Origin of the sequence: Azospirillum brasilense, assembly GCF_003349955.1 — a bacterium.
Lineage (GTDB): Bacteria > Pseudomonadota > Alphaproteobacteria > Azospirillales > Azospirillaceae > Azospirillum > Azospirillum brasilense_B.
This window is the reverse complement of the sequence record NZ_QLKQ01000032.1, coordinates 1-54209: the sequence shown is the minus strand read 5'-3', so window position 1 is coordinate 54209 and position 54209 is coordinate 1. Positions and strand designations below refer to the sequence as shown.

Genomic DNA, 54209 nt, shown 5'->3' with positions numbered 1-54209 from the left:
CCGCCGGCCTTGGTGCCGAACTGCGCGCCGACCACCCCGCCGATCAGCAGCAGCAGCGCCAGCATCACGTCCACCGTCTGGTTGGTCGCCGCCTGGAGCAGCGTCGCCATCGCCGTGGTGAAGATGATCTGGAACAGCGAGGTGCCGGCCACCAGCCCGGTCGGCATGTTCAGCAGATAGATCATCGCCGGCACCAGCATGAAGCCGCCGCCGATGCCCATGATCGCCACCAGCATCCCGCCGACCGCCCCGATCCCGGCCGGCAGCAGGGCGGAGATGTAGAGCTTGGAGCGCTGGAACCGCATCTTCAACGGCAGGCCGTGCAGCCACATGTGACGGTGCAGCTTGCCCCGCTTGGCGGTGGGGGCGCGGCGGCGGATCAGCGCGCGGCTGGCCTCCACCATCATCATCGTGCCGATGGTGCCGAGGAAGAAGACGTAGGACAGCGTGATCGCCGCGTCGATCTGGCCGATCCGCTGCAGGATGGAGAAGATCCAGACGCCGACCACCGTGCCGACCATGCCGCCCAGCAGCATGACGACGCCCAGCTTCACGTCCACGTTGCCGCGCCGCCAGTGGGCGAGCACGCCCGAGACGCTGGCGGCGACGAGCTGGTTGGCCTGGGTGCCCACCGCGATGGCGGGCGGCACGCCGATGAAGATCAGCAGCGGCGTCATCAGGAAGCCGCCGCCCACCCCGAACATGCCGGACAGGAAGCCGACGAGCCCCCCCATGCCGAGCACGAGCAGGGCGTTGACCGACATCTCGGCGATCGGCAGATAGACTTGCATGGGGGCGGAGCCGGCGGACGGGAAGGTCCGCCAGCTTATACCCTACGGGCGCTGCTCCGGCAATTAGGCCGGAACGCCCGCGTCTTTAAGCAGATCGGCCAGCACGACGTCCGGACGGGCGCCGACATGGCTGATGATCTCCGCCGCGGCCAGCGCGCCGATGCGGCCGCACACCGCCGGGGCCATGCCGCGGGTGTAGCCGTAGAGGAAGCCGGCGGCGTAGAGATCGCCGGCCCCCGTGGTGTCGACCACGCGGGCGACCGGGGATGCGGGAACCTCGACCACCTCGCCGCCGGAGACGATGACGGCGCCCTTCTCGCTGCGCGTCAAGGCGGCGGTCTTGCCGAGGCGCTTCACCGCCTCCAGCGCGTCCTCGAAGCGGTCGGTCTTGTAGAGGGCGGTGATCTCATGCTCGTTGGCGAACAGGATGTCGACATGGCCCTCGACGAGGTCCAGGAACTCCGCGTGGTGGCGGTGGACGCAGAAGCTGTCGGACAGGGAGAGCGACACCTTGCGCCCGGCGCCATGGGCGGCGGAGGCGGCCTTGCGGAAGGCCTCCTTGGCGCGGGGCGGGTCCCACAGATAGCCTTCCAGGTAGGTGACCTGCGAGTTGGCGATCAGCGCCTCGTCGATGTCCTCCGGCCCCAACTCCACGCAGGCGCCGAGGAAGGTGTTCATGGAGCGCTGGGCGTCCGGCGTCACCAGGATCAGGCAGCGCGCCGTCGGGGCGCCGCCATGGCCGGCCGCCGTCTCGAAATGCACGCCGGCGGCGCGGATGTCGTGGCGGAAGACCTGGCCGAGCTGGTCACCGTGGACCTTGCCGATGTAGGCGCCTTTGCCGCCCAGCGAGGCGATGCCGGCCATGGTGTTGCCGGCGGAGCCGCCCGACACCTCGATGCCCGGGCCCATGCGGCCGTACAGCTCCTCGGCGCGGGCGGCGTCGATCAGCGTCATCGCCCCCTTCTCGATGCCGTTGGCCGTGAGAAAGGCGTCGTCGGCATGGGCGATCACGTCGACGATGGCGTTGCCGATGCCGGTGACGTCGAATTCGGCCGTGGCCATGGGCGCTCCTTGGAAATTCTGGGAAAAGGCGGGGAAAGACAGTGTCGGCACCGTGGAGGAAAACCGGGCGCGAGTATAGCGGCTCGCCTTCACATCTCAAGCGCGGCGCAAGGCCCCCTGGAATGGAACGGCCCGCCGTCGTAGATAAGCGTCGCCCGACCGCAACGGCCCCACAGAGAGAGTCCGTATGATCCGCGCCCTGCTTCTCGCCATCGGACAGCTTTCCGACCCGGCGTCCCGCCGCGTCGTGTGGATCGGCGTGCTGTCCGCCATCGCCGCCTTCGCCCTGCTGGCCGGGGCAGTGTGGTGGGCGCTGTTCCACACGGCGCTGACCGGCTACGCCTGGGTGGACGGGGTGCTGGACGTGCTGGGCGGGCTGGCCGTCCTGATCCTGGCCTGGGTGCTGTTTCCCGCCACGGTCGGCATGGTGTCCAGCTTCTTCCTGGACGAGGTGGTCCAGGCGGTGGAGCGACGCCACTATCCCCAGTTGCCGCCGCCCCGCCAGACCGGCCTTGGCGAAGAGCTGCTGACCGCGCTTCGCTTTTTCGCCATCGTCCTGCTGGTCAATCTGTTCGCCCTGCCCCTGTATCTGATGGTGCCGGGGTTGAACCTGCTGATCTTCTACACCGCCAACGGCTATCTTCTCGGCCGCGAATATTTCGAGATGGTGGCGATCCGGCGGATGGGACGGAAGGAGGCGGGGTTTCTGCGGCGTTCCAGCCCGTTGAAACCATTTTTGGCTGGCGCGGTAATTGCCTTTCTTTCGACAATTCCTTTCGTCAACCTGCTGGTGCCGGTGATCGCGAGCGCCTTCATGGTCCACATCTACCATTCCATGACGGGGTCCATGACGGGCCTTCCCCGCCGGGAAGGGGCGTGACGGACCGCCGGGCGGCGCGGCCCCGACCGTGCACCAAAGCCCACTTGCGGCCGGCCGGATGACCGTGTTACCCCGGCGGGGTGGTCTTTTGGCCGCTGTCGGTCGGGCCCGGTCGTGCGTCACCGCCGCCGATCACCCGACTTCCACGACCTGCCCAACGACCTGACTGACCTGGGGATCAACGTTCATGCTGTTCGGACGAAAGAATCCGCCCGTCGGTGCGCCGAAGACCCAAAGCGCCGACCCGGCCACCCCGGCCGCACCGCAGGCGGGCGCCGCCGAACCCGCGGCGGCCATGTCGCCGCTCGCCTCCCTGAGCAACCCGTCCGCGACGACCTCGCCGGCCGGCCCCGCCCCGGCCGCCCGCACGCCGCAACCCGAGCCGATTTCCTCCAAGGGACCCGAGATGAACACGAGCACCCCGAAGCCGCCGGGCGGCGCCCCGATCCCCGGTTCGAGCTACAAGCCGACGGACATTCCGCGCCGCACCGTCGACCTTCCGGGTGCCGCGCCGCGCCGTCCCGACGGATACGGCGCCCCGGCTTCGGCGCCCGCCGCGACCCCCGCCCCGGTCGCTCCGGCGCCGGCCGCCCCGCTCGCCAGCGACCAGCGCCGCCTGATCGTCGGCCGCGACATTTCGCTGAACGGCGAAATCGGGTCCTGCGACATCCTGGTCGTGGAAGGCACGGTGGAGGCCAAGCTGCGCGACGGCCGGTCCATCGAGATCGCCGAAACCGGCCTGTTCAAGGGCGCCGTCGAGATCGACGAGGCCGACATCGGCGGCCGCTTCGAGGGCGACATCATCGTGCGCGGCCGCCTGACCGTGCGCTCCACCGGCAAGATCAACGGCTCGATCAAGTACGGCGAACTGGCGGTCGAGGCCGGCGCCCTGCTGAACGGCGAGATCGGCAAGTACACCCCGCCGGCCAAGCCCGCCGCGGCCCCCGCCGCCCCGGCGGAAGCGGCGCCGGCCTCAGCGTCGACGGCGCTCGACCCCATCGTGGTGGACGGCTAAACGCCGTTAAACGCGGTTTCACGAGCAAGCCCGGCGGGGATCGACCCCTCGCCGGGCTTTTTCATTTTCCAGGTATCGCGGGCGTTTCACGGGAAACATCGCGCCGTGCCTCACACCACGGCGGCCGGCAGCACCTTGTCCTTGAAGCCGCACAGATCGCTGACCGGGCAGACGAGGCAGTCGGGCTTGCGGGCCTTGCAGACGTAGCGGCCGTGCAGGATCAGCCAGTGGTGGGCGTGCCGGCGGTAGGCCTTGGGGACCACCTTCAGCAGCTTCGCCTCCACCGCGTCGGGCGTCTTGCCGGGGGCGAGGCCGGTGCGGTTGCCGACGCGGAAGATGTGGGTGTCCACCGCGATGGTTTCCTCGCCGAAGGCGACGTTCAGCACCACGTTGGCGGTCTTGCGCCCGACTCCGGGCAGGGTTTCCAGCGCCTCGCGGTCGCGCGGCACCGCGCCGCCATACTGGGCGACCAGGATTTCCGACAGCCGGATGACGTTCTTGGCCTTGGTGTTGAACAGGCCGATGGTCTTGATGTAGCCGCGCAGCCGCTCCTCCCCCAGTTCCACCATCTGCTGCGGCGTGGTGACGATCTGGAAGAGCGGACCGGTGGCCTTGTTGACGCCGACATCGGTGGCCTGAGCCGACAGCACGACGGCGACCAGCAGGGTGTAGGGATTGATGTATTCCAGCTCGCTCTTCGGCTCCGGGTTGGCGGCGCTGAGGCGGCGGAAGAATTCCTGGACGGCGGCGGGCTTCATGGCGCGCAGCATAGCGGGACCTCGGCGGTTCTTGCAAACAGGACGGCTGGAACCCGCGCCCAAGCCACACCAGTTTGTGTGCATGACCATGGCCCGTCATGATCTGCCCCCGGCTTCCCGCGTCTTCTTCGACGCGATCCTGCACCCGCACCGCAGCCTGGGGCGGCACGGGTTCCGGGTTCTGATGGGGGTGGTGATCCTCGTCAACCTGCTGATCGCCGGGATTTTCGCCGCCAACGGGGCGTGGCCGGTGGTGCCCTTCTGCGGGCTGGACGTGGTGATCCTGTGGCTGGCCTTCCGCGTCAACAACCGTGCCGCCCAACTGTACGAGCGGGTGCGCCTGACCGACACCGACCTGACCGTCCAGCGCGTCGCCCGCAACAAGCCGGAGCGGCGCTGGAGCCTTCAGCCCAACTGGCTGCGCGTCACCCTGGACGGCCCGCCCCGGCACGGCGGCCGGGTGACCCTCACCTCGCACGGGCAGTCGGTGGCCGTCGGCGCCTTCCTGACACCGGACGAGCGGGCGGACTTCGCCCAGGCGCTGCGCGGCGCGCTGGCGCTGTGGCGCCGCGCTCCTTGCCATCCCGAGCCGGTGCCCTGACCACCGAAGGACTGCGCAAGAAACGGGTTGGTCGGCCCGCTCCGGCAGCGCATCCTGCGCCGGTCATGGAGCCTGGGAGAGAACGCCATGCCGTGCCTGAACCCCGCCGAAGATCCAGTCGATGCGCGGCGCCACCGCGCCATCGCCGCCGCCATCCGTCATCTCGTGGACCACTGGCAGGACCAGCCGGGACTGGACGAGCTGGCCGGCGTCGCCGGCATGAGCCCCTTCCATTTCCAGCGGCTGTTCACCCAATGGGCGGGAATCAGCCCGAAGCGCTTCCTGCAGTTCCTGACGCTGGACAACGCCAAGCGGCTGCTCGCCGCGAACCAGAGCGTGCTGGACGTGGCGCTGGACGTCGGGCTGTCCGGCCCGTCGCGGCTGCACGACCTGTTCGTCGCCTGCGAGGCGATGACGCCGGGCGAGTACAAGGCGCTGGGCGGCGGGCTGACCATCCGCTGGGGGCTGCACCCCACCCCCTTCGGCCCATCGCTGGTCGCCGCCACCGAGCGCGGCGTCTGTTGGCTGAGCTTCGCCGAGGAGGAGGACGGGCGCGACGCGCTGGCCGAGATGGCCGCCGCCTGGCCGGCCGCCCGTCTGGTCGAGGACGCCGACGCCACCCGCCCGGTCGCCGCCCGTGCCTTCCGCTGGGACGGTTCCGCCAAGGACGGTTCTACAGGCGGCGAGCCTCTGCGCCTGCTGATGAAGGGCACCAATTTCCAGATCAAGGTGTGGGAGGCGCTGCTGCGCATCCCCTCCGGCGCCGTGGTGTCCTACGAGGACGTGGCCCGCGCCATCGGCCAGCCGACCGCCATGCGGGCGGTGGGGGCGGCAGTGGGACGCAACCCGGTCTGCGTGCTGATCCCCTGCCACCGGGTGATCCAGAAGTCGGGGATCATCCACAACTACCGCTATGGCATCCCCCGCAAGCGCGCCCTGCTCGCCTGGGAGCAGGGGCACGCGATGCCGGAGGACGAGGCGGCCGCTTGAGGGGCGGCCGCTTGAAGAGCCGCCTGACCGGTCAGAGGCCCAGCACGTCCTTCATGCTGTAGAGGCCCGGCTGCTTGTCGTTGGCCCACAGCGCCGCGCGGACCGCGCCCTTGGCGTAGACCTGGCGGCCCGACGCCTTGTGGGTCAGTTCGATCCGCTCGCCCTCGGCGGCGAAGACCACCGTGTGGTCGCCGATGACGTCACCGCCGCGCAGCGTGGCGAAGCCGATCTCGCCGCGCGGACGGACGCCGGTGTGGCCGTCGCGGACCTTCTGCCAGACATCCTCCAGCGCCACCCCGCGCCCCGCCGCCGCCGCCCGGCCGAGGCCGAGCGCGGTGCCCGAGGGGGCGTCCACCTTGTTGCGGTGGTGCATCTCCAGGATGTCGATGTCGTAGTCGTCGCCCAGCGCGCGGCCGACCTGCTCGACCAAAGCCAGCAGCAGGTTGACGCCCAGCGACATGTTCGGCGACTGGACGATCGGGGTGTGGGTGGCGGCCTGGGCGATGGGCTCCTGCTGGGCCGGGCCGATGCCGGTCGTGCCGATGACCAGCACCGTCTGCGACTGGGCGGCCAGCGCGGCGTGGCGGACGCTGGCCTCGGGGCTGGTGAAGTCGATCACCGCGTCGGCCTCGGCGAACAGCGCCGCCGCGTCGTCGATGGCGACGACCCCCAGCGGCTCCAGGCCGGCGAGGACACCGATGTCCTTGCCGAGCGCCGGGCCGCCCACCCGCTCCGTGCCGCCGGCCAGCGTGCAGCCCGGCGTGGCGGCGATCTCGCGCACCAGCATCTGCCCCATGCGCCCCGCGCACCCGACGACCCCGATCTTCATGCCTGCCTCCCTGGGAGAATTCCGACACGGGTCTAGCACAGCCGGGGGCGGGGCTTAAGCGCCGAGACGCGTCAGGACCCCAGGCATTCCTTCAGCGAGGCGGCGATGTTGCGCATCAGCGCGGGGTAGAGGCCCGGGCCGTCCTTCAGGTCCGCCCCTTCGGGGTCGAGCACGCCCTTCTTCGCCGGGGTGCCCTCGACGATGGTGTTGACCAGCGCCGGCTCGAACTGCGGCTCGGCGAAGACGCAGGCGGCGCCGAGGCCGCCGATCTTGACGCGGATCTCCGACAGCCGCTTGGCCGAGGGGCGGCGTTCCGGGTTGACGGTGATGGCGCCGACGCCGTTCAGGCCGTACTGCGCCTCGAAATACTGGTAGGCGTCGTGGAAGACGACGAAGGGCTTGCCGGCCACCGGGGCCAGCGCCGCCTTCAGCTCCGCGTCGAGCGCGTCGATGGAGCGGGCGGTGCGCTCGGCGTTGGCGGTGTAGGCGGCGGCGTTGGCCGGGTCCTTGGCCGACAGCGCCTCGGCGATGGCCGCGACCATGGCGCGGGCGTTGGCGGGAGAGAGCCAGATGTGGGTGTTCACCTCGTCATGGTCGTGCTCGTCCTCATGGGCGTGCTTGTCGTCGTGCTTGTGGTCGTGATCGTGCGTGTGCTCATGCCCATGGTCGTGGGCCTCCCAGGCGCCGCCCTCGCGGGCGTCGAGCAGGGTGACGCCCGGCGCCTCCAGAAGCGTGACGGAGGTGGCCTTCTTCGCGTTCGCCGTCACCGGCTTGTCGAGGAAGCCCTCCAGCTCCGGCCCGATCCAGAAGACGAGGTCGGCGGCGGCCAGCGCCTTCGCGTCCGACGGCTTCATGGCGTAGGTGTGGGGGGACGCGGCACCACGCACGATCAGCGCCGGCTCCGCCACCCCCTCCATCACCGCGGCGACCAGGGAATGGACCGGCTTGATCGAGGCGACGACCTTCGGCGCCTCGGCCAGCGCCGGGCTGGCGGCAAGGGCGGCGGCAAGGGCAAGGAGCGGCAGGGGACGCATCGCGGCGCGCATGGGTGGGTTCCTCATCGTCTGACTGGACAGCCGGGTCTTTCCGGCGCATAGCTGTCTTCGTTTTCAGCAATGTCACGTTATAACATAACATGTCAATCCATCACGGGGCTCATCATGCGGCCCGTTCGCCGATTCCGGCCCTGGCCCCTCCCCTGGTCGACACCAAGGGCCTGACGGTGCGGCTGGGCGGGCGGACGATCCTCGACCGCGTGGACCTGGAGGTGCGGCCCGGCGAGATCGTCACGCTGATCGGCCCCAACGGTGCGGGCAAGACGACGCTGGTGCGCGCCGTGCTGGGCCTCGTTCGCGCCTCGTCCGGAGTGGTGGAACGCCGCCGGGGCCTGCGCATCGGCTACATGCCGCAGCGCCTGACGGTCGACGCGACCCTGCCGCTGACCGTCCGCCGCTTCCTGGCGCTGTGGCGCCCGGTGACCGAGGCGCGCATCACCGCGGCGCTGGAGGAGGCCGGCGTCTCCCACCTCGCCGCCAGCCCGGTGCAGACGGTGTCCGGCGGCGAGATGCAGCGGGTGCTGCTGGCCCGCGCCCTGCTCGGCGATCCCGAGCTTCTTGTGCTCGACGAGCCCGATCAGGCGGTGGACGTCCATGGGCAGGCCGAGCTGTTCGGGCGCATCGAGACGCTGCGCCGCACCCGCGGCTGCGGCGTGCTTCTGGTCAGCCACGACCTGCACACGGTGATGGCCCGCACCGACCGCGTGCTCTGCCTGAACGGCCATGTCTGCTGCCAGGGCGCGCCGGAGGATGTGCGGCGCCACCCGGAATACCGCGCCCTGTTCGGCGGCCACGCCGACGCGCTGGCCGTCTATGTCCACCACCACGACCACGCGCACGCCAGCGACGGCGCCGTGGTGCCCGGCCATGACGGGGACTGCTGCCATGGATGATTTCGTTCTGCGCGCGCTGGCCGCCGGCTGCGGCATCGCGCTGGTCGCCGGTCCGCTGGGCTCCTTCGTGGTGTGGCGGCGCATGGCCTATTTCGGCGACACGCTGGCCCATTCCGCCCTGCTGGGGGTGGCTCTGGGCTTCCTGCTGGGCGTCAACCCGCTGATCGGGGTGGTCGGGGTCTGCGTCGCGCTGGCCCTAGCCCTGGTCGGGCTGCAGCGGCGCCGCGCGCTGGCCACGGACACCGTGCTGGGCATCCTGTCGCATTCGTCGCTGTCGCTGGGCCTCGTCGCCATCGCCTTCCTGGAGACGCTGCGCGTCGATCTGGTCGCCTATCTGTTCGGCGACATCCTGAGCGTCACCACGGCCGATCTGGCCTGGATCTACACCGGCGGGGCGGCGGCGCTGGGCGGGCTGCTGCTGCTGTGGCGGCGGCTGCTGGCGGTGACGGTGGACGAGGATCTGGCGCGGGTGGAGGGCATGCCGGTGGAGGCGCTGCGGCTGGCCTTCATGCTGCTGATCGCGCTGGTCATCGCGGCGGCGATGAAGATCGTCGGCATCCTGCTGATCACCTCGCTCCTCATCATCCCGGCGGCGGCGGCCCGCCGCTTCTCCCGCACGCCGGAGGCGATGGCCGCCCTCGCCTCGGTCTTCGGGATCGCCGCGGTGCTGGGCGGCCTGCTCTCCTCGCTGAACTGGGACCTGCCGGGCGGGCCGAGCATCGTGGTCGCCGCCGCCGCCCTCTTCCTGGCCAGCATGATGGTGCCGGCGGCGAACCGCTAAAGCGAACTTCCGTTCGCTTTAGCGGTTCACATCGCCTCATTCGCCGGCGGGCTCCGGTCGCATGTGCGACCGGGACCGCAGTCGCGGTCCAAAGCGGATCGCAATCCGCTTTAAGCGTCACACTTGCGTCAACTGGGCGCGCGCCGTCGTCAACACCGAGCGCGTGATGTCGGCCAGGGTGCGGCTGGCGATGCGGCTGCGCTGCCAGAACAGCGGCACGTCGAGCGGCTGGTCCGGCACCAGCGCCACCAGCCGCCCGTCGCGCAGGGCGTCGGCGACCAGCGGCTCCGGATTCATCCCCCAGCCGAGTCCGGCCAGCGCCGCGTCGACGAAGGCGTGGGTGGAGGGCATCCAGTGGGTCGGCGAGGCGATCTCCACCCCGAAAGCCTGCCGGGTCCACTGCGTCTGCAGCCGGTCCTTGCTGTTGTAGGTCAGGCGTGGCGCGCGGGCCAAGGCCGCCGCCGCCACCCCATCGGGGAAATGCCGGCGCAGGAAGTCGGGGCTGGCCGTCGCCACGTAGCGCAAGGCGCCCAGCGGGGTGCTGTCGCAGCCCTGCACCGGCTGGGCGCCGGACGTCACCGCCGCCAGAACCTCGCCCCGGCGCAGCCAGTCGGCGCTGTGCTCCTGATCGTCGAGCACGAGGTCGAACAGCACGTCCGGCGTCCCGGCCATGGCGGCGACGAACCAGGTGGCGAGGCTGTCGGCGTTGACCGCCATGCGCACCGTCACCGCCGGCCCATCCTGCGGCAGGCCGGGAAGCCCGTCGCGCAGCTCGCTCTCCAGCAGGGCCACCCGCTCCGCGTGCTGGCTCAGCCGCAAGCCGGCGGGGGTGCCGGTGCAGGGCGATCCGCGCACCACCAGGATCGTCCCCATCCGCTCCTCCAGCAGCTTCACCCGCTGCGACACGGCGGAGGGGGTGACGTGGAGCTGCGCCGCCGCCCGCTCGAAACTGCCGGTGCGGACCACCGCGGCCAGCGCGGCGAGCAGGGCATAGTCCAGCATGGATTAGTGTTCCTTAATCCGGATAAGGGAGTTTAGTTATTCTAATCCGGATGGCGATGGTAGGGGAACGGCCTCCGCCACCGATATCGCCAACGAATGGGGCCACCATGCTCACCGCCTTCCTTCCCGGCCTTCTGCTGGGTCTCAGCCTGATCGTCGCCATCGGCGCGCAGAACGCCTTCGTGCTGCGCCAGGGCCTGCGCGGGGAGCATGTGCTGGCCGTCTGCGCGACCTGCGCGGTGTCGGACGCCCTGCTGATCCTGGCCGGGGTCGGCGGCTTCGCCCAGGCCGCGCACTGGCTGCCCTGGCTGGAGACGGCGACCCGCTACGCCGGGGCGGCCTTCCTGCTGGTCTACGGGCTGCGCAGCTTCCGCTCGGCCTGGCGGGCGGGCGGCGCGCTGGACCCGGCTTCGGCGGTCCCGGCGGGGCTCGGCGCGACGCTGGCGACCTGCCTGGCGCTGACCTGGCTGAACCCGCACGTCTATCTCGACACGGTGGTGCTGGTCGGGTCGGTGTCGACCCAGTTCGCCGAAGGCAAGAACGCCTTCGCGCTGGGGGCGATGACCGCGTCCCTTCTGTTCTTCTTCGCGCTGGGCTATGGGGCGCGCCTGCTGCGGCCCGTCTTCGCCCGGCCCGGCGCGTGGCGGGCGCTCGACACCGGCATCGGCGTCGTCATGTGCACGATCGCCGTGGGTCTGGTCGCCTGAGCGATGGAACGCCGATAGGGGACCGGCGCGGAGATCCCCCTCCCCGCGCCGGCTGCCCGTCAGGACGCCTTCAGCGCCTGCAGGAAGGTTTCGACCTGATGCTTCAGGCTGTCGGACTGGCCCGAGAGGTCGGAGGAGGAGCGGATGACGAGGGTGGAGGCCTGCGCCGTCTCGTTCGCCGCCACGCTGACCGCCTCGATGCTGCGGGCGATCTCGTCGGTGCCGCGGGCGGCCTGGGCGACGTTGTTGGAGATCTCCTGGGTCGCCGCCGCCTGCTCCTGCACGGCCGATGCGATGGTCGTGGAGATCTCGTTGATCGACCGGATCGTCTCGCCGATGCCCTGGATGGCGCCGATCGTCTGGTTGGTCGCCGCCTGGATGCCGGCGATCTGGGCGGAGATGTCCTCGGTCGCCTTGGCGGTCTGGTTGGCGAGACTCTTCACCTCGCTCGCCACCACGGCGAAGCCCTTGCCCGCCTCGCCCGCCCGCGCGGCCTCGATGGTGGCGTTGAGCGCCAGCAGGTTGGTCTGGCCGGCGATGCCCTGAATCAGCTTCACCACGTCGCCGATGAGCTGCGCCGACTGGGCGAGGCTGTCGGCGGTGCCGCCGATCTGTTCGGTGCGCGACACCGCCTCGCGGGCGATGGCGACCGACCGCTCGACCTGCTGGCCGATTTCCCCGATGGAGGCGGAGAGCTGCTCCGCCGCCGCGGCGACCGCCTGGACGTTGGACGCCGCCTGGGCGGTGGCAGCGGCGGCCTCCGCGCTCTGGCGGGTCGACCGTTCCGACAGGGCGCCGAGCTGGCGCGACACGCCCTGCATGTCGGCCGAGCTGCCGGACACCGCCTGCACCACGCTCCTGACCTTCACGTCGAAGTCGGCGGCGAGGGAGCCGGCGCGCTGGCGCATCTCCTCCTCCTCCTGGACGTCGATCAGCGAGCCGCAGGCGCGCAGCGCCACGCCGGCCGCGTTGCGCCGGCAGCCGCCGATGGCGCGGAACCAGCGGTAGGAGCCGTCGCGCATCTTGACGCGGTAGCGCACGTTGAAGGGCGTGCGGCCGCTGGCGTCGGCCAGGAAGGCGCCGAAGGCGGCAAAGGTCGGGGCGCTGTCGTCCGGGTGGAGACGGTCCGACCAGGAGGTCATCAGGTTCGGGAAGTCCTGCTCGCCCTCGAAGCCGAGCAGACGGCGGAACTGGCCGGACCAGGTCCAGCGGCTCTGCGGATGCGCCGGGTCGCCGTTGTGGAACACCGCGTCCCACAGGCCGACGCCGGCGTGGTTGCCGTAGAGGTCGAGCGCTTCGGTCAGCTCGGCCAGCTCAGCGCCGCGCCCGTTGCCGCCCTTGGACCCATCCCGGAAAAATCCCATCAGACTCATGGACTTGCCCCTCCCCCTCACACAACGTTCGCTACAACTTCCAGACGATTCCCACGACCGAACTGATTGGTCGGCCTGATTTCGTATACGGACGATATGTGAATTTAGATTTCATTTTGGTAAAAACGTTTTCCATCTTTTTGAAACAGAAAGCACGCCCGCCCCATTGTTTGTTTTGCCCTTTGTATGTTTGACCTTTATTACTTTTGGTTGTGCAGAGACCCTTCGACCAGCAGCGCACCGCGACCGGACGCCGCCGGCCCGGCCCGTTGCCATCCCCGGCGGGAGGACCTACAGTCGCCACCGTCAGGGGATCAGCACCAGGAAGACGCAAGGACATCATGGCCGACACGCGCCCCGCCCCCCGAGTGGGGCTGTTCGTCACCTGCCTCGTCGATGTCTACCGCCCGACGGTCGGCTTCGCCGCGGTGAAGCTGCTGGAGGACGCCGGCTGCACGGTCGAGGTGCCGGCCTCCCAGACCTGCTGCGGCCAGCCCGCCTTCAACGCCGGCGACCGCGCCACCGCCCGCGATCTCGCCCGCAGCACCATCGCCGCCTTCGAGGGGTTCGACCATGTGGTCGTCCCCTCCGGCTCCTGCGCCGGGCAGATCCGCAAGCATTACCCGGAGCTTCTGGCCGACGATCCGGCCTGGGCGGCGCGCGCCCGGCACCTGTCGGCGCGCACGCACGAGCTGGTGTCCTTCCTGACCGACGTGCTGGGAGTGACGGACACCGGCGCGCGCTACGACGGCACGATCACCTACCACGACAGCTGCTCCGGCCTGCGCGAGATGGGCGTCAAGGAGCAGCCGCGCCGCCTGCTGGCCAAGGTCGAGGGGCTGACGCTGAACGAGCTTCCGGGGGCGGAGGTCTGCTGCGGCTTCGGCGGCACCTTCTGCGTCAAGTACCCGGACATCTCCAACCGCATGGTCGAGGCCAAGACGGCGGACATCAAGGAGACGAAGGCCGACACGCTGCTGGCCGGCGACATGGGCTGCCTGCTGAACATGGCCGGCAAGCTGAAGCGCGAGGGCTCCGCCGTCCGCGTCCGCCACGTCGCGGAGGTGCTGGCCGGCGTCACCGACACCCCTCCCATCGGCGAGCCCATAAAAAGCGGGAGGGCATAACGCCATGCAGCCGACCACCCACGCCTTCCCCGAGAACGCCCGCAAGGCGCTGAGCGACGAGCGGCTTCAGAAGGTCCTGGCCATCGCGCCGGCCGGTTTCGTCAACCGCCGCAAGCAGGCCGCCGACCGGCTGCCGGAGTTCGAGGCGCTGCGCGACCAGGGCCGCGACCTGAAGAACCATGTCCTGGCCAACCTCGACACCTATCTGGAGGCCTTCGAGGGCAAGGTCACCGAGCAGGGCGGCCATGTCCACTGGTGCCGCACCGACCAGGAGGCGCGCGACGCCATCCTGGGCATCTGCCGCAAGGTCGGGGCGAAGACCGTCACCAAGGGCAAGTCGATGATCTCCGAGGAGATCGGGATCAACGACTACTTGGAAGCCAACGGCCTGACCCCCATCGAGACGGATCTCGGCGAATACATCATCCAGCTCCGCCGCGAGCCGCCCAGCCACATCATCGCCCCGGCCTTCCACCTGTCCAAGGCGGACGTGGAGGGCACCTTCCGCCAGGCCCACACCGACTTGCCGGCGGACCGCGTGCTGGACGAGCCCAAGGTGCTGATCGCCGAGGCGCGGCAGGTGCTGCGCCGCAAGTTCCAGCAGGCCGACGTCGGCATCACCGGCGCCAACATCATGGTGGCGGAAACCGGCTCGACCGTCATCGTGACCAACGAGGGCAACGGCGACCTGACCCAGATCCTGCCGCGCGTCCATGTGGTGATCGCCACCATCGACAAGGTGGTGCCGACGCTGGAGGACGCGGCGCTTGTGCTGCGCCTGCTGGCACGCTCCGCGACGGGCCAGGAGACGTCGGCCTACACCACCTTCTCCACCGGGCCGCGCCGTCCCGGCGACCTCGACGGGCCGGAGGAATTCCACGTCGTTCTGCTCGACAACGGGCGGTCGGCGCTGCTCGGCACCGAGTTCCAGGACGTGCTGCGCTGCATCCGCTGCGGCGCCTGCATGAACCACTGCCCGGTCTACGGCTCGGTCGGCGGCCACGCCTACGGCTGGGTCTATCCGGGGCCGATCGGGTCGGTGATGCAACCGGCCCTGCTGGGGGTGAAGGAGGCCGGGCACCTGCCCAACGCCTCGACCTTCTGCGGGCGGTGCGAGGCGGTCTGCCCGATGCGCATCCCCCTGCCCAAGATGATGCGCCACTGGCGGGAGAAGGAGTTCGAACAGAATCTCCAGCCCGCCACCATGCGCCGGGGGCTGGCCCTGTGGGGCTGGTTCGCCCGGCGCCCGGCGCTGTACCACGCCGCCGCCCGTATGGCGGCGCGGGCGCTGGGGATGCTGGGCCGCGGCAAGGGACGCTTCGCCCGCCTGCCACTGGCCCAAGGCTGGACGCAGCACCGCGACATGCCGGCGCCGGAGGGCAGGACCTTCCAGCAGATGTGGGCCGAGAAGAAGGCTGCCGAGAAGAAGGGAACGCGCTGACCATGGCCGACACCGGCTCCGCCCGCGCCCAGATTTTGGGCGGCATCCGCAAGGCGCTGAACTCCGCCGAGGGATCGGAGGAGGCGCGCCGGAGGCTCGCCACCCACCCGCGCAACCTGATCCCGGCCCGCGCCCAGCGTCCCCACGACGAGCAGGTCGAGCTGTTCGCCGCCATGGCGACGGAGGTGTCCGCCACCGTCGAGCTTCTGGGCGGGATGGCCGAGGTGCCGGGGGCGGTGGCCGACTATCTGGCCGGGCTGAACCTGCCCGCCGAGGTCCGCGTCGCCCCGGACGCCGCCCTGGACCCCATCCCCTGGGACCAGCGCCCGACCCTGACGGTGACCAAGGGGCGCGCCCGCGACAGCGACGGCGCGTCGCTGACCGGCGCCTTCGCCGGGGTGGCGGAAACCGGGACGCTGATGCTGCTGTCCGGGGCGGAGCGGCCGACCACGCTGAACTTCCTGCCCGACACCCACATCGTCGTGCTGCGGCGCGGCCAGATCGTCGGCACCATGGAGGACGCCTGGGACCGGCTGCGCGCCGCCGGTGGGGAGGATGGCGCAAACGGCGCCCTGCCCCGCACCGTCAACTTCATCACCGGGCCATCGCGGACCGGCGACATCGAGATGCGGATCGAGCTGGGCGCCCACGGGCCGCGGCGCCTCCACATTCTTCTGGTGGAGGATTGACACGGCTGAGTGTTCAAGGGTTTATCGGAGCGTTGTCCGTGCCGGAACCCGTGTTCACCCGTGTTTGACCCGCCCTGCCCTTCGACCCGCGCGCCCGGACGGGCCGCGCCGAGGTCCCCGTCGTGAGCCGCCGCCGCTCGGTCTCCACCGAGGAACGGCGGCTGTGGCGGATCGCCATGCGCGACGCGGAGCCGATGCCGGGCCGGACCATCGCGGAGCCCGATCCTCCCGCCGCCCCCGCGGGCGAGCCGGAGCCGGTCGCCACCACCGCCTCGCCACCCCCCACCCTGCCGCCGCGCGGCGGCCTGCCGAAGGGCGGGCGTCCGTCGCAGCCGCCGCTGAAGGTCGGCAACCTCGACAACATCGACCGCCGCACCGCCGACCGCTTCGCGCGCGGCGAGATGGAGATCGACGGGCGCATCGACCTGCACGGGATGAGCCAGGACCAGGCCCACGGCGCCCTGTCCGGCTTCGTCCGCCGCGCCTGGCACGAGGGGCGGCGCTGCGTGCTGGTCATCACCGGCAAGGGCACCTACACCGGCGGGGTCGGCGTGCTGCGCCAGTCGGTGCCGCGCTGGCTGGCCGACGCCGCCCTGCGCCCAATGGTGCTGGCGGTGCGCCCGGCGCAGCCCCGGCACGGCGGCGACGGAGCGCTGTATGTCCTCGTCAAACGGCGGCGCGATCATCATCGGTAGGACGGGGCCGCGATGACACCCTTCGGCGAACGGGTCCGCGCCCTGCGCGAGGGCAAGAGCGTGACGCTCAAGCAGATGGCGGCGGACCTGCACATCTCCTCGGCCTATCTGTCGGCGCTGGAGCATGGCAAGCGGGGCCAGCCCTCCGCCCAGCTCGTCCGGCAGATCTGCGCCTATTTCGGCATCATCTGGGACGAGGCGGAGGAGCTGGAGCGGCTGGCCGCCCTGTCGCACCCGCGCGTGACGGTGGACACCGCCGGACTGAACCCGAAGGCGACCGAGCTGGCGAACCGTCTGGCGGAGCGCATCCACGACCTGGACGACGGAACGCTGGACCGGCTGCTCCTTCTGCTGGACGAGGCGCCGGCCCGCGGCGGCGCGGCGGTGCGCCGGCGGGCGGCTCCGCGCCGCCGGTAGGACGGGAAAGCCGCGTAACGCCCTGATTTGCCTTGTGGGTTAATCGGTCGCACCTTCGTCATAGGCAACCGGACGTTTCACGTTCGCTTTCACCACGTCAAATCCCTTACCATCCGATCCGGGATACCCCGAATCCAGGCTTGACCAGACGGGATTATCGTATGACCGCCGAGGTCGGGTCCGTCATGCCGGGGAACGGCGTTACGGACGCCCTGTTCCGCTCCGTCTTCGACAGCGCGTCGGTCGGCATGATCGTGGCCGCGCCGGACGGGCGCATCCTGGCCGCCAACCCCGCCTTCGCCCGCAGCCTGGGCTACAGCCCGCCGGACATGGCCGGACGGCATCTGGCCGACCTCACCCATCCGGAGGACTGGGCGTGGGAAAGCCTGCGCTTCGGCCGGATGGTGCGGGGCGAGATTGCGCCGGCCCCCTTCGAGAAGCGCTTCCTGCGCGCCGACGGCGGCGTGATGCGCGCCGCCATGCGCCCGTCCTGCCTGCACGGCCCCGATGGGCGTGTGCGGGCGCTGGCCGCGGTGATGGAGGACGTGACGACCGCCCGAGCCGCCGACGAGGAACTTCAGCGCAGCGAGGCGCGCAACCGCGCCATCGTCGAACAGGCGGTCGAAACGATCCTGACCGTGGACGCCCGCGGCGTCATCCTGGCCGCCAACCAGGCGGCGGAGCTGCTTCTCGGCTACAGCCCGGACGAGCTGACCGGCCGGCACATCGCCGTGCTGATGCCGCCGGAGGAGGCCGCGCAGCACGGCGATCACATGCGCCGCTATCGGGAGACCGGGGTTCGGCAGGTCATCGGCGTCGGGCGGGAGGTGACGGTCCTGCGCCGGGACGGCACCGCCATGGTCGTCTGGCTGTCCCTGTCGGAGATCGACCTGCCGGGATTCCACGTCTTCGTCGCGATGCTGCGCGACCTCAGCGCCTTCAAGGCCGCCGAGCAGGCGCTGATCGAGGCCAAGGAGGCGGCGGAGCTGGCCAACCGCGCCAAGACCGCCTTCCTCGCCAACATGAGCCACGAGCTGCGCACGCCGCTGAACGGCATCCTGGGCTTCGCCGACGTGATCCACCAGCAGATGCTCGGGTCGCTGGAAAACCCCATGTACGTCAACTTCGCGGCGGAGATCAAACGGTCGGGCGAGCTGCTGCTGGCCAACATCAACGACCTGCTGGAGATGGCCACCATCGAGGCCGGTCAGGTCGATCTGGAGGAGTCGCTGTGCGACTTCCGCGACGTGGTGGTGTCCTGCGTCCGTCTGGTCGCCAAGCGGGCGGAGCGCGGCAAGCTGCACGTCGAGGCCGACATCGCCAGCGAGTTGCCGCCTCTGCTCGCCGACCCGCGGGCGCTGAAGCAGGTGCTGCTGCACCTCCTGTCCAACGCTATCAAGTTCACCCCGGAAGGCGGGCGCGTCGGCGTGTCGGCCCGCGTCGATTCCGCGGGCGCCCTGGTGGCCGAGGTGTTCGACAGTGGCGTCGGCATCCCGGAGGACCGTCTGGAAACCGTCTTCCAGCCCTTCTTCCAGGGCGAGTCTTCGCTGGCCCGCCGGTTCGAGGGCATCGGGCTGGGCCTGTCCATCGCCAAGTCGCTGGTGGAACGGCACGGCGGCCGGCTGGAGATCCGCTCGCTGGAGGGCGCCGGCACGTCGGTGGTCATCCACCTGCCGAAGGACCGCTTCCTGACCGATTGGTGAGGTCCAGCCGGCGCGTGAGCCCGATGGCGTCGAGGAAGGCCTCGTCGTGGCTGACCACCAGCAGCGCCCCGTCATAGGCGCGCAGCCCGGCTTCCACCGCTTCGATGGACTCGATGTCCAGGTGGTTGGTCGGCTCGTCCAGGATCAGCAGGGGCGGAGGAACGGCGCCGCCGAGGACGCAGGCGAGGCCGGCGCGCAGCGTCTGGCCGCCGCTGAGGGTCGACACGCGCTGCAAGGCGGCGTCGGCGCGGAACATGAAGCGGGCCAGCGACGCCCGGCAGGCGTTCTCCCCTTCCCGCGGGTTGAGGCGCCGGAAATTGTCCAGGATCGTGTCCGACGGATCGAGAAGGCTCACCCGCTGGTCGAGCGTGACGGCGCCGGCAACGACGCGGACCGTCCCGGACCAGGGGGCGCGATGGCCGGCGACGAGCGCCAGCAGGGTCGTCTTGCCCGACCCGTTGGGTCCGGTGACGGCGACGCGCTCCGGCCCGGTGATGGTGAAGGACAGGTCGCGGACGACCGGCCGTCCCGCTTCGTAGCCGGCGGCGACGGCGTCGAGCGTCAGCACGGTCCGGCCGGGCGGAAGGCCGGTGGGCGGCAGCACGACCGACAGCGGCTGAAGGACTTCGATGCGCGCGCGGGCGCCGGCCACGGCGTCGAGCGCGTCGGCCTTCCGCTGGGCGGCGCGGCGGGCGTTGTCGCCGCCGGTGGCCTCGCTGCGCTCCTTCCGGCCGCCGAGGAGGATGCGCGGCAGGTCGCCTTTCGCCGCCTTCCGCTGGCCCGCCCGGTCCTTGCGCGCCTTGCGTTCGGCGGTGGCCTGCGCCGTCTGGGCCGCCTCCGCCACGCGTTTCTCGGCGTCCGCCAGATCATGGCGGGCGGCGTCGAGGGCCAGCGCCCGGGCGGCGCGGTACTGGCTCCAGTTTCCGCCGTAGCGGGTGGCGCCGAGGGTGGTCAGCTCGATGATGGCGTCCATGCGGTCGAGCAGCTCCCGGTCGTGGCTGACCACCACCGCCCCGGCCCGCCAGGAGGCCAGCAACCCGACGACCGCCTCCCGCCCCTCGCGGTCGAGATCGTTGGTTGGCTCGTCCAGCAGCAGGACATCGGGCTCCGGAAAGATCGCCGCGGCCAGGGCGGCGCGCGTGCGCTGCCCGCCCGACAGCCGGGTCAGCGGCGTCTCGGGCTCCGCCTCCAGGCCCACCCGGCCGAGCGCGGAGCGGATGCGGCCTTCCAGCGTCCAATCCACCTCGGCCAGCGCGTCGGCGTCCGCGTCGCCCCGCTCGGCGCGGCGCAGCAGGTCCAGCATGGCGGCCGCGCCGAACAGACCGGCGACCGTGTCGTCCGGTCTCACCGACAGGTTTTGATTCAGGATTCCCAGGCTGCCGCGGACGGACACGGTCCCGGATTGCGGGCGCAGCGCCCCCGTCATCAGCTTGAGAAGAGTCGATTTCCCGGTGCCGTTGCGTCCGACGAGCCCGGTCCGTTCAAGGCCGAACCCCAGGCTGATGTCGGATAGGACGGAACGCCCGTCAGGCGTGGACCAGGACAGGTTCGCCAGAGTGATGGCGGGCGGCGTGATGGAAGCAGGCATGGACGCGGATTTCCCCGAAGACGAAACGAACGGACGTTGCGGTCGGGTTGAAATCCATTGGTCTGCGCATCCTGCCGTGGTGAGACGCCGGCCATCCTAAGGCCAGCCGGGCCGCCGATCAAGAAAGCCGATCAAGGCGGGTGGACTCCCATAACCCTCTCCCCTCTGGGGAGAGGGTGCCCGCGAAGCGGGCGGTGAGGGGGTTGCGCGTGTCGGTACGTCCGGCACAAGCGCAACCCCCTCACCCTAACCCTCTCCCCAGAGGGGAGAGGGGACTTCAATGCGATAGCCGCAGCGCGCCCTACAGAATGAACTTCGACAGGTCGGCGTTCTTGGCGAGGCCGCCGACCTGGGCGCGGACGGTTTCCGCGTCGATGGTGACGGTCTGGCCGGCCTTGTCGCTGGCGGTGAAGCTGATGTCCTCCAGCAGCCGTTCCAGGACAGTGTGCAGGCGCCGCGCCCCGATGTTCTCCACCGTCGCGTTGATCTCGGTGGCAAGGCGGGCAAGCTCGTCGATGGCGTCGTCGGTGAAGACGAGATCGACCTCCTCGGTCTTCAGCAGCGCCTTGTACTGCTTGATCAGGCTGGCTTCCGGCTCGGTCAGGATGCGGCGGAAATCCTCCCGCTCCAGCGCCTTCAGCTCGACGCGGATCGGCAGGCGGCCCTGCAGCTCCGGCAGCAGGTCCGACGGCTTGGACAGGTGGAAGGCGCCCGACGCGATGAACAGGATGTGGTCGGTCTTCACAGCACCATGCTTGGTGCTGACGGTCGTGCCCTCGATCAGCGGCAGGAGGTCGCGCTGCACACCCTCGCGGCTGACGTCGGCGCCGCCCTTGTAGTCGGAGCGGGCGGAGATCTTGTCGATCTCGTCGAGGAAGACAATACCGTTCTGCTCGACCGCCTGGATCGCTTCCGAAACGACCTTTTCCTGGTCCAGCAGCTTGTCCGACTCTTCCGCCATCAGAACGGTGTAGCTCTCGGCCACGGACATGCGCCGGGACTTGGTGCGCCCGCCCATCGCCTTGCCGAAGAGGTCGTTCAGGTTGAGCATGCCCATCTGGGCGCCCGGCATGCCGGGGATGTCGAAGGTCGGCAGGCCGCCGGCGGTGTCGGCCACCTGGATTTCGATCTCGCGGTCGTTCAGCGTGCCCTCGCGCAGCATCTTGCGGAACTTCTGCCGCGTCTCCGGGCTGGCGTTCTCGCCACACAGGGCGTCGACCACGCGCTCCTCGGCGCGCAGCTCGGCCTTGGCGGCCACTTCCTTGCGCAGCCGTTCCTTGGTCAGGCCGATGGCGGCCTCCACCAGGTCGCGGACGATCTGCTCGACGTCGCGGCCGACATAGCCGACCTCGGTGAACTTGGTCGCCTCGACCTTCAGGAAAGGCGCCTGGGCCAGCTTCGCCAGACGGCGGGCGATCTCCGTCTTGCCGACGCCGGTCGGGCCGATCATCAGGATGTTCTTGGGCAGAACCTCCTCGCGCAGCCCCTCGGGGAGCTGCTGGCGGCGCCAGCGGTTGCGCAGCGCGATGGCGACCGCGCGCTTGGCCTCGTGCTGGCCGACGATGTAGCGGTCGAGCTCGGAGACGATCTCGCGCGGGCTGAAGGCGGCGGTGGCGGCGGCGATGCTCGGAGCGGTGCTGGGGGCGGACATGGCGTGGGACCCGGTCTGAGGGTTAGAGCTTTTCGAGCGTGACGTTCTCGTTGGTGTAGACGCAGATGCCGGCGGCGATCTTCATCGCCTTGCGGGCCACGGCCTCCGCGTCCAGACCATCGACGTCGACCAGCGCGCGCGCCGCCGACAGGGCGTAGGCGCCGCCGGAGCCGATGCCGATGAGGCCGTCCTCCGGCTCCAGCACGTCGCCGTTGCCGGTCAGGATCAGGCTGACGTTGCGGTCGGCCACGGCCATCATGGCCTCCAGCCGGCGCAGGTAGCGGTCGGTGCGCCAGTCCTTGGCCATCTCCACGCAGGCGCGCAGCAGCTGGCCGGGGTGCTTCTCCAGCTTGGTCTCCAGCCGCTCGAACAGGGTCAGCGCGTCGGCGGTGGCGCCGGCGAAGCCGCCCATCACCGTGCCGCCGGCGAGCCAGCGCACCTTGCGGGCGTTCGATTTCATGACCGTCTGGCCGACGGACACCTGGCCGTCGCCGGCAATGACCACCTGCCCGTTCTTGCGGACCGAGAGGATGGTGGTGCCGTGCCACTGGATGGGATCGTGGGAAGTCATCGGGACCGTGGTCTAGGGAAGAGGCGCCCGTGCCCGAACGGCCCGGCGCGAACCCGGCCGACATAGGCACATCGGAACACGGGTCTATGTGGGGGGACGGCGGGTCCCGTCAAGCCTGCCGTCACGGGCCGGTGTCCCACGGGATGGAATTGGCCGGGGGGCGAGCTGCGTCACCTCCACCCCCAGCCGGGCCAGCGCCTCCGTCACCGGGACGAAGGCGGACAGGCCGTGCCCGCCACCCGGCGGCGGGCCGGAACGGGCAATGCCCAGCAGGTTGCCGGCCTCATCCACCAGCGGGTCGCCCGGCGCCGGGTCCGGTCCGGTCAGGTCGGCCTGGAGCAGCGTGGCCTCCACACCCGGCGCCGCCTGCGGATCGGCGCGCCGCGCCGCCAGGATGCCGGATGCCGTGTCGTCGCCCCGCCCCTGGACCGCCGTCACCGGCTCGCTGACCGCCGGGGCGTCCAGACGCAGCGGGGCCGCGCGCAGCCGGGCCGGCACGCGGACCAGGGCGATTCCGCCCGCGACATCCCGCGCCGTCACCGTTCCGTCCAGCGACACCCCACGGGACGGCGCGACCGTGACGGTGGCGTCCAGCCCGGCGTCGAGCGTCAGCAGAAGCGACTGGCCGTCCAGCTCCCCCAGAACGATCCCCCGGCCCTTGCGCTCCTCCGGCCCGACGCGAACCGTGGCGGCGGACACGCGGGCGGCGGGATCGTCGGCGTAGCCCTGGAGCGGGTCGGCGATGCGCAGGATCAAGGTCGGGGGACGCGTTTCCTCCAGGAATGGCGCCGGCCCGGCGGAGGCGCCGCCGGGATCGACCGTTGCGGTTTCGACCGCCGCGGTTGACACTATGGGCGGTCCAGTTGACACATGCGGGGCGGCACTTGACACTCCTGCCACCCCACTTGACACTACCGGGGCCGCACTTGACGCTCCCAGCGGGGCGGTTGACACTCCCCACCGGCCACTTGACACTATGGCGGGGCCACTTGACGCTATCGCCCCGCCCCGCGACACCGCGGCGCGGAAGCCGGGGTCGGCGCCCAACGCCTCCACCGCCGTGCCGAAGGCCTCCTCGATCAGCAGGACGTCGCCCTGCGGCACGCCGCTGTCCTTGCGGGCCACCCCCGTGGTGGTGACGCGATGGACCAGCCGCCCCGTCACGGCGTCGTAGACCGCCCAATCCACCCGCAGGCTGCCGACGCCCGACACCCCCTCGCTGCCCCCCGTCAGCCAGCTCCGGCGGCGGCACAGGTCGCTGTTCACCGCGCGCAGGTCGCCGCGCAGGATGTAGCGGGCGCGCTTGCGGTCGAACTCCGCCTCGTAGTCGCTGCCCTGGATTCCCGCCACGTCGTAGCCGGCGTCGGCCAGAACCTCGGCGAAGCGTTCCTGGAAGGTCGAGTTCTCGTGCAGGCTGCGCCCGCTGGTCCAATAGACGTCGTCGTAGGGCGGCCAGCACTCCAGCGCCCAGACATAGCGCCCCGTGACCATGCCCCGCCGCATGGAGCCGAGCGACAGGCCGTCGAAGCGGACCGGCTCCGTCGAGCCGCGGGCGACCGGCGGCGCCTTGCGGGTCTGCGGCAGGTCCCCGCCCATGCAGGCGGCCAGCGCCAGAAGGGCGGCGAGGGCCAGGAGAAGGCGTCCGGTCGTCGGCATGTCCGGTGACATATCCCATTATGCGCGTCAGGCGTGCACACAACCACGCATGCACACGCATTATGCGGCATCGCGACCGACGGTCATAGGCGTTTTCGGAGGCTGCGCCACTGGCGCGCCCGCGCGCTTCCTGATAAAACCCGGACTCATGGACCAGAGCCTTGCCAATGGCGTCCGCCGCGCCTCGATCGAGCGGAACACCACCGAAACCCGGATCCGGGTCGCCGTGAATCTGGACGGCACCGGCGTCTATGACGTCAGGACCGGTGTCGGCTTCCTCGACCACATGCTGGAGCAGCTGTCGCGCCACAGCCTGATGGACCTGTCGGTGGCGGCGGAGGGTGACCTGCACATCGACGCCCACCACACGACCGAGGACAGCGGCATCGCCATCGGTCAGGCGGTGGCGAAGGCGCTGGGCGACCGCAAGGGCATCCAGCGCTACGGCCACGCCTACATCCCGATGGACGAGACGCTGACCCGCGTCGCGCTGGACTTCTCCAACCGGCCCTACCTGATCTGGAAGGTGTCCTTCAGCCGCGACAAGATCGGCGACATGGACACCGAGCTGTTCCGCGAGTGGTTCCAGGCCTTCGCCATGGCCGCGGGCGTGACGCTGCACGTCGAATGCCTCTATGGCGAGAACAACCACCACATCGTGGAAAGCTGCTACAAGGCGCTTGCCCGCGCGCTGCGGGCCGGGATTGACATCGACCCGCGCAAGCGCGACGCCGTGCCCTCCACCAAGGGGACGCTGGGCGGCTCCCTCTAAAAAAACCGGCGGCTTCCACAAGGCCGGCGCTCTGTCACAAGGTCCTCGTTTCATGGAAACCGTTGCGCTGATCGATTACGGCTCCGGCAACCTGCGTTCCGCCGCCAAGGCTCTGGAGCGCGCGGCGGCGGGGTGTCACGCCTCCTTCCAGGTCCTGGTGACCTCCGACGCCGACGCCGTGCGCAAGGCCGACCGCGTCGTCCTGCCGGGCGTGGGCGCCTTCGCCGACTGCAAGCGCGGCCTGTCGGAGGTCCCCGGCATGCTCGACGCGCTGGACGAGGTGGTGCACGGCAAGGGCCGCCCCTTCCTGGGCATCTGCGTCGGCATGCAGCTGATGGCGGAGCGCGGGCGCGAGTACGGCGTGACCGAGGGGCTGGGCTGGATCAAGGGCGAGGTGGTGAAGCTGGAGCCGGCCGACCCGACGCTGAAGATCCCGCACATGGGCTGGAACGAGCTGGACGTGCGCCGGGAGCATCCCGTGCTGGCCGGCCTGCCGGAGCGGGCGCACGCCTATTTCGTCCACTCCTACCGCTTCGCCGTGGAGCGGCCGGAGGACGTGATCGCCAGCGCCGATTACGGCGGGCCCTTCGCCGCGGTGGTCGGGCGCGACAATCTGGTCGGCACCCAGTTCCACCCGGAAAAGAGCCAGGAGACCGGGCTCGCCCTGGTCGCCAACTTCCTGACCTGGCGGGTCTGACGATGACCGACGTCACGGTCGAACGCATCGACACGCTGAAGACGGGCGACCTGCATGACCTGTGCGACGCCGCCGACGACGCCGTCAAGGCCGGCGGCGGCTTCGGCTGGGTGGCGCCGCCCCCCCGCGAGATCATGGAACGCTACTGGAAGGGCGTTCTGGTGGTTCCGGAGCGCATCCTGTTCGTCGGCCGGCTGGACGGCGTCATCGCCGGCTCCGCCCAGCTCGTCAAGCCGGCCCGCAACAACGAGGCGCAGGCCCACGCCGCCACCCTGACCACCAGCTTCGTCGCCCCCTGGGCACGCGGCCATGGCCTTGCCCGCCGTCTGACCGTGGCGGTCGAGGAGGAGGCGCGGGCCTCCGGCTTCCGCGTGCTGAACCTCGACGTGCGCGAGACGCAGACCGCGGCCATCGCCCTCTACGAGGACCTCGGCTTCCGCCGCTGGGGCACGCATCCCTTCTATGCGCTGGTGGACGGCAACAGGCTGGCCGGACATTTCTATGTGAAAGACCTCACCCCCGACACGCTCCACGACACGCCATAGGACGAGACACCGCGATGATCATCTATCCCGCCATCGACCTCAAAGACGGTGCCTGCGTTCGGCTGCTGCGCGGCGAGATGAGCCAGGCGACCGTCTTCAACACCGAACCCGCCGACCAGGCCCGCCTGTTCGAAAGCCAGGGCTTCGAATGGCTGCATCTGGTCGATCTGAACGGCGCCTTCGAGGGCAAGCCGGTCAACGGCAAGGCGGTCGAGAGCATCCTGGGCGCCGTGACCATCCCGGTGCAGCTGGGCGGCGGCATCCGCGACCTGAAGACCATCGGCATGTGGCTGGAGAAGGGCGTCAGCCGGGTCATCCTCGGCACCGTCGCCCTGCGCGAGCCGGAACTGGTCCGTGAAGCCTGCAAGGAGTTCCCTGGCAAGGTCGCCGTCGGCATCGACGCGCGCGAGGGTTACGTGGCCGTCGCCGGCTGGGCCGAGACCTCGACCATCAAGGCGCTGGATCTGGCGCTGAAGTTCGAAGACAGCGGCGTCGCGGCGATCATCTACACCGACATCAACCGCGACGGCGCCATGGGCGGCGTGAACGTCGAGGCGACCTCCGACCTCGCCTTCCACCTGACCACCCCGGTGATCGCGTCGGGCGGCGTCTCCTCCATCGACGACCTTATCGCGTTGAAGAAAGAGGAGGACACCGGCATCCAGGGGGTCATCTGCGGCCGCGCGCTCTACGACGGGCGCATCGACCCGAAGACGGCGCTCGACCTGCTCTCCCCCGCCCCTGTCACCGGAAAGGCCGGCTGATGCTCAAGATGCGCGTCATCCCCTGCCTGGACGTCAAGGACGGGCGGGTCGTCAAGGGGGTCAACTTCGTCGATCTGATCGACGCCGGCGATCCCGTGGAGCAGGCCCGCGTCTATGACCGGGAGGGGGCGGACGAGCTGACCTTCCTCGACATCACGGCCAGCCACGAGAACCGCGACACCATCTACGACGTGGTGCGCCGCACCGCCGAGCAGGTGTTCATGCCGCTGACCGTCGGCGGCGGCGTGCGCACGGTCGAGGACATCCGCAAGCTGCTGCTGGCCGGCGCCGACAAGGTGTCGATCAACACCGCGGCCATTCACCGTCCGGAGTTCGTGCAGGAGGCGGCGGAGAAGTTCGGCGCGCAGTGCATCGTCGTCGCCATCGACGCCAAGCAGGTCGAGCCCGGCCGCTGGGAGATCTTCACCCACGGCGGGCGCAAGGCGACGGGCATCGACGCCATCGAGTGGGCCAAGCGCATGGAGTCCTACGGCGCCGGCGAGATCCTGCTGACCTCGATGGACCGCGACGGCACCAAGAGCGGCTTCGACCTCGCCTTGACCCGCAAGGTGGCCGACGGGCTGCGCATCCCGGTCATCGCGTCGGGCGGCGTCGGCACGCTGGACCATCTGGTGGAGGGCATCCGCGAGGGCCACGCCACGGCGGTGCTGGCGGCCTCCATCTTCCATTTCGGCACCTACACCATCGGGCAGGCCAAGGCGGCGCTCGCCGACGCCGGCATCCCGGTGCGCCCGGCCCGTGTGAGGGAGGCCGCGCATGGCTGAGGATACGATATCTGGCGATAGGGCCGCCGCCACGGCCGCGGTGCTGGACCGGCTCTACGCCACCGTCCAGGCGCGCAAGGGCGCCGATCCGGAGACCTCCTACACCGCCAAGCTGTTCCACCGCGGCACCGCCAAGATCGCCCAGAAGGTCGGCGAGGAGGCGGTGGAGACGGTCATCGAGGCGGTGCGCGGCGACAAGGCGGCCATGGCCTCGGAATCGGCGGACCTGCTCTATCACCTGATGGTGCTGTGGGCCGACGCCGGGCTGGAGCCCGCCGAGGTCTGGGAGAAGCTGGCCCAGCGCGAGGGCACCAGCGGCATCGCCGAAAAGAACGCGCGCAAAGCTTAACGAGAGCAAGGCGGAAGGGGAAACGACGCGATGGCCAAGACCTACGATCCGAACAACGTCTTCGCCCGCATCCTGCGCGGCGAGATCCCGTGCAAGAAGGTCCTGGAGACCGAGCACGCGCTGGCCTTCCACGACATCAACCCGCAGGCCCCGACGCACATCCTGGTGATCCCGAAGGGCGCCTACGTCGATATGGACGATTTCAGCGCCCGCGCGACCGAAGCGGAGATCGCCGGCCTGTTCCGCGCGGTCGGCGAGGTGGCGCGCGGCGCCGGCGCCGCCGAGCCCGGTTACCGCATCCTGTCCAACTGCGGCGAGGACGCGAACCAGGAGGTTCCGCACCTGCACATCCACGTCTTCGCCGGCCGCCGCCTCGGTCCGATGATCACCAAGGGGTGATCACCCAAGAGGCACGACGATCCACGTGAAACAGTGGCCTGGATAGGACTTGTAGCCCTCGCCCCTCTGGGGAGAGGGTGCCCGCAACGCGGGCGGTGAGGGGATTGCCGATGACGGTATGTCCGGCAAAAGCGCAACCCCCTCACCCTGACCCTCTCCCCAGAGGGGAGAGGGGACTTCACCGGCGCCCTTTTCTTTTGGTCCGGTTCTTTTCGCTCACACCATGGCGCGGATCTGCCGCTCCGCCGCTTCGCCGTCGATGCGGCAGTAGACGGCTTGGACGACGCTGAAGGCGCCGAAGGCGAACAGCCCGGCGGCCACCACCCCGAGCAGCCAGGGGCCGTAGGGCTGCTGCTGGAGGAACTGCAGCGCCTTGAGCAGCCCGCCGGACTCCGACGAGTCCGACTGCCAAGCCGCCACCAGGAAGAAGCTGCCGACCACCGCGAAGACCAGCCCCTTGGCGGCGAAGCCGAAGCGGCCGATCGGGCAGATCACCTTCATGGTGTCCGGGTCGGCGTCCAGCTCACGGCGGAAGCTGGCCTTGTAGGCTTTGATGGCGTGGGCGACGGCCGTGCCGATGATGGCGGCCCCGACCGCGGCCACCAGGACGCGGCCCATCGGCTGGGCGAGCAGCCACGCCGTCCAGTCGTGCGCCGCCGCCTCGCCATCGCCACGCCCGCCGCCCTGCCCGGCCAGCAGCTTGATGGCGAAGACCGCCAGACCGGCGTGGATCACCCCGGCGACGATGAAGCCGGCGCGGACCACCAGACCCTTGGGGGAGGTTCCGAGATGGTCGACGTCCAGCACCGCCTGCATGACCCGCCACAGCGCGTAGCCGGCCAGACCGAGCGCGGTCAGCGCCAGCAGGACCGAGCCGAAGGGGTGCTGGAACAGCTCGACCAGCGCGCCCTTGGTGTCGGTCGGCCGGTTGCTGCCATAGGCCGCCGTGACGGCGAACCAGCCGACGATCAGATAGACGAGGCCGCGCGCGGCGTAGCCGAGCCGCGCCAGCCCTTCGATTTCGTTGAGCCTGTCGAGTTGCCGTTGCAGCGGGGTCATGGCCCCCTCCCCCCGTGTGTCAACCAAAGCCACCGTTATCGGCGGTGGTTGACACAACCGAAGCCGCTGCGCTTCGGTTCCTCAGCGGGGGGAAACGGGCGGCGGGGGAAAGAGGCGACCGTCAGCTCGCCGGAGCGACGGTCTTCGGCAGCAGGACGTAGTACTCCCCGGCGCTCTTCATCACGCCGGCCTTGGCCTCCGCCTCCGGACCGTGGCCCCAGAAGACGTCGCCGCGGACCGGGCCGCGGATGGCCCCGCCAGTGTCCTGGGCGATCAGCAGGCGGCGCAGGCGCGTCTGGGCGTCCTGCGGGTCCTCGGCGTCCAGCCAGACCGGCACGCCGTAGGGCAGGAACTTGGAATCGATGGCGAGGCTCCGCCCCGGCGTCAGGGCGACGTTCTGGGCGCCGTTCGGCCCCTCCCCCTTCAGCTCCTGGAAGAAGACGTAGGAAGGATTCTTGTTCATCAGCGCCGCGGCCTCGCCGGGGTTGGCCTGCAGCCAGGCGCGGATGGTCTGGAGCGACACCTCCTCGCGCGTCAGGGCGCCGCGGTCGATCAGCTCCCGCCCGATGGCGACGTATTTGTGGCCGTTCTGGGCGGCGTAGCCGACGCGCGTCTCGGTCCCATCCGGGAAGCTGACCCGGCCCGACCCCTGGATGTGCAGGAAGAAGGTGGCGATGGGGTCCTGCAGCCAGACCAGCTCCAGCCCCTTGCCGCTGAGCGCCCCGGCCTCGATGGCCGCGCGGTCCTCGAAGGGCTTCAGCCGGCCGGCGGTGACGCGCCCGGCGATGCGCTCGCCCCTCCAGCGGTCGGCGAACTCGCCGAGGTCGACCATCACCAGATCGGCGGGACGCTTGTAGAGCGGCACCGGAAAGGCCGGATCCGGCGTCCGGCTGCCTTTCAGCTCGACCTCGTAATAGCCGGTGAAGAGGCCGCGCCGCTCGGCGTTGTTGGCCGCGGCGTAGGGGGTGAACCACGTCTCGAAATAGGCGCGTGCCGCCGCGTCGTCGCCGGGCGGCAGCTTGGCCAGCTCGGCGCAGGGGCCCTGCCAGTCCGCCGCCTTGCCGCCGACCCCGTCGGGGCCGATGGAGCGGTCGGCGGCCAGGGCCCTGACCTTCGCGCAGGAGCGCTGGAAGGCCGGGACGGCCTCCGCCACGCGGTCGGCGCTCCAGCCGGGCAGCGCCGTGAAGGCGACGGGGATGAGGACCAGCTTTTCGGGCGGCGGGGGCGGCGGCGCCTTGGCCTCCTCCTCCTTCCGCTCGCAGCCAATGAGAAACGCCGCGGCAAGGACTGCCGCGGCGCTGAGACGAACAACCGGAAGAGAGAACATCAGAACCGATCGGTCATTGAGGGGTGCGGGTTTCGACGAGCGCCCAGTTCGGGTCGCCGGCGCGGGTGTTGCGGGCGAAGGTCCAGACGTCCACGGCCTCGACCACGCTGTTCGGATCGCCGTCCACCACGGCGCCAGCGCTGTTGCGCACGACGTTCATCTGCTCCGACACGAACTTCACCGTGACCAGGGCGGTGCGGCCGTCCATGCGGGCCTCCACCACGTCGGCGTCGGTGATCGTCTCGATGCGGGTCTCCAGCGTCTCGCCGGCCGCTTGGCGCTCGCGCACCGCGCGGGCGAAGTTGTCGTAGACCTCGTCCGAGAGCAGCGGGCGCAGCGTGGCCGTGTCGCCCTTGGCGAAGGCCTCCACGATCATCTGGAAGGCGCCGCGGGCGCCCTGCAGGAAATACTTCTCGTCGAAGCTGGGGTCGGCGGCCTTGATCTGTTCCAGCGCGGTGGCCAGCGACACCGGCTCGTCGGGCGACGGGGCGGCGTTCGGCACGGGCCGCTCGCGGTTGGGCATCGCCACCACGTTGTCGGGCTGGTTGTTGGGGCGGGCCGTGAAGGGGTTCGGCCGCTGACGTTCCTCACCGGTGCGGCGGCCGAGCACGCTGCGCAGCCGGTACACGAGAAACGCCGCGATCATCGCGAAGATCAGGATCTCGACGAACACAAACCCATCTCCCATCATCCATCCTTCCGGGTGACTGAAGGCCGGCCCCGAAATCACCGGCCCCGCTTGATCCTCTACTGGACCCTCCGGCGGGTGAGCATTAAGTGTACCGGAACGGTGCCGGGACCAAGTCCCAGCTCGCCCTCTCCGCCGAGGATTCCACCCGATGACCCGTGCCGGAGCTGTTCTTCCAACCAAAGATCGGGTGACGTACCCTGGTGTAGATAGGCCCTCGGGGTTGAAAGAGCAAGGACGGCCATGAATCCACTGTTGCTGTTGTTCCTTTTGCTGCCGATCGCGGAAATCGCGACCTTCATCGAGGTCGGCGACTGGATTGGCGCCGGTCCGACGGTCGGGCTGGTCATCCTGTCCGCCATCCTGGGGTCCGTGCTGATCCGCTGGCAGGGCCTGTCCGTGCTGAAGCGCGCGCAGCAGTCGGCGGAGCGCGGCGAGAGCCCGGTCGGCGCGGTGTTCGAGGGGTTCTGTGTCGTCGTCGCCGGTCTGCTGCTGATCATCCCCGGATTCCTGACGGACGTCGTCGGAATCCTTCTGTTCGTGCGCCCGATCCGCAACGCTCTGGGCCGCTGGCTGTTCGACCGTATGAAGGGTGCTGCCTCCTTCCAGATGCACGGCCGCATGGGCGGTCAGGCAGGCGGCCAGGGCTGGAACGCCGGCGATCCGAACGGCCCCCATGGCGGTCCAGGCAACCGCCCGCCGCCGGGCGTGATCGACGTCGATTACCAGGAGGTCGACCCCGACGGCGGCCGCCCGGAAGGCGCCGGTCCGGCGGACCGCGACGGTCCGGACGACATGCCGAAGCTGGGCGACTCCCGCTGGGCGCCGCCCGGTTCGCCCCACCGCAACGACCGCGGGTGAAACACGCCGGTTTCACTTTGTGGAGCCAGCAAATCCGTGCTAGCCAGCGGGTCTTGAAGACCTTTCCATCGTGATGCCGCCCCGCGGCCAGGAGTTGTCCATGTCCGATCAGCAGATCAACGGTCAAGATCAGGAAGCCGCCTCGTCGCTGCCGATGCATGTGCTGGCGCAGTATGTGAAGGACCTGTCCTTCGAGAACCCCAACGCCCCGCAGAGCCTGCTGCCCGGCCAGCCGCAGCCGCAGGTCAACATCGGCGTGGACGTGCAGGTCCAGCCGATGGGCGAGGACGTCTACGAGGTCGTGCTGAAGCTGCATTGCGAGGCCAAGCAGGCCGAGGCGACCGCCTTCCTGGTCGAAGTCGCCTACGGCGGCCTGTTCCAGCTTCCCGGCCTGCCGCAGGAGCATCACCGCCCGGTGCTGCTGATCGAGGCGCCGCGGATGCTCTTCCCGTTCGCCCGCGCCATCGTCGCCGGCTGCACCCAGGACGGCGGCTTCCCGCCGCTGATGATCAACCCGATCGACTTCGTCGACCTGTACCGCCGCCAGACCGCCGGTCAGCAGGCCCAGGCCGAAGAGGCGCCGCAGTCGCCGTTCTGATGCCGCCGTTCTGATGACGCGGTCCTGACGGCACCGTTCTGATCCGGGCCATCGGTTTCGGACAAACAAAAAGGCGGGAGGCTCCATCGGGCCTCCCGCCTTTTTTCGTGCCCTCCCCCACCCTTGGACCGGATGGGGGAAAATGGCCGCAGACTACTGATTCATGGACTCGAAGAATTCCGAGTTCGACTTGGTGTGCTTCAGCTTGTCGACCAGGAAGTCCACCGCGTCGGTCACGCCCATCGGCATCAGGATGCGGCGCAGGATCCACATCTTCGAGATGGTGCCCTTGTCGACCAGCAGCTCCTCCTTGCGGGTGCCCGACTTGGAGATGTCGATGGCCGGGAAGGTGCGCTTGTCGGAAAGCTTGCGGTCCAGCACGATTTCCGAGTTGCCGGTGCCCTTGAACTCTTCGAAGATCACCTCGTCCATGCGGCTGCCGGTGTCGATCAGCGCGGTCGCGATGATGGTCAGCGAGCCGCCCTCCTCAATGTTGCGGGCCGCACCGAAGAAGCGCTTCGGGCGCTGCAGCGCGTTGGCGTCCACGCCGCCGGTCAGCACCTTGCCCGAGGAGGGAACGACGGTGTTGTAGGCGCGGGCCAGACGGGTGATGGAGTCCAGCAGGATGACCACGTCGCGCTTGTGCTCGACCAGCCGCTTGGCCTTCTCGATGACCATCTCGGCGACCTGGACGTGGCGCGTCGCCGGCTCGTCGAAGGTGGAGCTGATGACCTCGCCCCGCACGGAGCGGGCCATGTCGGTCACCTCTTCCGGACGCTCGTCGATCAGCAGGACGATCAGATAGGCTTCCGGGTGGTTGGTCGCGATGGAATGGGCGATGTTCTGCAGCATCACCGTCTTGCCGGTGCGCGGCGGGGCGACGATCAGCCCGCGCTGGCCCTTGCCCAGCGGCGCCACGAGGTCGATGATGCGGCCCGTGTAGTTCTTCTTGGTCGGGTCGTCGACTTCCATGCGCAGCCGCTCTTCCGGGTAGAGCGGGGTCAGGTTGTCGAAGTTGATGCGGTGGCGGACCTTGTCCGGCGCATCGAAGTTGATCGTGTTGACCTTGAGAAGGGCGAAGTAGCGCTCGCCGTCCTTGGGCGCGCGGATCTGCCCCTCGACCGTGTCGCCGGTGCGCAGGCTGAAGCGGCGCACTTGGCTGGGGCTGACGTAGATGTCGTCGGGGCCGGGAAGATAATTGGCCTCCGGCGAGCGCAGGAACCCGAAGCCGTCCTGAAGAACCTCGAGCACGCCGTCGCCATAGATCGGAACATCGTTTTCCGCCAACTGCTTGAGGATGGCGAACATCATGTCCTGCTTGCGCAGCGTGCTGGCGTTCTCGATCTGCAGTTCCTCCGCGAACGCCAGCAGTTCGGCGGGGCTCTTGCACTTCAGCTCTTGGAGATGCATGGGGGTGCCTTAAGGGAATCGGTCATGCGAGGGGGAGTGCCAGAGGTCCCGGGCCGGCGCAGGGTGCGTCGGTTGAGCGTCGAACGGCGCTGAAGGCTGGGAATGCCTGTCGGACGTCGCGCCCAGATCGTTGGGGAGGGACGGAACGGCGGATGTGGGATGGGTGCCCGCGAGGCTTGCCGCCCCGTGGTGGGAAAGATGGTTAGCGGAACGCCGTCCGCAAGTCAAATGAAAGCGAATTCTTGGAAATGGGGTGGATTCTTGCGCGTCCCCCTCCGGGTCATCTCATCCGGGTCACGATGCCGCATCCCCTGTTATCCAGGCCACCGGGCCACGACCTGGGCGTTCAGGACAGAAACGGTTTGGCAGGACAGAAACGGTTAGGTTGACATCATGAGCCCGCATGACCGTTCCGGACCCGGAACCATCGTTGCTCCCGAAGCCTCCACCGCCCCCCTGCCCTGGCACGCCCAGCCCCCGGACCAGGCTTTGGCCGCGCTGGACAGCCCCGACGACGGGCTGACGCCCGACGAGGCGGCGGAACGCCGGCGGCGGTACGGCCCCAACCGGCTGACCCCGCCGCCCCGCCGGTCGGCGCTGATGCGCTTCCTGGCGCAGTTCGACAATTTGCTGATCTACGTGCTGATCGGCGCGGGAGTCGTCACGGTGCTGCTGGGCGAGTTCGTGGACGCCGCGGTGATCGCCGGCGTCGTGCTGATCAACGCCGCCATCGGCTATGTCCAGGAGGGCAAGGCGGAGCAGGCGCTGGACGCCATCCGCAGCATGCTGTCGCCGCAGGCGGTGGTGCTGCGCGGCGGCCATCAGGTCACCGTTCCGGCGGAGGACCTGGTGCCCGGCGACCACGTGATTCTGGCCTCGGGCGACAAGGTGCCGGCGGACCTGCGGCTGGTCCGCGTCAAGGGCCTGCGCGTGCAGGAGGCGGCGCTGACCGGGGAATCCGTGCCGGTCGCCAAGAGCGCCGACGCGGTGGCCGTGGATGCTCCCCTCGCGGAGCGCGGCGGCATGGCTTATTCCGGCACGCTGGTCGCCCAGGGACAGGCCACCGGCGTCGTGGTGGCCACGGGGGACCGGACGGAGCTGGGGCGCATCGGCACGCTCCTGGCGGGCGTGGAGGAGCTGACCACGCCGCTGCTCGCCCAGATGGCCGTTTTCGGACGCTGGCTGACCATCGGCATCCTGGCGCTGACCGCCCTGACCTTCCTCTACGGTTCGCTGGTCCAGGGGGAGCCCTGGCCGGAGATGGTCATGGCCGCCGTCGGTCTGGCGGTGGCGGCGATTCCGGAAGGGCTGCCCGCGGTGATGACGATCACGCTGGCCATCGGCGTCACCCGCATGGCCCGGCGCAACGCCATCATCCGCCGCCTGCCGGCGGTGGAGACGCTGGGTTCGGTCGGGATCATCTGCTCCGACAAGACAGGCACGCTGACCCGCAACGAGCTTGTCGTGCAGACCGTGGTGACCGCGGCGGGCGATTGCGCGGTGACCGGCACTGGTTACCGTCCCGAGGGCGAGTTCCGCCGCGACGGCAAGGCCCTGGACCCCGCTGCCGATCCCGTCCTGACCGAGCTGGCCCGCGCCGCCCTGCTCTGCAACGACGCCGAGCTTCAGCGGGGCGAGGAGGGCTGGACGGTGGCCGGCGACCCGACCGACGGCGCCCTGCTGGCGCTCGGCATGAAGGCCGGGCTGGACGCGCGGGAGGAGGCCGTCCGTCGCCCGCGTACGGACGTCATCCCCTTCGAATCCGAACACAAGTACATGGCCACCCTGCACCACGACCACGAGGGGCACGGGCTGCTGTACGTCAAGGGCGCGCCGGAGCGCGTGCTGTCCATGTGTGCGCGCGTACGGGCCGCGGACGGCGGCACCGCGCCGCTGGACATGGCCCATTGGCTGGCGCGGGTGGAGGATCTGGCGGCAGGCGGCCAGCGCGTCCTGGCGCTTGCCGCCCGCCCCGCCTTGCCCGGCCAGACCGTGCTCGACATGGACGACGTGCGGGAGGGGCTGACCCTGCTCGGCCTGTGCGGCTTCATCGACCCGGCGCGCGAGGAGGCGGTGGCGGCGGTGGCCGAGTGCCAGGCGGCGGGAATCCGCGTCAAGATGATCACCGGCGACCACGCCGGCACCGCCCAGGCCATCGGCCGGCAATTCAATCTGTCGGGCGACGCGGTGTCGGGAACCGAGCTGGACCGGCTGGACGACACGGCGCTGGTCGCCGTGGCGCGCGATGCCGACGTCTTCGCCCGCACCACGCCGGAGCACAAGCTGCGCCTCGTCCGCGCGCTTCAGGCGGCGGGCTACACGGTCGCCATGACCGGCGACGGGGTGAACGACGCCCCCGCTCTGAAGCGCGCCGACGTCGGCGTCGCCATGGGCTGCAAGGGGACGGAGGCCGCGAAGGAGGCCGCCAGCATGGTGCTGGCCGACGACAACTTCGCCTCCATCACCCACGCCGTGGAGGAAGGGCGGACCGTCTACGACAATCTGCGCAAGACGATCCTGTTCATGCTGCCGACCAACGGCGCCCAGGCGCTGGTGATCCTGGTCGCCGTGCTGGCCGGCTACACGCTGCCGATTACGCCCGTCCAGATTCTCTGGGTCAACATGGTGACGGCGGTGACGTTGGGCCTGGCGCTGGCCTTCGAGCCGCCGGAAGCCGCGGTGATGAGGCGCCCGCCCCGCCCCAAGAACGAGCCGATCCTGCCCGGCTTCCTGATCGGGCGCATGGTGCTGGTGATGGCGCTTCTGGTCGCGACCAGCTTCGGTTTCTTCCTGCTGCACGAAGGCCACGGCGACCCGACGCCGGTCGCCCGCACCATGGCCGTCAACGCGCTGGTGATGGGGGAGATCTTCTTCCTGCTGAACGCCCGGGCGGTCACCGCCCCGGTGCTGAACCGGCGGGGGCTGTTCGGCAGCCGCGCGGTGTGGATCGCCATCGGGCTGATGCTGGTCTTCCAGCTCGCCTTCACCTACGCCCCGCCCCTGCAGAGCCTGTTCGGCACGGCGGCGGTGGACTGGACCCAATGGGTGGCCATGACGGCCGCCGGTCTGGCGATCTTCCTGGCGGTGGAGGCGGAGAAGGCGGTCACCCGCCGGGTGATGGAGCGGCGGGGCTGACCGCCCCTACGATTCCGGGCCGCCCATGTCGTGGAAGCCGATGTCGTAGCAATGGTCGGCGACCCAGTCGCGGAACGCCTCTTCGCTCAATCTGCCGGCGGCAAGCGCCAGAATGGTGTCCGCGGCCTCCCGCTCCGCCGCATCCAGTTCGAAGCCGTTCAGGCCGAGACACAGGCCCAGCGCCACGAACGCGGCGCGCTTGTTTCCGTCCACGAAGGGGTGATTGCGGCAGACGCTGACGCACAGCGCGGCGGCCAGATCGAAAATGGTCAGCCGGTCGTCACCATAGGCGATGAGCTGGTAGGGACGAGCCAGTGACGCTTCCAACGCCCCGAGGTCGCGCATGCCGGGCGCGCCGCCATGTTCCAGCAGCAGTTCGCCGTGCAGGTCGAGCAGCGCCTGGAGCGGCGGGTTGACGTAGGGACGTCCCTGGATCGTCGGCTGGTCCACGCCGGCTTACTTGGACAGGATGTCCATGGTGCGACGGTAGCGCGCGGAGAAGCGCCGGCCGATGTCCATGGCGCGGTTGTAGCCGTCGTCGGTCTTCGAGATCTCGATGCGGCCCTCGCGCACCTCGACGGACACCGCGTCGCCGCGCTGAAGGTCGGCCGCCGCCAGCACGTCGCGCGGCAGGGTAAGTCCGGTGGAATTGCCGACCTTGGTCAGTTTGGTGGTGTGCATGGCGATCTCCGCGCTGGATCGGCACAGGATGTAATTACGCTTGTTATTACGTCAAGGGGCGGTGGCCGGCCCGTGCCGGCCATCGCCCTGCCCCTTCCCGTCAGAAGGGCTTCACGATCACGAAGATGACGATGCCGATCATCAGCAGGGTCGGCGCCTCGTTCCACATGCGGAAGAAGCGCTGCGGGCGGGTGTTGCGGTCCGCCTCGAAGTCCTTGCGCCAGCGCGCCATCATCATGTGCGTGCCGGTCAGCGCCAGGACGAACAGCAGCTTGGCGTGCAGCCATCCCTGCTTCATCCAGGCCGGCTCCATCACGATCATCGCGATTCCGAACAGGTAGGCGGCGCCCATCGCCGGATTCATGATGGCGCGCAGCAGGCGGCGCTCCATCACCTTGAAGCGCTCCGAGGAGTCCGAGCCCCGTGCCGTCTCGCAATGGTAGACGAACAGCCGCGGCAGATAGAGAAGCCCGGCCATCCAGGCGATGATGCTGATGACGTGCAGAGCCTTGACCCAGAGATAAAGCACTGGAATCCCCTTCCCTTCCCGTTGCGCGCTTTTTCAAACCGTGCGGTGCCTCAGCCCCGGTTCGGCCAGTCCTTGATCAGACGGGCCAGTTCCGCCACGTGGTCCGGCGGGGTGGTCTGGATCACGCCGTGCCCCAGGTTGAAGACGAAGGGCTTGCCGGCGAGCGTCTCCAGAATCTCCGACGCAGCGGTGCGCAGGGCCTCGCCACCGGCGGCGAGCATGATCGGGTCGAGGTTGCCCTGCACCGGCAACTTGGATTGCAGATTCCCGGCCGCCCAAGCCACCGGGACGGTGGTGTCGAGCCCGACCGCATCCACTCCACTGCCCACCACGTAGTCCTCATAGGAGAGGCCCGCACCGCGCGGGAAACCGATGACCGGAATCGCGGGGTGGCGCGCCTTGATGAGATCGACGATCCGCCGCGTCGGCTCGATCACCCAGCGGCGGAATTCGCCGGCCGGCAGGACGCCCGCCCAGCTGTCGAACAGCTGCACCACCTCGGCCCCGGCCTCGATCTGGGTGCACAGATAATCGGCGGTCACCTCGACCAGCAGATCCATCAGCGCGCCGAATCCGGCGGGATCGCCGTAGGCCCAGCGCTTGACGTGCGCGTACTCCTTGGACCCGGCCCCTTCGACCATGTAGCAGGCGATGGTCCAGGGCGCCCCTGCAAAGCCGATCAGCGTGGTGTGCGCCGGAATCGCGCTGGAGAGGCGGCGGACGGTCTCGTAGACCGGCTCCAGCCGTTCGTGGAAGCGATCGCGCGACAGGCGCTTGAGGTCTTCCACGCTTCTCACAGGGTCCAGTTTCGGCCCCTCGCCCTCCAGGAAGGCCAGCGGCTGGCCCAGGGCGTGCGGCACCACCAGGATGTCGGAGAACAGAATCGCTGCGTCCATGTCGTAGCGGCGCAGCGGTTGCAGGGTTACCTCCACCGCGTGGTCGGGGTTGTAGCACATGTCCAGGAAGCTGCCGGCCTTGGCGCGCAATTCCCGATATTCCGGCAGGTAACGGCCGGCCTGGCGCATCAGCCAGAAGGGCGGGCGCGGACGCACCTCGCCGGCGAGGGCGGCGAGCATCGGCTTGGCAATCTTGGTCACGGCCTCGGACACGGCGGATCGTTCCCCTATGAGTGAATCGGGTCTGCGGGTTGTCTCCCCTCTACTCAGTATTCTTTTTAAAGAGAGAAAGGAAGAAGGGGTGGTGGGTGCCTGTGGAAAACGGGAATCCCCGCTTTGCGCCGAATCGTCCACAGGCCGGACGGCGCGCTGTGGACGAAAATCGGATTCTGTGGACGACTCCGGACGCTTTCGCCGGAAACGGCGGAAATGCTATACCGGGAAGCCTGGGAATCCCGTGGATAACATGGTCCGCGGGAGTCATTGTACCCATGTTCCGGAGAGGGCGCGCGGATTGTCCCGAAGGGGGCGCCAGCGGGGGCGACGAGTCCCGCCCCGAGGGACAGAATCCAGGAGATCCCCGTTGTCCACAGATTCGGACGGGTTCTCCACAACACGTTGGGGACGGATGAGACAGTTCCACCTGCATCTTGTGTCGGACGCGACCGGCGAGACGATCAACAGCGTCGCCCGCGCCTGCGTCATCCAGTTCGACGATGTTCGCCCGGTCGAGCATTTCTGGAATCTCGTGCGGACCGAGCGTCAGCTCGACATGGTTCTGGAGGGCGTCCAGGAGAATCGCGGCCTCGTCATGTTCACGCTGGTGGACGAGAAGCTGCGCCGCCGCCTTCAGGACTTCTGCCGCGAGGTGCAGGTCCCCTGCATCCCGGTGCTCGATCCGTTGATCAACGCGCTGGCCGCCTTCCTCGGCGTGGAATCGCAGCGCCAGCCCGGCCGCCAGCACGCCTTGGACGCCGAGTATTTCGGGCGCATGGACGCGATGGACTTCGCGCTGGCGCACGACGACGGCCAGTCGAGCTGGGATCTGCACGAGGCCGACGTGATCCTGATGGGCGTGTCGCGCACGTCGAAGACGCCGACCTGCATCTATCTGGCGAACCGTGGCATCAAGGCGGCGAACATCCCGATCGTCCCCGGTTGCCCGATGCCGCCGGAGATCGAGAAGCTGACCCGGCCGCTGGTCGTCGGCCTGACCAAGGACCCGGACCGTCTGGTGCAGATCCGCCGCAACCGGCTGAAGCTGCTGAACCAGAACGAGTCCTCGACCTACGTCGATCCGGAGGTGGTGCGCGCCGAGGTCACCGACGCCCGGCGCATGTTCACCCGGCGCGGCTGGCCGGTGATCGACGTGTCGCGCCGCTCCATCGAGGAGACGGCGGCGGAGATCATGATGCTGCTCGCCCGCCGCCAGACCGGCGGCCTGCCCGGCGTCGTCCCCGAGGGGCCCCTGACGTGAGCGGAGCGATTCCCACCGTCGTCCTCGCCTCCGGTTCCCGCACCCGGGCGGAGATGCTGGAGCGCGCCGGGGTGCGCGTCACCCTCGCCCCCGCCGCGGTGGACGAGGAGGAGATCAAGCTGGCCGCCCGCGCCGAGGGTGCCCCGGTCGAGGATGTGGCCGAAGCCTTGGCCGAGCTGAAGGCGCAGCGCGTCACCCGCAAGCATCCGGGCGCCCTGGTGATCGGCGCCGACCAGATGCTGGAGTGCGAGGGCCGCTGGTTCGACAAGCCGGCCGATCGCGACGCTGCGCGAGCCCAGCTGCAGGACCTGCGCGGCAAGGCGCACCGGCTGGTCAGCTGCGCCGTGGTCATCCGCGACGGCGAGCGGCTGTGGCACCATGTGGACCGCGCCCGCCTGACCATGCGCCCCTTCAGCGACGCCTTTCTGGAATCCTACCTCAACGCGGCGGGCGACGACGTGTTGGGGTCGGTCGGCGCCTATCACCTCGAAGGCTTGGGCGCGCAGCTCTTCCACCGGGTGGACGGCGACTTCTTCACGATCCTCGGGCTGCCGCTGCTGCCGCTGCTCGGGTTCCTGCGGGTGCATGGGGTGATTGCGGAATGACGATCAGCGGCAAGGCGAAGCTGGCCGGTGTGATGGGCTGGCCGATCGGCCATTCGCGCTCGCCCCGGCTGCACGGCTATTGGCTGGACCAATACGGCATCGACGGCGCCTATGTGCCGCTGGCGGTGCCGCCCGACCGCATCGAGCAGGCCATCCGCGCCCTGCCCGCGCTCGGCTTCCGCGGTTGCAACGTCACGGTGCCGCACAAGGAGGCCGCCTACCGCACGGTCGATCGGCTGGACGCCACCGCCAGGCGGATGGGTGCTGTCAACACCATCGTGGTCGGCGAGGACGGGACGCTGGAGGGCCGCAACACCGATGGCTTCGGTTTCATCGAGAACCTGAGAAGCGGTGTCCCGGGCTGGAAGGCATCGGACGGGCCGGCGCTGGTCATCGGGGCCGGCGGCGCGGCGCGGGCCGTGGTCGCCTCTCTCCTCGACGAGGGTGCTCCGCGGGTCTGGCTGGTCAACCGCACGCGGGCGCGGGCCGACGAACTGGCGGCGGATATTGGAGGCGCCATCGAGACCGCCGATTGGGTTTCACGTGAAACGCTTCTCGAAGGCGCAACTCTGGTGGTGAACACGACGACCCAGGGCATGGCGGGCCAACCGCCGCTTGAGCTGGACTTGCGCGCCCTGCCCGGTTCGGCCGTCGTCACCGACATCGTCTACACGCCCCTGATGACCCCGCTTCTGACCGCCGCGCAGGCGCGCGGCAACCGGGTGGTGGACGGCGTCGGCATGCTGCTCCATCAGGCCCGCCCCGGCTTCGCCGCCTGGTTCGGCCGGGAGCCGGAGGTGACCGAGGGGCTGAAGGCGGCCGTTCTCCAGGGTTGAGGGCGCGCGATGATCGTCTTGGGACTGACCGGCTCCATCGGCATGGGCAAGAGCACGGCGGCGCGCATGCTGAAGCGCATGGGCGCGCCGGTCTGCGACAGCGACGCCGTGGTGCACGGCCTGCTGGGGCGCCACGGCGCGGCGGTGCCGGCCATCGCGGCGGCCTTCCCCGGCGTCGTGGTGGATGGTGCGGTGGACCGGCGGGCGCTGGGTGCTGCGGTGTTCGGCAACCCGGCGGCGCTGAAGCGGCTGGAGGCGATCCTCCACCCGGCGGTGCAGGCGGCACAGCGTCGCTTTCTGAAGCAGGCGGCGCGCCGCCGCGTCCGCGTGGCGGTGCTGGACATCCCCCTGCTGTTCGAGACCGGCGGGGAGCGCAAGGTGGACCGCAGCGTGGTCGTCACCGCCCCCTTCCTCGTGCAGAAGTCACGGGTGCTGGCGCGGCCGGGCATGACGCCGGACAAGTTCGCCGCTATTCTGGCCCGGCAGATGCCCGACGCGGAGAAGCGGCGGCGCGCCGACCACGTCGTCACCACCGGCGACGGACGGCGGGCCACCCGGCGGGCGCTGCGCAACATCCTCGCCGACGTGAAGCGGCGCCGCGGACGGCAATGGCCGCCGCGGGGATACCAGCCCGGACAGGTGGTTCATGCGTGAGATCGTCCTCGATACGGAAACGACCGGCTTCAAGCCCGAGGAAGGGCACCGGCTGATCGAAATCGGCTGCGTCGAACTGCACAACCACGTCGCCACCGGCAAGACCTTCCACTGCTACGTCAACCCGGAGCGCGACGTGCCGCCGGACGCCGTGGCGGTGCACGGGCTGACGACGGAGTTCCTGTCGGACAAGCCGCTGTTCAACGACGTGGTGGCGGAGTTCGTGGCCTTCATCGGCGACGCGCCGCTAGTGATCCACAACGCGGCCTTCGACATGCACTTCCTGAACTGGGAGATGCGGATCGCCGGCTATCCGGTGATGCCGAAGGACCGGGCCATCGACACGCTGCTGATGGCGCGGCAGAAGTTCCCCGGCGCGCCGGCCACCCTGGACGCGCTCTGCAAGCGCTTCGGCGTCGACAATTCCAGCCGCACCTACCACGGCGCGCTTCTCGACGCCCAGCTTCTGGCCGAGGTGTATCTGGAGCTGCGCGGCGGCCGTCAGGCCGGTCTGGCGCTGGCCTCCGGCCCGGCAACGGGCGGTCCCTCGGCGATCCGCATCGACCGCCCCTACCGCGCCCCGCGCGCCCACGCGCCGAGCGAGGAGGAGCTGGCGGCCCATGCGGAGCTTCTCAAGAAGCTGAAGAACCCGCTCTGGGCCAGCGAGTAAAATCCCCTCTCCCCTCTGGGGAGAGGGTTAGGGTGAGGGGGATGCCCGTGTGCCGGACCCCTCACCACTTACCATCTCCCTTTACGGCAGCAGCACCGTGGAGCCGGTCGTGGCGCGGGACTCCAGCGCCCGGTGGGCTTCGGCCGCGTCGCGCAGCGCGAAGGTCTGGCCGACGTTGATGGTCACCCCGCCGGTGTGCACCACCTCGAACAGGTCGGCGGCGCTGGCCATCAGGTCGTCGCGCTTGGACACATAGCTGAACAGGGTCGGGCGCGTGACGTAGAGCGAGCCCTTGGCCGCCAGCACCTGGAGATCCAGCGGCGGGACCGGCCCGGACGCCGCGCCGAACAGCACCATGAAGCCGCGCGGCATCAGGCAGTCGAGGCTGTCCATGAAGGTCGTCTTGCCGACGCCGTCATAGACCACCGGCACGCCCTGCCCGTCCGTCAGGTCCTTCACGCGGTTCACGAAGTTCTCGCGCGTGTAGACGATGGGATGGTCGCAGCCGGCGGCGCGGGCCAGCTCCGCCTTCTCGTCGCTGCTGACCGTGCCGATCACGGTGGCGCCCAGATGCTTCGCCCACTGGCAGAGGATCTGGCCGACGCCGCCCGCGGCGGCCTGGACCAGGATGGTGTCGCCCGGCTGCACCGCGTAGGTGGAGCGCAGGAGGAATTGCGCGGTCATGCCCTGGAGCAGCATGGCGGCGGCCTGCCGGTCCTCGATCCAGCTCGGCAGCGGGATCAGCCGGTCGGCCGGGGCGAGGCGGGATTCGGCGTAGGCGCCGATCAGCGGCGCGTAGCCCACCCGGTCGCCGGGCTTCAGCGTCGTCACGTCCGGCCCCACGGCCTCGACCACGCCGGCGCCCTCGGTCCCGATGATGGCGGGAAGCTGCGGCAGCTTGTAGGCGCCGGAGCGGTGATAGGTGTCGATGTAGTTCAGCCCGACGGCCGTCTGGCGCAGCCGCACCTGACCGGGGCCGGGGTCGCCCACCTCGATCTCGTCCCAGCGCAGTGCCTCGGGTCCGCCGTACTCGTGGATGCGGATCGCGTGAACCATGGTGGTCGGTCCCTTCCCTTCTTATAGAAGCTGAAGCTCCAGCGTATCGCCGGCCTGTTCCGCTGTCACCCGGTACCGCCGCTCGTGGCGGAGCAGCCAGTCCTTGGTCCGCAGGCCGCCCAGGCCGGAATAGCCGCCGGGCGCCCCGCCGCCGCCGACGATGCGGTGGCAGGGGATGATCACCGGGATCGGGTTGGCCCCGCAGGCCCCGCCGACGGCCCGCGGCGCCGTCTCCAGCAGCCGCGCGACGTCGCCGTAGGTCAGGACGCCGCCGTAGGGAATGGCTTGCATCGCCGCCCAGACCTTTTGCCGGAAGGCCGTCCCGCGGGGGGACAGCGGCAGGTCGAAATCCAACCGCGTCCCGGCGAAATAGTCGCGGAGCTGGCGCGCCGCCTCCTCCAGAACCGGGTCCGGCCGGTCGTCGCCCAGCCGTCCCCAGTCGAGCGCGACGATGGCGCCGGCGGCGCTGGTCAGGGTCAGCAGGCCTAGCGGGCTGTCGACGGTCAAGCTGCCGATGGCCGGGTTTTTGAGGGTCTGCGCCATATCGGTCATCTCCGGCTCAGGGCGGCACCCAGCGCGTTGGGCGCGGTCACCGGCGGGGAGCAGGTCATGCCGGAGCAGACATAGGCGGTCGCCGCCCCGCCCTGCATGCCCTTGCCGTGCGCCGGATGCCCGGCGGGCAGATCGGTCCCCGGCGGCAGGACGGTGAGGATGCGGTCGGGAAGCGGCCGGTCGAGCACCGCCCGGCGCAGCGCCGCCGTGTCCGCTGCCTGCGGCTCGCCGACGATGACGATCTGCTGGGCCTTCCGGAGAAGCTCCGCCGCGTTCAGATAGGTCGGCAGTGGAAAGAAGTTGCGGCTCAGTTCGCCGGAGAAGGCGGCGGCCAAGGCGTCCGCCCGCTCCCGATAGGCGTCCTCGCCGGTGCGGTGGTGCAGCGTCGCCAGCACGGCCAGCATGGTGCCGTTGCCGCTGGGCGTCGCCGCGTCGCCGGCCGACTTGGTGCGGACGATCAGGTCGTCCGCGTCGTCCGCCGTGTAGAAGTAGCCGCCGGCCTGGGAGTCCCAGAAATGCGCGTCGAGCACCCGCACCCAGGTCCGCGCCCGTTCCAGCGGCTCCGCATCGCCGGTCGCCTCGTGCAGGGCGAGCGCGCCGCGCGCCATGTGGGCGTAGTCGTCCAGCGTCGCCCGGTGCTTGAGCTGTCCGGCCCGCCAGCTGTGCAGCAGGCGCCCGTCCTCGGTCATGCGGTCGCGGACGAAGGCATAGGCGCGCTGCGCCGCCGTGATCCATTCCGGCTCGTCAAAGACCATGCCGGCCTGGGCGAGCGCCGCGATCATCAGGCCGTTCCAGTCGGCCAGCACCTTGTCGTCCCAGCCCGGCTTGATCCGCTTTTCGCGCTCCCGCCAGAGGATCGCCCGCTGTTCGGCCAGCGTGGCCTCGGTCTCGGCGTCCAGCGCCTCGATGCGGTGCAGGCGGTTGAGAATGGTCGCCCCCTCCCAATTGCCCTGCGGCGTGACGCCATAGGCGCGCTTGAAGACCTCGGCGCCGGAGCCGAGGAGCCGGTCGATCTCCTCCTCGTTCCAAATGTAGAAGAGGCCCTCCTCGCCCTCGCTGTCGGCGTCCTGGGTCGCCGCGAAGCCGCCGCCCTCGGCGATCATCTCGCGCAGCACCCAGCCTACCGTTTCCCGGATGCGCGCCTCGAACAGCGGCTCCCGCTCGGCCTGCCAGACCAGGGTCATCAGGTCGAGGAGCTGGGCGTTGTCGTAGAGCATCTTCTCGAAATGCGGCACCAGCCACATCTCGTCCACCGAGTAGCGGGCGAAGCCGCCGCCCAGATGGTCGTAGATTCCGCCCTGGCCCATGTGGGCCAGAGTGTTGGTGACCGCCTCGCGGTACGGCTCCTTGCCGGTGCGCAGCCAGGCCCGCCAGAGCAGGGTGAAGATCGGCACCTGCGGGAATTTCGGGGCGTGCCCGATGCCGCCGTGGAAGGGATCGACCTCGCGAACCAGCCGGTCGGCGATCTGGTCCAGCATGGTGAGATCGACCTCCCCCGCCGCCCGGTTCTCGGCCAGCTTGCCCAGCGCGTCCTTCAGCGCGGCGACGTTGCGGGTGACGTTCTCCGGCTTGTTGCGGTAGGTCTCCGCCACGCCGCGCAGCACGTCGGGGAAGCCGGGCCGCCCGTAGCGCGAGGCCGGCGGGAAGTAGGTGCCGCCCCAGAAGGGCTCGGCCTCCGGCGTCAGGAACATGGTCAGCGGCCAGCCGCCCTGCTGCCCCAGCATCGCCAGGGCGGACTGATAGATCTGGTCGACGTCCGGCCGTTCCTCCCGGTCCACCTTGATGTTGACGAACAGCTCGTTCATCAGCCCGGCGATCTCGGGGTTCTCGAAGCTCTCGTGCGCCATCACGTGGCACCAGTGACAGGCGGCGTAGCCGACCGACAGCAGCACGGGCTTGTTCTCGCGCTTGGCCCGTTCGAAGGCGTCGCGGCCCCAGGCCATCCAATGGACGGGGTTGTCCTTGTGCTGAAGCAGGTAGGGGCTGGTCTCCCGGCCAAGCAGGTTCGCGGGCATCGCAGGCGTTTCCGGTCTGTGGCGTGGTTGGGAATAAACTGGCGCGGCGGTGCCGTTGCGCCAGGGCTTCCTATCTGTATAGTGGGGCATGAGCCGAAGCGGCGCTCAACCCTTAATTTCCCGCGCACCGCGCGCCTTCCAAGGGAATGGGGCCATGAAGATCACCATCGACATCGACTGCACACCCGAGGAGGCGCGCCACTTCCTGGGTCTTCCCGACGTGAAGCCCATGCAGGACGCCATGATGCAGGAGATCCAGGACCGCATGCAGGCCTCCCTGCTCGCCATGGACCCGGAGACGATGATGAAGACGTGGCTGCCGGCGGGAATTCAGGGCATGGAGCAGCTTCAGAAAATGTTTTGGTCCCAGATGGCCGCCGCCATGGGACAGGATGGACGCAAGTGACCGATCCGAAGCCCTATTTCGAAGCCCATGTTTTCTCCTGCACCAACCGCCGCCCCGACGGCAACAAGCGCGGCTCCTGCGCCGCCCGGGGGTCCGAAAAGCTCCGCGACTATATGAAGGCGCGCGCCCGCGAGCTGGGTCTGGACGGCCGTGTGCGCATCAACGCCGCCGGCTGCCTGGACCGGTGCGAGTTGGGTCCGGTGCTGGTCGTCTATCCGGAGGGCATCTGGTACACCTACCATTCCTTCGCCGACGTGGACGCGATCCTGGAGACGCATCTGATCGGTGGCGGCCGTGTCGAGCGGCTCATGCTGAAGCCGGAACAAAAAGAATTGCTGCCGGAACAGGTCGGCTGATCGTTCCGGAACCGGCACGATGATGTCTGGCACGATGATCCCGACGATCTTCGCCCTCGCCACCGCCCCCGGCCGCGCCGGTGTGGCGGTGGTTCGCGTTTCGGGCCCGGCCTCCGGCGACGCCCTCGCCGCCCTGACCGGCAAGCCGCTGCCCGAACCCCGCATGGCCACCCTGGTCCGGCTGCGCGACCCGCAGACCGGAGAGGCGCTGGACGACGCCCTGGTCCTGCGCTTCACCGCCCCCCGCAGCTTCACCGGCGAAGACGTGGTGGAGCTGCATTTGCACGGCGGGCGCGCCGTGGTGGCCGGCGTGGTCGAGGCACTCTCCGCCCGGCCCGGTCTGCGCGTCGCCGAGCCCGGCGAGTTCACCCGCCGCGCCTTCGAAAACGGCAAGCTCGACCTGACCGAGGCCGAGGCGGTCGCCGACCTCGTGGACGCCGAGACCTCCGCCCAGCGCCGTCAGGCCCTGCGCCAGATGGAAGGCGCGCTCGGCACACTCTACGACGGTTGGCGCGAGCGGCTGACCCGGTCGCTGGCCCACATCGAGGCCGACATCGATTTCCCCGACGAGGACCTGCCCTCGGGTGTCTCGGACGCGGCGCGTCCCGTGCTGGACGCCCTCGCCTCGGAGATCGACGCCCATCTCGACGACCGTGGACGTGGGGAGCGGCTGCGCGAGGGTCTGCACATCGCCATCGTCGGTGCGCCCAACGCCGGCAAGTCGAGCCTGCTGAACGCCCTCGCCCGCCGCGAGGCCGCCATCGTCTCGGCCCGCGCCGGCACCACGCGCGACGTGATCGAAGTCCATCTCGACCTCGGCGGCTACCCGGTGGTTTTGGCCGACACGGCGGGCCTGCGCGAGGCCGCCGCCGACGAGGTGGAGGAGGAAGGCATCCGTCGCGCGCTGGACCGCGCCGCCCGCGCCGACGTGAAGGTCGCCGTGTTCGACGCAACCGCCCTGCCCGCGCTCGACCCGGCGACGGTCGCGCTGCTCGACAAGGACACGGTGGTGGTCCTGAACAAGACGGACGTCGTCGATGCCGCGGTGCCGACAGTTGGCGGCTGGGAGGCGGTGGCCGTCTCGGCCCGGACCGGCGCCGGCCTGCCGGAGTTGGAGCGGCGTTTGACGGCGTTTACCGCCGACCGTCTGGCCGGCAGTGGCGCTCCCGCCCTGACCCGCGCCCGTCACCGCTCCGCCTTGGAGGAGTGCCGGGACGCCCTGCGCCGGGCCTTGACCGCCCCTCTGCCGGAGCTGATGGCCGAGGATGTGCGTCTGGCGAGCCGCGCCCTCGGCCGCATCACCGGGCGGGTCGATGTCGAAGACCTGTTGGATGTGATCTTCCGGGATTTCTGCATCGGCAAGTGAGCCAAGCGGGGGCGTGACAAACGTGCCGCGTCCCCCTGTTTCACGTGAAACACCGGCCGTGCTGCGTCGCGGCGCTTGGCGTCCGGCGCTGACTCGGCTATGGTCCGGCCATGCGAACGTTCGACGTCATTGTTGTCGGCGGAGGCCACGCCGGTTGCGAGGCTGCCGCCGCCGCGGCGCGCATGGGTGCGCGCACCCTGCTGCTCACCCACAAGCTGGACACCATCGGTGAGATGTCCTGCAACCCGGCCATCGGCGGGTTGGCGAAAGGGCATCTGGTGCGCGAGATCGACGCGCTCGACGGCGTCATGGCCCGCGCCATCGACCGCGGCGGCATCCAATTCCGCATCCTGAACCGCAGCAAGGGACCGGCCGTCCGCGGCCCGCGCGCCCAGGCCGACCGCAAGCTCTACCGGCAGGCTGTGCAGGCGATCCTCGCGGAACAAGCGAACCTGTCCATCGAGGCCGGTGGCGCCGAGGACCTTACCATTGGCGAGGATGGGCGGGTCACCGGCGTGGTGACCGGTTCCGGCGAGACCCTCGCGGCGGGAAGCGTGGTGCTGACCACCGGCACCTTCCTGCGCGGCCTGATCCACATCGGTGAGGAAACCACCCCGGCGGGTCGCGTCGGCGAGGCGCCGTCCATCGGCCTGTCCGACACGTTGGCGCGTCTCGGCTTTCCGCTCGGCCGGCTGAAGACCGGCACCCCGCCGCGTCTCGACGGCAAGACCATCGATTGGGCCGCTCTGGAGAAGCAGCCGGGCGACACGCCGCCCCCGCCCTTCTCCTACCTGACCGACCGTATCGACACGCCGCAGATCGACTGCGCGATCACCTGGACGACGCTGGAGATGCACGCGCTGATTCGCGGCAACCTCCACCGCGCGCCGATGTATTCCGGCCAGATCCAGAGCACCGGCCCGCGCTACTGCCCGTCCATCGAAGACAAGGTCGTCCGCTTCGCCGACAAGGAGCGCCACCAGATCTTCCTGGAGCCGGAGGGGTTGGACGACGACACGGTCTATCCGAACGGCATCTCGACCTCCCTGCCGCGCGACGTCCAGCTCGGCTTCCTGAAGACGATGCCGGGGCTGGAACGCGCGGTGATGATCCGCCCCGGCTACGCCATTGAGTACGACTTCGTGGACCCGCGTGAGCTGAAGCCGACGCTGGAGACCCGCCGGGCCCCCGGCCTGTTCTTCGCCGGTCAGATCAACGGCACCACCGGCTACGAGGAAGCGGCGGCGCAGGGCCTGATGGCCGGCATCAACGCCGCCCTGCTGGCCGGCGGCTCGGCGGAGGGCTTCGTGCTCGACCGCGCCGACGCCTACATCGGGGTTCTGGTCGATGACCTGATCACCCGGGGCACCAACGAGCCCTACCGCATGTTCACCTCGCGTGCCGAGTATCGGCTGATCCTACGCGCCGACAACGCCGACCAGCGGCTGACGGCGAAGGGGCTGGCGATTGGTTGCGTCGGGTCGGCGCGGCGCGACGCCTTCACGGCGAAGGCCGAGGCGCTGTCCGCCGGTCGCGCTCTGGTGCGCGCCCTCCAGGCCACCCCGGCGGAGCTGCAGCGGCAGGGCATAGCGGTCAACCAGGACGGGGTGCGCCGGACCGCCGCCGATCTGCTGCGCTACCCGGACCTCGACCTCGCCACCCTCGCCCGGCTGTGGCCGGAGCTGGCGGCGATCCCCGCCGATGTTGTCGAGCAGCTGGAGATCGACGGCAAATACGCCGGCTATCTCGACCGGCAGGAGGCTGACATCCGTGCCTTCCGCAAGGACGAGGCGCTTGAGCTTCCCGATGATCTGGACCCCGACAGCATCGGCAGCCTGTCAGCGGAAATTCGGCAGAAGCTGCGGCAAGCCCGTCCGGCGACCCTGGGCGCGGCGGCCCGCATTCCCGGCATGACCCCGGCGGCGCTGGTCGCCCTGCTCCGCCACGTGAAACGGCGCGATATGAAGGTGGCCGTCTGATGAGCCTGTTCGATGCCGCGGCCTTCCAGGCGGAGACCGGTGTTTCACGTGAAACGCTGGACCGCCTTGCCGCCTACGAGGCAACGCTGCGCAAGTGGCAGCCGAAGATCAACCTCGTCGGCCCCTCCACTCTGCCCGACGCCTGGCGCCGCCACTTCCTCGACTCCGCCCAGCTGTTCCCGCTGCTGCCCGACGGCACTCGGGTGCTGGTCGATCTCGGCAGCGGGGCCGGCTTCCCCGGCCTCGTCCTCGCCATCCTGGGCGTGCCGGAGGTGCATCTGGTGGAAAGCGACTCCCGCAAATGCGCCTTCCTGCGCGAGGCGGCGCGGGTCGCCGGAGCGTCGGTCACCGTGCACAACAAGCGGATCGAGGCGGTGCCGCCGATCGCCGCCGACGTGGTGACGGCCCGCGCTCTCGCGCCGCTGAACGACCTGCTGAGCTGGGCCCATCCCTTTGTCCAGGACCGGGGTGCGGCACTGTTTCCCAAGGGGCAAAATGTGGCGGACGAATTGACCGATACCACCAAATATTGGAAGATGCGGGTCGAGCGCTTCGACAGCCGCACCGACCCCACCGGAACCATCCTGCGTGTGAGTGGTATCGCCCGTGTCTAAGACCGCGACCCTGATGCATTCCCGCTCCGACGCTTCCCGCGAGGCTGACATGCCCTCCGCTTTTCCTTCCGCTCGCGTCATATCGATTGCCAATCAGAAAGGCGGCGTGGGCAAGACCACGACCACCATCAATCTGGCAACCGCTCTGGCCGCCATCGGCAAGCGCGTCCTGGTGATCGATCTCGATCCCCAGGGCAACGCCTCCACCGGCCTCGGCATCCCGCGCGCCGAGCGTCGTGTCGGCATCTACGACGTGCTGTTCGACGGCATGCCGCTGGAGGACGCCGCGACGGTGTCGACGGTGCCGAACCTGTCGATCATCACCTCCTCCGTCGATCTGTCCGGCGCCGAGGTCGAGCTGGTCACCTCCGAGCGGCGCGAGTTCCGGCTGCGCGAGGCGGTCGACAAGAGCGCGTTGGAATACGACTACGTGCTGATCGACTGCCCGCCGGCGCTCGGCCTGCTGACGCTGAACGCGCTGGTCGCGTCCCACGCCGTGATGGTGCCGCTGCAGTGCGAGTTCTACGCGCTGGAGGGCCTCAGTCACCTTGTCCGCACCATCGAGCGGGTGAAGCGCGCCTTCAACCCCGATCTGGACATCCATGGCGTCGTGCTGACCATGTTCGACAAGCGCAACAACCTGTCCGACATGGTGGCCGCCGACGTGCGCGGCTTCTTCGGAGAGAAGGTCTACGACACCGTCATCCCGCGGAACGTGAAGGTCTCGGAGGCGCCGTCCCACGGCAAGCCGGTGCTGATCTACGACATGCGCTGCCCCGGGTCGCAGGCATACATCCATCTGGCGGGCGAGGTGCTGCGCCGTGAGAAGAGGCTGAGCGCGTGATGGAGGATACCAAACGTTCGGACGGCGGTGCCCGCCGCGCCAGCCTGGGCCGTGGCCTGTCCGCCCTGTTCGGCGAGGCGGCCGAGGACTACTCCGCGCTCGACAAGGTGCGCCAGTCCAAGCAGGTGCCCATTGAGTTCATCCATCCCGGCAAGTACCAGCCGCGCCGCACCTTCGACGACGAGGCGCTGCAGGGGCTGGTCGAGTCGATCCGCGACAAGGGCATCCTTCAGCCCCTGCTCGTTCGCCGGGATTCGGAGACGACCAACTCTTACGAGCTGATTGCCGGCGAGCGTCGCTGGCGCGCTGCCCAGATCGCCGGCCTGCACGAGGTGCCGGTCGTCATCCGCGAGCTGTCGGATCGCGAAGCGCTGGAAATCGCGCTGATCGAGAACATTCAGCGCCAGGATCTGACGCCGCTCGAAGAGGCCGAGGGCTACAAGCGGCTGATGGAGGAGTTCGAGCACACGCAGGAGGATCTGGCGCGCTCGGTTGGCAAGAGCCGCAGCCACGTCGCCAACATGATGCGTCTGCTCGCCCTGCCCGACCCGGTCAAGGGCATGGTGCAGGACGGGGCGCTCAGCGCCGGCCACGCCCGCGCCCTGCTCACCTCCGCCGACCCGGTGTCGGTGGCGCGCGAGGTGGTCAAGCGCGGCCTGAACGTCCGCCAGACCGAGGACCTGATGCGCGGCAGCGCGCCGGTCAAGGCCAAGAAGGCCGGCGGAGGGCGGGGCGGCGCCGCCACCGATCCGACGCTCAAGGACGTCGATCTGGTGAACCTGGAGGAGGAGATCTCCGCCCGCATTGGGTTGAAGGTCGCCATCACACCCCAGGGCAAGGGCGGCTCCATCACCATCCATTACCAGACGCTGGACCAGCTCGACGACGTGCTGAGGCGCCTCGGTGGCGAGTAGGGTCTCACGGAACCAAACTGTCACTTTAGTGAAACGGCACTAGGTCCTGTCTGACGAGACTATTGACGTTGTGCTTCAGAGCGCAAGGTCAGTTT

Annotated in this window: 58 protein-coding genes (1 of these 58 running past the window's edge); 35 read left to right on the top strand and 23 right to left on the bottom strand. The window is 69.7% G+C overall.

The window, feature by feature from the left end; all coding sequences use genetic code 11:
• Both DXK32_RS15765 and DXK32_RS15760 read right to left on the bottom strand, forming a co-directional pair.
• Positions 1–791, bottom strand: partial view of a sulfite exporter TauE/SafE family protein gene (locus DXK32_RS15765; protein ID WP_035670215.1) — the 5' portion only. 127 nt of this gene lie to the left of the window's left edge; only the first 791 of its 918 coding nucleotides appear in the window; the start codon lies at positions 789–791; the stop codon falls past the left edge of the window.
• A 63-nt stretch (positions 792–854) separates the two neighbouring features.
• On the bottom strand, positions 855–1853 hold the full coding sequence (locus DXK32_RS15760; RefSeq protein ID WP_114859375.1) for an adenosine kinase: 999 nt from the start codon (positions 1851–1853) through the stop codon (positions 855–857).
• 187 nt (positions 1854–2040) lie between these two features.
• On the opposite strand from DXK32_RS15760, the gene DXK32_RS15755 reads away from it, so the two are divergent.
• A complete protein-coding gene (locus tag DXK32_RS15755) occupies positions 2041–2733 on the top strand; it encodes an EI24 domain-containing protein (protein ID WP_114859374.1) in 693 nt (230 codons plus the stop codon).
• 132 nt (positions 2734–2865) lie between these two features.
• On the opposite strand, the gene DXK32_RS33125 is transcribed toward DXK32_RS15755, so the two are convergent.
• Entirely contained in the window at positions 2866–3153 is a 288-nt protein-coding gene (locus tag DXK32_RS33125) for a hypothetical protein (RefSeq protein WP_247877176.1), read from the bottom strand.
• On the opposite strand from DXK32_RS33125, the gene DXK32_RS15750 reads away from it, so the two are divergent.
• The gene (locus DXK32_RS15750; protein ID WP_247877175.1) at positions 3140–3748 is read left to right on the top strand and encodes a bactofilin family protein; all 609 of its coding nucleotides are present in this window, start codon (positions 3140–3142) and stop codon (positions 3746–3748) included. The two genes, DXK32_RS33125 and DXK32_RS15750, sit on opposite strands and share 14 nt — an antisense overlap.
• Before the next feature lie 110 nt (positions 3749–3858).
• Here DXK32_RS15750 and nth read toward each other — a convergent pair whose 3' ends face one another.
• Positions 3859–4518, bottom strand: a complete 660-nt coding sequence (nth, locus tag DXK32_RS15745; RefSeq protein ID WP_114859372.1) for an endonuclease III — start codon at positions 4516–4518, stop codon at positions 3859–3861.
• Positions 4519–4594: 76 nt separating this feature from the next.
• On the opposite strand from nth, the gene DXK32_RS15740 reads away from it, so the two are divergent.
• Both DXK32_RS15740 and DXK32_RS15735 read left to right on the top strand, forming a co-directional pair.
• Positions 4595–5107: a DUF2244 domain-containing protein gene (locus DXK32_RS15740; RefSeq protein WP_247877174.1), complete on the top strand. Its 513-nt coding sequence runs from the start codon at positions 4595–4597 to the stop codon at positions 5105–5107.
• Positions 5108–5194: 87 nt separating this feature from the next.
• On the top strand, positions 5195–6097 hold the full coding sequence (locus tag DXK32_RS15735; RefSeq protein ID WP_114859370.1) for a methylated-DNA--[protein]-cysteine S-methyltransferase: 903 nt from the start codon (positions 5195–5197) through the stop codon (positions 6095–6097).
• Between the two features lie 31 nt (positions 6098–6128).
• Here DXK32_RS15735 and dapB read toward each other — a convergent pair whose 3' ends face one another.
• Together dapB and znuA are read right to left on the bottom strand one after the other, a co-directional pair.
• Complete coding sequence (gene dapB / locus DXK32_RS15730; RefSeq protein ID WP_114859369.1) at positions 6129–6926, bottom strand: 4-hydroxy-tetrahydrodipicolinate reductase; 798 nt, start codon at positions 6924–6926, stop codon at positions 6129–6131.
• Between the two features lie 71 nt (positions 6927–6997).
• The gene (gene znuA / locus DXK32_RS15725; protein WP_114859368.1) at positions 6998–7972 is read right to left on the bottom strand and encodes a zinc ABC transporter substrate-binding protein ZnuA; all 975 of its coding nucleotides are present in this window, start codon (positions 7970–7972) and stop codon (positions 6998–7000) included.
• Positions 7973–8061: 89 nt separating this feature from the next.
• Between znuA and znuC the strand changes: the two genes are divergently transcribed.
• A complete protein-coding gene (gene znuC / locus DXK32_RS15720) occupies positions 8062–8874 on the top strand; it encodes a zinc ABC transporter ATP-binding protein ZnuC (RefSeq protein ID WP_211098338.1) in 813 nt (270 codons plus the stop codon).
• The gene (gene znuB / locus DXK32_RS15715) at positions 8867–9655 is read left to right on the top strand and encodes a zinc ABC transporter permease subunit ZnuB (protein WP_114859367.1); all 789 of its coding nucleotides are present in this window, start codon (positions 8867–8869) and stop codon (positions 9653–9655) included. The genes znuC and znuB overlap by 8 nt, the downstream gene beginning before the upstream one ends.
• A 117-nt stretch (positions 9656–9772) precedes the next feature.
• Here znuB and DXK32_RS15710 read toward each other — a convergent pair whose 3' ends face one another.
• The gene (locus DXK32_RS15710) at positions 9773–10657 is read right to left on the bottom strand and encodes a LysR family transcriptional regulator ArgP (protein ID WP_114859366.1); all 885 of its coding nucleotides are present in this window, start codon (positions 10655–10657) and stop codon (positions 9773–9775) included.
• A 107-nt stretch (positions 10658–10764) separates the two neighbouring features.
• Between DXK32_RS15710 and DXK32_RS15705 the strand changes: the two genes are divergently transcribed.
• Positions 10765–11364 carry a LysE/ArgO family amino acid transporter gene (locus DXK32_RS15705; protein WP_114859365.1) on the top strand — a complete coding sequence of 200 codons (600 nt, stop codon included), beginning with the start codon at positions 10765–10767 and terminating at the stop codon, positions 11362–11364.
• 59 nt (positions 11365–11423) lie between these two features.
• Here the strand turns inward: DXK32_RS15705 and DXK32_RS33505 are convergent, their stop codons facing one another.
• Entirely contained in the window at positions 11424–12737 is a 1314-nt protein-coding gene (locus tag DXK32_RS33505) for a methyl-accepting chemotaxis protein (protein WP_114859364.1), read from the bottom strand.
• A 341-nt stretch (positions 12738–13078) separates the two neighbouring features.
• On the opposite strand from DXK32_RS33505, the gene DXK32_RS15695 reads away from it, so the two are divergent.
• The 6 genes from DXK32_RS15695 to DXK32_RS15670 all read left to right on the top strand — a co-directional run bounded on the left by DXK32_RS15695 (position 13079) and on the right by DXK32_RS15670 (position 18809).
• Positions 13079–13864, top strand: a complete 786-nt coding sequence (locus DXK32_RS15695) for a (Fe-S)-binding protein (protein WP_114859363.1) — start codon at positions 13079–13081, stop codon at positions 13862–13864.
• Between the two features lie 4 nt (positions 13865–13868).
• Positions 13869–15305: a LutB/LldF family L-lactate oxidation iron-sulfur protein gene (locus DXK32_RS15690; RefSeq protein WP_114859362.1), complete on the top strand. Its 1437-nt coding sequence runs from the start codon at positions 13869–13871 to the stop codon at positions 15303–15305.
• A gap of 2 nt (positions 15306–15307) precedes the next feature.
• A complete protein-coding gene (locus DXK32_RS15685) occupies positions 15308–15994 on the top strand; it encodes a LutC/YkgG family protein (RefSeq protein ID WP_114859361.1) in 687 nt (228 codons plus the stop codon).
• Positions 15995–16116: 122 nt separating this feature from the next.
• Positions 16117–16689 carry a Smr/MutS family protein gene (locus DXK32_RS15680; protein ID WP_114859360.1) on the top strand — a complete coding sequence of 191 codons (573 nt, stop codon included), beginning with the start codon at positions 16117–16119 and terminating at the stop codon, positions 16687–16689.
• A gap of 12 nt (positions 16690–16701) precedes the next feature.
• Complete coding sequence (locus tag DXK32_RS15675; RefSeq protein WP_114859359.1) at positions 16702–17106, top strand: helix-turn-helix domain-containing protein; 405 nt, start codon at positions 16702–16704, stop codon at positions 17104–17106.
• A 161-nt stretch (positions 17107–17267) separates the two neighbouring features.
• A complete protein-coding gene (locus tag DXK32_RS15670) occupies positions 17268–18809 on the top strand; it encodes a PAS domain S-box protein (protein WP_114859358.1) in 1542 nt (513 codons plus the stop codon).
• Here DXK32_RS15670 and DXK32_RS15665 read toward each other — a convergent pair.
• From DXK32_RS15665 to DXK32_RS15650, 4 genes are all read right to left on the bottom strand, one after another.
• On the bottom strand, positions 18769–20397 hold the full coding sequence (locus DXK32_RS15665) for an ABC-F family ATP-binding cassette domain-containing protein (protein ID WP_114859357.1): 1629 nt from the start codon (positions 20395–20397) through the stop codon (positions 18769–18771). The genes DXK32_RS15670 and DXK32_RS15665 overlap by 41 nt on opposite strands.
• 301 nt (positions 20398–20698) lie before the next feature.
• Entirely contained in the window at positions 20699–22048 is a 1350-nt protein-coding gene (gene hslU, locus DXK32_RS15660; RefSeq protein ID WP_114859356.1) for an ATP-dependent protease ATPase subunit HslU, read from the bottom strand.
• A gap of 22 nt (positions 22049–22070) precedes the next feature.
• Positions 22071–22619 (bottom strand): ATP-dependent protease subunit HslV, encoded by a 549-nt coding sequence (gene hslV / locus DXK32_RS15655; protein WP_014238902.1) that lies wholly within the window; start codon positions 22617–22619, stop codon positions 22071–22073.
• An 84-nt stretch (positions 22620–22703) separates the two neighbouring features.
• Positions 22704–24275, bottom strand: coding sequence for a serine protease (locus DXK32_RS15650; RefSeq protein ID WP_162801191.1), 1572 nt, complete (start codon positions 24273–24275; stop codon positions 22704–22706).
• Between the two features lie 148 nt (positions 24276–24423).
• On the opposite strand from DXK32_RS15650, the gene hisB reads away from it, so the two are divergent.
• From hisB to DXK32_RS15615, 7 genes are read left to right on the top strand one after another with little or no spacing between them, the layout of a single operon-like run.
• A complete protein-coding gene (gene hisB, locus DXK32_RS15645) occupies positions 24424–25047 on the top strand; it encodes an imidazoleglycerol-phosphate dehydratase HisB (protein WP_114859354.1) in 624 nt (207 codons plus the stop codon).
• Positions 25048–25099: 52 nt separating this feature from the next.
• Positions 25100–25744, top strand: coding sequence for an imidazole glycerol phosphate synthase subunit HisH (gene hisH, locus DXK32_RS15640; protein WP_114859353.1), 645 nt, complete (start codon positions 25100–25102; stop codon positions 25742–25744).
• A gap of 2 nt (positions 25745–25746) precedes the next feature.
• A complete protein-coding gene (locus tag DXK32_RS15635; protein WP_114859352.1) occupies positions 25747–26289 on the top strand; it encodes a GNAT family N-acetyltransferase in 543 nt (180 codons plus the stop codon).
• A gap of 14 nt (positions 26290–26303) precedes the next feature.
• Positions 26304–27053, top strand: a complete 750-nt coding sequence (hisA, locus tag DXK32_RS15630) for a 1-(5-phosphoribosyl)-5-[(5-phosphoribosylamino)methylideneamino]imidazole-4-carboxamide isomerase (RefSeq protein ID WP_114859351.1) — start codon at positions 26304–26306, stop codon at positions 27051–27053.
• A complete protein-coding gene (gene hisF / locus DXK32_RS15625; protein WP_114859350.1) occupies positions 27053–27838 on the top strand; it encodes an imidazole glycerol phosphate synthase subunit HisF in 786 nt (261 codons plus the stop codon). Before hisA ends, hisF begins: the two co-directional genes overlap by 1 nt.
• A complete protein-coding gene (locus tag DXK32_RS15620; RefSeq protein WP_114859349.1) occupies positions 27831–28187 on the top strand; it encodes a phosphoribosyl-ATP diphosphatase in 357 nt (118 codons plus the stop codon). Before hisF ends, DXK32_RS15620 begins: the two co-directional genes overlap by 8 nt.
• 30 nt (positions 28188–28217) lie before the next feature.
• Positions 28218–28586, top strand: a complete 369-nt coding sequence (locus DXK32_RS15615) for a histidine triad nucleotide-binding protein (RefSeq protein ID WP_014238910.1) — start codon at positions 28218–28220, stop codon at positions 28584–28586.
• Between the two features lie 216 nt (positions 28587–28802).
• Here DXK32_RS15615 and DXK32_RS15610 read toward each other — a convergent pair whose 3' ends face one another.
• The 3 genes from DXK32_RS15610 to DXK32_RS15600 all read right to left on the bottom strand — a co-directional run bounded on the left by DXK32_RS15610 (position 28803) and on the right by DXK32_RS15600 (position 31660).
• A complete protein-coding gene (locus DXK32_RS15610) occupies positions 28803–29645 on the bottom strand; it encodes a DUF1206 domain-containing protein (protein ID WP_114859348.1) in 843 nt (280 codons plus the stop codon).
• Between the two features lie 121 nt (positions 29646–29766).
• Positions 29767–30972 (bottom strand): murein transglycosylase A, encoded by a 1206-nt coding sequence (gene mltA, locus DXK32_RS15605; RefSeq protein ID WP_114859347.1) that lies wholly within the window; start codon positions 30970–30972, stop codon positions 29767–29769.
• A gap of 13 nt (positions 30973–30985) precedes the next feature.
• Positions 30986–31660, bottom strand: a complete 675-nt coding sequence (locus tag DXK32_RS15600; RefSeq protein WP_038531572.1) for a Tim44/TimA family putative adaptor protein — start codon at positions 31658–31660, stop codon at positions 30986–30988.
• Positions 31661–31903: 243 nt separating this feature from the next.
• Here DXK32_RS15600 and DXK32_RS15595 point away from each other — a divergent pair, with 243 nt between their 5' ends.
• Positions 31904–32521 carry an FxsA family protein gene (locus tag DXK32_RS15595; RefSeq protein WP_114859345.1) on the top strand — a complete coding sequence of 206 codons (618 nt, stop codon included), beginning with the start codon at positions 31904–31906 and terminating at the stop codon, positions 32519–32521.
• A gap of 100 nt (positions 32522–32621) precedes the next feature.
• A complete protein-coding gene (secB, locus tag DXK32_RS15590) occupies positions 32622–33119 on the top strand; it encodes a protein-export chaperone SecB (RefSeq protein WP_035670309.1) in 498 nt (165 codons plus the stop codon).
• A 153-nt stretch (positions 33120–33272) separates the two neighbouring features.
• On the opposite strand, the gene rho is transcribed toward secB, so the two are convergent.
• The gene (rho, locus tag DXK32_RS15585; protein ID WP_014238917.1) at positions 33273–34529 is read right to left on the bottom strand and encodes a transcription termination factor Rho; all 1257 of its coding nucleotides are present in this window, start codon (positions 34527–34529) and stop codon (positions 33273–33275) included.
• A gap of 393 nt (positions 34530–34922) precedes the next feature.
• Here rho and DXK32_RS15580 point away from each other — a divergent pair, with 393 nt between their 5' ends.
• Entirely contained in the window at positions 34923–37664 is a 2742-nt protein-coding gene (locus tag DXK32_RS15580) for a cation-transporting P-type ATPase (protein WP_114859344.1), read from the top strand.
• A gap of 6 nt (positions 37665–37670) precedes the next feature.
• Here DXK32_RS15580 and DXK32_RS15575 read toward each other — a convergent pair whose 3' ends face one another.
• The 4 genes from DXK32_RS15575 to hemE all read right to left on the bottom strand — a co-directional run bounded on the left by DXK32_RS15575 (position 37671) and on the right by hemE (position 39950).
• Complete coding sequence (locus DXK32_RS15575) at positions 37671–38114, bottom strand: type II toxin-antitoxin system death-on-curing family toxin (protein ID WP_114859343.1); 444 nt, start codon at positions 38112–38114, stop codon at positions 37671–37673.
• 6 nt (positions 38115–38120) lie between these two features.
• Positions 38121–38345, bottom strand: coding sequence for an AbrB/MazE/SpoVT family DNA-binding domain-containing protein (locus tag DXK32_RS15570; protein WP_114859342.1), 225 nt, complete (start codon positions 38343–38345; stop codon positions 38121–38123).
• A 100-nt stretch (positions 38346–38445) separates the two neighbouring features.
• Complete coding sequence (gene hemJ / locus DXK32_RS15565; protein WP_114859341.1) at positions 38446–38874, bottom strand: protoporphyrinogen oxidase HemJ; 429 nt, start codon at positions 38872–38874, stop codon at positions 38446–38448.
• A gap of 50 nt (positions 38875–38924) precedes the next feature.
• The gene (hemE, locus tag DXK32_RS15560) at positions 38925–39950 is read right to left on the bottom strand and encodes a uroporphyrinogen decarboxylase (protein ID WP_114859394.1); all 1026 of its coding nucleotides are present in this window, start codon (positions 39948–39950) and stop codon (positions 38925–38927) included.
• Between the two features lie 448 nt (positions 39951–40398).
• On the opposite strand from hemE, the gene DXK32_RS15555 reads away from it, so the two are divergent.
• Genes DXK32_RS15555 through dnaQ form a run of 5 tightly spaced genes read left to right on the top strand, consistent with a single transcriptional unit; the run spans position 40399 to position 44012 of the window.
• The gene (locus DXK32_RS15555; RefSeq protein ID WP_035670316.1) at positions 40399–41247 is read left to right on the top strand and encodes a pyruvate, water dikinase regulatory protein; all 849 of its coding nucleotides are present in this window, start codon (positions 40399–40401) and stop codon (positions 41245–41247) included.
• Complete coding sequence (locus tag DXK32_RS15550; RefSeq protein ID WP_114859340.1) at positions 41244–41852, top strand: Maf family protein; 609 nt, start codon at positions 41244–41246, stop codon at positions 41850–41852. Before DXK32_RS15555 ends, DXK32_RS15550 begins: the two co-directional genes overlap by 4 nt.
• Positions 41849–42688 carry a shikimate dehydrogenase gene (locus DXK32_RS15545; RefSeq protein ID WP_114859339.1) on the top strand — a complete coding sequence of 280 codons (840 nt, stop codon included), beginning with the start codon at positions 41849–41851 and terminating at the stop codon, positions 42686–42688. Before DXK32_RS15550 ends, DXK32_RS15545 begins: the two co-directional genes overlap by 4 nt.
• Before the next feature lie 9 nt (positions 42689–42697).
• Positions 42698–43342, top strand: a complete 645-nt coding sequence (coaE, locus tag DXK32_RS15540) for a dephospho-CoA kinase (protein ID WP_114859338.1) — start codon at positions 42698–42700, stop codon at positions 43340–43342.
• On the top strand, positions 43335–44012 hold the full coding sequence (dnaQ, locus tag DXK32_RS15535; RefSeq protein WP_114859337.1) for a DNA polymerase III subunit epsilon: 678 nt from the start codon (positions 43335–43337) through the stop codon (positions 44010–44012). The genes coaE and dnaQ overlap by 8 nt, the downstream gene beginning before the upstream one ends.
• 81 nt (positions 44013–44093) lie before the next feature.
• On the opposite strand, the gene DXK32_RS15530 is transcribed toward dnaQ, so the two are convergent.
• From DXK32_RS15530 to DXK32_RS15520, 3 genes are read right to left on the bottom strand one after another with little or no spacing between them, the layout of a single operon-like run.
• Entirely contained in the window at positions 44094–45068 is a 975-nt protein-coding gene (locus tag DXK32_RS15530) for a quinone oxidoreductase family protein (RefSeq protein ID WP_114859336.1), read from the bottom strand.
• Positions 45069–45089: 21 nt separating this feature from the next.
• A complete protein-coding gene (locus DXK32_RS15525; protein ID WP_114859335.1) occupies positions 45090–45611 on the bottom strand; it encodes a methylated-DNA--[protein]-cysteine S-methyltransferase in 522 nt (173 codons plus the stop codon).
• 5 nt (positions 45612–45616) lie between these two features.
• Positions 45617–47635 carry a thioredoxin domain-containing protein gene (locus tag DXK32_RS15520; protein ID WP_114859334.1) on the bottom strand — a complete coding sequence of 673 codons (2019 nt, stop codon included), beginning with the start codon at positions 47633–47635 and terminating at the stop codon, positions 45617–45619.
• Positions 47636–47789: 154 nt separating this feature from the next.
• Here DXK32_RS15520 and DXK32_RS15515 point away from each other — a divergent pair, with 154 nt between their 5' ends.
• The 7 genes from DXK32_RS15515 to DXK32_RS15485 all read left to right on the top strand — a co-directional run bounded on the left by DXK32_RS15515 (position 47790) and on the right by DXK32_RS15485 (position 54114).
• The gene (locus DXK32_RS15515) at positions 47790–48041 is read left to right on the top strand and encodes a DUF6489 family protein (protein WP_014238933.1); all 252 of its coding nucleotides are present in this window, start codon (positions 47790–47792) and stop codon (positions 48039–48041) included.
• The gene (locus DXK32_RS15510; protein WP_114859333.1) at positions 48038–48397 is read left to right on the top strand and encodes a (2Fe-2S) ferredoxin domain-containing protein; all 360 of its coding nucleotides are present in this window, start codon (positions 48038–48040) and stop codon (positions 48395–48397) included. The genes DXK32_RS15515 and DXK32_RS15510 overlap by 4 nt, the downstream gene beginning before the upstream one ends.
• 34 nt (positions 48398–48431) lie before the next feature.
• Positions 48432–49763, top strand: a complete 1332-nt coding sequence (gene mnmE, locus DXK32_RS15505) for a tRNA uridine-5-carboxymethylaminomethyl(34) synthesis GTPase MnmE (RefSeq protein WP_114859393.1) — start codon at positions 48432–48434, stop codon at positions 49761–49763.
• A 110-nt stretch (positions 49764–49873) separates the two neighbouring features.
• Complete coding sequence (gene mnmG / locus DXK32_RS15500) at positions 49874–51742, top strand: tRNA uridine-5-carboxymethylaminomethyl(34) synthesis enzyme MnmG (RefSeq protein WP_114859332.1); 1869 nt, start codon at positions 49874–49876, stop codon at positions 51740–51742.
• Positions 51742–52356, top strand: a complete 615-nt coding sequence (gene rsmG / locus DXK32_RS15495; protein WP_114859331.1) for a 16S rRNA (guanine(527)-N(7))-methyltransferase RsmG — start codon at positions 51742–51744, stop codon at positions 52354–52356. Before mnmG ends, rsmG begins: the two co-directional genes overlap by 1 nt.
• A 49-nt stretch (positions 52357–52405) precedes the next feature.
• Positions 52406–53200, top strand: coding sequence for a ParA family protein (locus DXK32_RS15490; protein WP_114859330.1), 795 nt, complete (start codon positions 52406–52408; stop codon positions 53198–53200).
• Complete coding sequence (locus DXK32_RS15485) at positions 53200–54114, top strand: ParB/RepB/Spo0J family partition protein (protein WP_205215726.1); 915 nt, start codon at positions 53200–53202, stop codon at positions 54112–54114. Before DXK32_RS15490 ends, DXK32_RS15485 begins: the two co-directional genes overlap by 1 nt.
• Positions 54115–54209: the final 95 nt, after the last annotated feature.

Coding starts and splice junctions, on each gene's coding strand:
- hisH (WP_114859353.1), top strand. CDS start 25,100: ATGGAAACCGTTGCGCTGATCGATTACGGCTCCGGCAACCTGCGTTCC.
- DXK32_RS15695 (WP_114859363.1), top strand. CDS start 13,079: ATGGCCGACACGCGCCCCGCCCCCCGAGTGGGGCTGTTCGTCACCTGC.
- DXK32_RS15600 (WP_038531572.1), bottom strand. CDS start 31,660: ATGGGAGATGGGTTTGTGTTCGTCGAGATCCTGATCTTCGCGATGATC.
- DXK32_RS15760 (WP_114859375.1), bottom strand. CDS start 1,853: ATGGCCACGGCCGAATTCGACGTCACCGGCATCGGCAACGCCATCGTC.
- DXK32_RS33505 (WP_114859364.1), bottom strand. CDS start 12,737: ATGAGTCTGATGGGATTTTTCCGGGATGGGTCCAAGGGCGGCAACGGG.
- DXK32_RS15670 (WP_114859358.1), top strand. CDS start 17,268: ATGACCGCCGAGGTCGGGTCCGTCATGCCGGGGAACGGCGTTACGGAC.
- DXK32_RS15755 (WP_114859374.1), top strand. CDS start 2,041: ATGATCCGCGCCCTGCTTCTCGCCATCGGACAGCTTTCCGACCCGGCG.
- coaE (WP_114859338.1), top strand. CDS start 42,698: ATGATCGTCTTGGGACTGACCGGCTCCATCGGCATGGGCAAGAGCACG.
- hslV (WP_014238902.1), bottom strand. CDS start 22,619: ATGACTTCCCACGATCCCATCCAGTGGCACGGCACCACCATCCTCTCG.
- nth (WP_114859372.1), bottom strand. CDS start 4,518: ATGCTGCGCGCCATGAAGCCCGCCGCCGTCCAGGAATTCTTCCGCCGC.
- mnmE (WP_114859393.1), top strand. CDS start 48,432: ATGATCCCGACGATCTTCGCCCTCGCCACCGCCCCCGGCCGCGCCGGT.
- DXK32_RS15570 (WP_114859342.1), bottom strand. CDS start 38,345: ATGCACACCACCAAACTGACCAAGGTCGGCAATTCCACCGGACTTACC.
- DXK32_RS15685 (WP_114859361.1), top strand. CDS start 15,308: ATGGCCGACACCGGCTCCGCCCGCGCCCAGATTTTGGGCGGCATCCGC.
- DXK32_RS15620 (WP_114859349.1), top strand. CDS start 27,831: ATGGCTGAGGATACGATATCTGGCGATAGGGCCGCCGCCACGGCCGCG.
- DXK32_RS15515 (WP_014238933.1), top strand. CDS start 47,790: ATGAAGATCACCATCGACATCGACTGCACACCCGAGGAGGCGCGCCAC.
- DXK32_RS15635 (WP_114859352.1), top strand. CDS start 25,747: ATGACCGACGTCACGGTCGAACGCATCGACACGCTGAAGACGGGCGAC.
- hemE (WP_114859394.1), bottom strand. CDS start 39,950: ATGCTCGCCGCCCTCGCCGGCGAGGTGCGTCCGCGCCCGCCCTTCTGG.
- DXK32_RS15665 (WP_114859357.1), bottom strand. CDS start 20,397: ATGCCTGCTTCCATCACGCCGCCCGCCATCACTCTGGCGAACCTGTCC.
- DXK32_RS15525 (WP_114859335.1), bottom strand. CDS start 45,611: ATGGCGCAGACCCTCAAAAACCCGGCCATCGGCAGCTTGACCGTCGAC.
- DXK32_RS15520 (WP_114859334.1), bottom strand. CDS start 47,635: ATGCCCGCGAACCTGCTTGGCCGGGAGACCAGCCCCTACCTGCTTCAG.
- rho (WP_014238917.1), bottom strand. CDS start 34,529: ATGCATCTCCAAGAGCTGAAGTGCAAGAGCCCCGCCGAACTGCTGGCG.
- DXK32_RS15485 (WP_205215726.1), top strand. CDS start 53,200: ATGGAGGATACCAAACGTTCGGACGGCGGTGCCCGCCGCGCCAGCCTG.
- znuA (WP_114859368.1), bottom strand. CDS start 7,972: ATGCGCGCCGCGATGCGTCCCCTGCCGCTCCTTGCCCTTGCCGCCGCC.
- mnmG (WP_114859332.1), top strand. CDS start 49,874: ATGCGAACGTTCGACGTCATTGTTGTCGGCGGAGGCCACGCCGGTTGC.
- DXK32_RS15675 (WP_114859359.1), top strand. CDS start 16,702: ATGACACCCTTCGGCGAACGGGTCCGCGCCCTGCGCGAGGGCAAGAGC.
- hisB (WP_114859354.1), top strand. CDS start 24,424: ATGGACCAGAGCCTTGCCAATGGCGTCCGCCGCGCCTCGATCGAGCGG.
- DXK32_RS15705 (WP_114859365.1), top strand. CDS start 10,765: ATGCTCACCGCCTTCCTTCCCGGCCTTCTGCTGGGTCTCAGCCTGATC.
- DXK32_RS15530 (WP_114859336.1), bottom strand. CDS start 45,068: ATGGTTCACGCGATCCGCATCCACGAGTACGGCGGACCCGAGGCACTG.
- hslU (WP_114859356.1), bottom strand. CDS start 22,048: ATGTCCGCCCCCAGCACCGCTCCGAGCATCGCCGCCGCCACCGCCGCC.
- secB (WP_035670309.1), top strand. CDS start 32,622: ATGTCCGATCAGCAGATCAACGGTCAAGATCAGGAAGCCGCCTCGTCG.
- DXK32_RS15555 (WP_035670316.1), top strand. CDS start 40,399: ATGAGACAGTTCCACCTGCATCTTGTGTCGGACGCGACCGGCGAGACG.
- hisF (WP_114859350.1), top strand. CDS start 27,053: ATGCTCAAGATGCGCGTCATCCCCTGCCTGGACGTCAAGGACGGGCGG.
- DXK32_RS15750 (WP_247877175.1), top strand. CDS start 3,140: ATGAACACGAGCACCCCGAAGCCGCCGGGCGGCGCCCCGATCCCCGGT.
- DXK32_RS15490 (WP_114859330.1), top strand. CDS start 52,406: ATGCCCTCCGCTTTTCCTTCCGCTCGCGTCATATCGATTGCCAATCAG.
- DXK32_RS15580 (WP_114859344.1), top strand. CDS start 34,923: ATGAGCCCGCATGACCGTTCCGGACCCGGAACCATCGTTGCTCCCGAA.
- DXK32_RS15735 (WP_114859370.1), top strand. CDS start 5,195: ATGCCGTGCCTGAACCCCGCCGAAGATCCAGTCGATGCGCGGCGCCAC.
- DXK32_RS15615 (WP_014238910.1), top strand. CDS start 28,218: ATGGCCAAGACCTACGATCCGAACAACGTCTTCGCCCGCATCCTGCGC.
- znuB (WP_114859367.1), top strand. CDS start 8,867: ATGGATGATTTCGTTCTGCGCGCGCTGGCCGCCGGCTGCGGCATCGCG.
- DXK32_RS15650 (WP_162801191.1), bottom strand. CDS start 24,275: ATGCCGACGACCGGACGCCTTCTCCTGGCCCTCGCCGCCCTTCTGGCG.
- DXK32_RS15690 (WP_114859362.1), top strand. CDS start 13,869: ATGCAGCCGACCACCCACGCCTTCCCCGAGAACGCCCGCAAGGCGCTG.
- mltA (WP_114859347.1), bottom strand. CDS start 30,972: ATGTTCTCTCTTCCGGTTGTTCGTCTCAGCGCCGCGGCAGTCCTTGCC.
- DXK32_RS15610 (WP_114859348.1), bottom strand. CDS start 29,645: ATGACCCCGCTGCAACGGCAACTCGACAGGCTCAACGAAATCGAAGGG.
- DXK32_RS15740 (WP_247877174.1), top strand. CDS start 4,595: ATGGCCCGTCATGATCTGCCCCCGGCTTCCCGCGTCTTCTTCGACGCG.
- dapB (WP_114859369.1), bottom strand. CDS start 6,926: ATGAAGATCGGGGTCGTCGGGTGCGCGGGGCGCATGGGGCAGATGCTG.
- znuC (WP_211098338.1), top strand. CDS start 8,062: ATGTCAATCCATCACGGGGCTCATCATGCGGCCCGTTCGCCGATTCCG.
- rsmG (WP_114859331.1), top strand. CDS start 51,742: ATGAGCCTGTTCGATGCCGCGGCCTTCCAGGCGGAGACCGGTGTTTCA.
- dnaQ (WP_114859337.1), top strand. CDS start 43,335: ATGCGTGAGATCGTCCTCGATACGGAAACGACCGGCTTCAAGCCCGAG.
- DXK32_RS15710 (WP_114859366.1), bottom strand. CDS start 10,657: ATGCTGGACTATGCCCTGCTCGCCGCGCTGGCCGCGGTGGTCCGCACC.
- DXK32_RS15545 (WP_114859339.1), top strand. CDS start 41,849: ATGACGATCAGCGGCAAGGCGAAGCTGGCCGGTGTGATGGGCTGGCCG.
- hisA (WP_114859351.1), top strand. CDS start 26,304: ATGATCATCTATCCCGCCATCGACCTCAAAGACGGTGCCTGCGTTCGG.
- DXK32_RS15595 (WP_114859345.1), top strand. CDS start 31,904: ATGAATCCACTGTTGCTGTTGTTCCTTTTGCTGCCGATCGCGGAAATC.